The 57,671-nt window shown below is 71.6% G+C and carries 44 protein-coding genes (1 of these 44 cut by a window edge); 26 read left to right on the top strand and 18 right to left on the bottom strand.

All coding sequences use genetic code 11. The features are described 5' to 3' along the window. Positions 1-547, top strand: the 3' portion of a protein-coding gene (gene otnC, locus ABD652_RS11120) for a 3-oxo-tetronate 4-phosphate decarboxylase (RefSeq protein WP_344721310.1). It extends 83 nt beyond the left edge of the window; the window shows 547 of its 630 coding nt (coding positions 84-630); its start codon lies beyond the left edge, outside the window; the stop codon is at positions 545-547. A 130-nt stretch (positions 548-677) separates the two neighbouring features. After that, complete coding sequence (locus tag ABD652_RS11115) at positions 678-1,469, top strand: SGNH/GDSL hydrolase family protein (RefSeq protein WP_153144347.1); 792 nt, start codon at positions 678-680, stop codon at positions 1,467-1,469. A 133-nt stretch (positions 1,470-1,602) separates the two neighbouring features. Here ABD652_RS11115 and ABD652_RS11110 read toward each other — a convergent pair whose 3' ends face one another. Then, a complete protein-coding gene (locus tag ABD652_RS11110) occupies positions 1,603-3,078 on the bottom strand; it encodes a peptide MFS transporter (RefSeq protein WP_344721307.1) in 1,476 nt (491 codons plus the stop codon). Positions 3,079-3,265: 187 nt separating this feature from the next. Next, positions 3,266-4,519 carry an aspartate aminotransferase family protein gene (locus tag ABD652_RS11105; RefSeq protein WP_344721305.1) on the bottom strand — a complete coding sequence of 418 codons (1,254 nt, stop codon included), beginning with the start codon at positions 4,517-4,519 and terminating at the stop codon, positions 3,266-3,268. A 181-nt stretch (positions 4,520-4,700) separates the two neighbouring features. Between ABD652_RS11105 and ABD652_RS11100 the strand changes: the two genes are divergently transcribed. The 6 genes from ABD652_RS11100 to ABD652_RS11075 all read left to right on the top strand — a co-directional run bounded on the left by ABD652_RS11100 (position 4,701) and on the right by ABD652_RS11075 (position 11,718). Then, a complete protein-coding gene (locus ABD652_RS11100; protein WP_344721303.1) occupies positions 4,701-6,179 on the top strand; it encodes an NAD-dependent succinate-semialdehyde dehydrogenase in 1,479 nt (492 codons plus the stop codon). Between the two features lie 4 nt (positions 6,180-6,183). Beyond that, positions 6,184-7,005 (top strand): copper homeostasis protein CutC, encoded by an 822-nt coding sequence (locus ABD652_RS11095; protein ID WP_344721301.1) that lies wholly within the window; start codon positions 6,184-6,186, stop codon positions 7,003-7,005. 277 nt (positions 7,006-7,282) lie between these two features. Further along, positions 7,283-9,157: a molecular chaperone DnaK gene (gene dnaK / locus ABD652_RS11090; protein ID WP_344721299.1), complete on the top strand. Its 1,875-nt coding sequence runs from the start codon at positions 7,283-7,285 to the stop codon at positions 9,155-9,157. A 13-nt stretch (positions 9,158-9,170) separates the two neighbouring features. Continuing rightward, on the top strand, positions 9,171-9,959 hold the full coding sequence (locus ABD652_RS11085) for a nucleotide exchange factor GrpE (protein ID WP_344721297.1): 789 nt from the start codon (positions 9,171-9,173) through the stop codon (positions 9,957-9,959). Positions 9,960-10,180: 221 nt separating this feature from the next. Continuing rightward, positions 10,181-11,170, top strand: a complete 990-nt coding sequence (locus tag ABD652_RS11080) for a DnaJ C-terminal domain-containing protein (RefSeq protein ID WP_344721295.1) — start codon at positions 10,181-10,183, stop codon at positions 11,168-11,170. A 113-nt stretch (positions 11,171-11,283) separates the two neighbouring features. Beyond that, positions 11,284-11,718 (top strand): heat shock protein transcriptional repressor HspR, encoded by a 435-nt coding sequence (locus ABD652_RS11075; protein WP_344721293.1) that lies wholly within the window; start codon positions 11,284-11,286, stop codon positions 11,716-11,718. Positions 11,719-11,832: 114 nt separating this feature from the next. Here the strand turns inward: ABD652_RS11075 and ABD652_RS11070 are convergent, their stop codons facing one another. Both ABD652_RS11070 and trmB read right to left on the bottom strand, forming a co-directional pair. Further along, positions 11,833-13,977: a BCCT family transporter gene (locus ABD652_RS11070; protein WP_344721291.1), complete on the bottom strand. Its 2,145-nt coding sequence runs from the start codon at positions 13,975-13,977 to the stop codon at positions 11,833-11,835. 280 nt (positions 13,978-14,257) lie between these two features. Then, on the bottom strand, positions 14,258-15,106 hold the full coding sequence (gene trmB, locus ABD652_RS11065; RefSeq protein ID WP_344721289.1) for a tRNA (guanosine(46)-N7)-methyltransferase TrmB: 849 nt from the start codon (positions 15,104-15,106) through the stop codon (positions 14,258-14,260). Positions 15,107-15,427: 321 nt separating this feature from the next. On the opposite strand from trmB, the gene ABD652_RS11060 reads away from it, so the two are divergent. The 4 genes from ABD652_RS11060 (at position 15,428) to ABD652_RS11045 (ending at position 19,026) form a co-directional block, all read left to right on the top strand. Beyond that, entirely contained in the window at positions 15,428-16,357 is a 930-nt protein-coding gene (locus ABD652_RS11060) for a TetR family transcriptional regulator C-terminal domain-containing protein (RefSeq protein ID WP_344721287.1), read from the top strand. 229 nt (positions 16,358-16,586) lie between these two features. Continuing rightward, on the top strand, positions 16,587-17,495 hold the full coding sequence (locus ABD652_RS11055) for a beta-keto acid cleavage family enzyme (RefSeq protein ID WP_344721285.1): 909 nt from the start codon (positions 16,587-16,589) through the stop codon (positions 17,493-17,495). A 2-nt stretch (positions 17,496-17,497) separates the two neighbouring features. After that, a complete protein-coding gene (locus ABD652_RS11050; RefSeq protein WP_344721283.1) occupies positions 17,498-18,562 on the top strand; it encodes a 3-hydroxyacyl-CoA dehydrogenase NAD-binding domain-containing protein in 1,065 nt (354 codons plus the stop codon). Beyond that, on the top strand, positions 18,559-19,026 hold the full coding sequence (locus tag ABD652_RS11045; protein ID WP_344721281.1) for a thioesterase family protein: 468 nt from the start codon (positions 18,559-18,561) through the stop codon (positions 19,024-19,026). Before ABD652_RS11050 ends, ABD652_RS11045 begins: the two co-directional genes overlap by 4 nt. Before the next feature lie 132 nt (positions 19,027-19,158). Here ABD652_RS11045 and ABD652_RS11040 read toward each other — a convergent pair whose 3' ends face one another. The 4 genes from ABD652_RS11040 to nirB form a co-directional block, all read right to left on the bottom strand. After that, entirely contained in the window at positions 19,159-21,195 is a 2,037-nt protein-coding gene (locus tag ABD652_RS11040) for a penicillin-binding transpeptidase domain-containing protein (protein WP_344721279.1), read from the bottom strand. Between the two features lie 121 nt (positions 21,196-21,316). After that, entirely contained in the window at positions 21,317-22,507 is a 1,191-nt protein-coding gene (locus tag ABD652_RS11035; RefSeq protein WP_344721277.1) for a uroporphyrinogen-III synthase, read from the bottom strand. A gap of 8 nt (positions 22,508-22,515) precedes the next feature. Then, entirely contained in the window at positions 22,516-23,325 is an 810-nt protein-coding gene (gene cobA, locus ABD652_RS11030) for a uroporphyrinogen-III C-methyltransferase (protein WP_344721275.1), read from the bottom strand. Then, complete coding sequence (gene nirB / locus ABD652_RS11025) at positions 23,322-26,015, bottom strand: nitrite reductase large subunit NirB (RefSeq protein ID WP_344721273.1); 2,694 nt, start codon at positions 26,013-26,015, stop codon at positions 23,322-23,324. The genes cobA and nirB overlap by 4 nt, the downstream gene beginning before the upstream one ends. Positions 26,016-26,300: 285 nt before the next feature. Here nirB and nirD point away from each other — a divergent pair, with 285 nt between their 5' ends. The 3 genes from nirD to ABD652_RS11010 all read left to right on the top strand — a co-directional run bounded on the left by nirD (position 26,301) and on the right by ABD652_RS11010 (position 30,784). Continuing rightward, positions 26,301-26,696 (top strand): nitrite reductase small subunit NirD, encoded by a 396-nt coding sequence (gene nirD, locus ABD652_RS11020; RefSeq protein ID WP_344721271.1) that lies wholly within the window; start codon positions 26,301-26,303, stop codon positions 26,694-26,696. A 230-nt stretch (positions 26,697-26,926) separates the two neighbouring features. After that, a complete protein-coding gene (locus ABD652_RS11015) occupies positions 26,927-28,528 on the top strand; it encodes a molybdopterin-dependent oxidoreductase (protein WP_344721269.1) in 1,602 nt (533 codons plus the stop codon). 300 nt (positions 28,529-28,828) lie between these two features. Further along, positions 28,829-30,784, top strand: coding sequence for a restriction endonuclease (locus ABD652_RS11010; RefSeq protein ID WP_344721267.1), 1,956 nt, complete (start codon positions 28,829-28,831; stop codon positions 30,782-30,784). A 218-nt stretch (positions 30,785-31,002) separates the two neighbouring features. Here ABD652_RS11010 and ABD652_RS11005 read toward each other — a convergent pair whose 3' ends face one another. The 5 genes from ABD652_RS11005 to ABD652_RS10985 all read right to left on the bottom strand — a co-directional run bounded on the left by ABD652_RS11005 (position 31,003) and on the right by ABD652_RS10985 (position 38,661). Beyond that, positions 31,003-32,649 carry an FAD-dependent oxidoreductase gene (locus ABD652_RS11005; protein ID WP_344721265.1) on the bottom strand — a complete coding sequence of 549 codons (1,647 nt, stop codon included), beginning with the start codon at positions 32,647-32,649 and terminating at the stop codon, positions 31,003-31,005. After that, entirely contained in the window at positions 32,646-34,898 is a 2,253-nt protein-coding gene (locus tag ABD652_RS11000) for a molybdopterin oxidoreductase family protein (RefSeq protein ID WP_344721262.1), read from the bottom strand. Before ABD652_RS11000 ends, ABD652_RS11005 begins: the two co-directional genes overlap by 4 nt. 7 nt (positions 34,899-34,905) lie before the next feature. After that, complete coding sequence (locus ABD652_RS10995; RefSeq protein WP_344721260.1) at positions 34,906-36,342, bottom strand: MFS transporter; 1,437 nt, start codon at positions 36,340-36,342, stop codon at positions 34,906-34,908. A 297-nt stretch (positions 36,343-36,639) separates the two neighbouring features. Then, entirely contained in the window at positions 36,640-37,698 is a 1,059-nt protein-coding gene (locus tag ABD652_RS10990) for a CPBP family intramembrane glutamic endopeptidase (RefSeq protein WP_344721258.1), read from the bottom strand. Positions 37,699-37,875: 177 nt separating this feature from the next. Further along, positions 37,876-38,661, bottom strand: a complete 786-nt coding sequence (locus tag ABD652_RS10985; RefSeq protein ID WP_344721256.1) for a methyltransferase domain-containing protein — start codon at positions 38,659-38,661, stop codon at positions 37,876-37,878. Positions 38,662-38,798: 137 nt separating this feature from the next. Between ABD652_RS10985 and ABD652_RS10980 the strand changes: the two genes are divergently transcribed. Beyond that, entirely contained in the window at positions 38,799-40,211 is a 1,413-nt protein-coding gene (locus tag ABD652_RS10980; RefSeq protein ID WP_344721254.1) for a hypothetical protein, read from the top strand. A gap of 89 nt (positions 40,212-40,300) precedes the next feature. On the opposite strand, the gene ABD652_RS10975 is transcribed toward ABD652_RS10980, so the two are convergent. Both ABD652_RS10975 and ABD652_RS10970 read right to left on the bottom strand, forming a co-directional pair. Further along, on the bottom strand, positions 40,301-41,263 hold the full coding sequence (locus ABD652_RS10975) for a DMT family transporter (RefSeq protein ID WP_344721252.1): 963 nt from the start codon (positions 41,261-41,263) through the stop codon (positions 40,301-40,303). 122 nt (positions 41,264-41,385) lie between these two features. Continuing rightward, on the bottom strand, positions 41,386-41,772 hold the full coding sequence (locus ABD652_RS10970) for a metal-sensitive transcriptional regulator (protein ID WP_344721250.1): 387 nt from the start codon (positions 41,770-41,772) through the stop codon (positions 41,386-41,388). A 146-nt stretch (positions 41,773-41,918) separates the two neighbouring features. Between ABD652_RS10970 and ABD652_RS10965 the strand changes: the two genes are divergently transcribed. The 3 genes from ABD652_RS10965 (at position 41,919) to ABD652_RS10955 (ending at position 45,752) form a co-directional block, all read left to right on the top strand. Next, the gene (locus ABD652_RS10965) at positions 41,919-42,140 is read left to right on the top strand and encodes a heavy-metal-associated domain-containing protein (protein ID WP_344721248.1); all 222 of its coding nucleotides are present in this window, start codon (positions 41,919-41,921) and stop codon (positions 42,138-42,140) included. Positions 42,141-42,235: 95 nt separating this feature from the next. Continuing rightward, positions 42,236-44,467, top strand: a complete 2,232-nt coding sequence (locus ABD652_RS10960; RefSeq protein WP_344721357.1) for a heavy metal translocating P-type ATPase — start codon at positions 42,236-42,238, stop codon at positions 44,465-44,467. A 211-nt stretch (positions 44,468-44,678) separates the two neighbouring features. Then, positions 44,679-45,752, top strand: coding sequence for a siderophore-interacting protein (locus ABD652_RS10955; RefSeq protein WP_344721246.1), 1,074 nt, complete (start codon positions 44,679-44,681; stop codon positions 45,750-45,752). 117 nt (positions 45,753-45,869) lie between these two features. Here ABD652_RS10955 and ABD652_RS10950 read toward each other — a convergent pair whose 3' ends face one another. After that, positions 45,870-47,099, bottom strand: a complete 1,230-nt coding sequence (locus tag ABD652_RS10950) for a metal-dependent hydrolase family protein (protein WP_344721243.1) — start codon at positions 47,097-47,099, stop codon at positions 45,870-45,872. A gap of 84 nt (positions 47,100-47,183) precedes the next feature. Between ABD652_RS10950 and ABD652_RS10945 the strand changes: the two genes are divergently transcribed. From ABD652_RS10945 to ABD652_RS10925, 5 genes are all read left to right on the top strand, one after another. Continuing rightward, on the top strand, positions 47,184-48,035 hold the full coding sequence (locus ABD652_RS10945; RefSeq protein WP_344721240.1) for a MurR/RpiR family transcriptional regulator: 852 nt from the start codon (positions 47,184-47,186) through the stop codon (positions 48,033-48,035). 132 nt (positions 48,036-48,167) lie between these two features. Continuing rightward, positions 48,168-49,610, top strand: coding sequence for a sodium:solute symporter family protein (locus ABD652_RS10940; RefSeq protein ID WP_344721238.1), 1,443 nt, complete (start codon positions 48,168-48,170; stop codon positions 49,608-49,610). A gap of 58 nt (positions 49,611-49,668) precedes the next feature. Next, on the top strand, positions 49,669-51,039 hold the full coding sequence (gene rlmN, locus ABD652_RS10935; protein WP_344721236.1) for a 23S rRNA (adenine(2503)-C(2))-methyltransferase RlmN: 1,371 nt from the start codon (positions 49,669-49,671) through the stop codon (positions 51,037-51,039). A 51-nt stretch (positions 51,040-51,090) separates the two neighbouring features. Continuing rightward, on the top strand, positions 51,091-52,548 hold the full coding sequence (locus ABD652_RS10930; RefSeq protein WP_344721234.1) for an aldehyde dehydrogenase family protein: 1,458 nt from the start codon (positions 51,091-51,093) through the stop codon (positions 52,546-52,548). Positions 52,549-52,647: 99 nt separating this feature from the next. After that, complete coding sequence (locus tag ABD652_RS10925) at positions 52,648-53,817, top strand: pyridoxal phosphate-dependent aminotransferase (RefSeq protein WP_344721232.1); 1,170 nt, start codon at positions 52,648-52,650, stop codon at positions 53,815-53,817. A 126-nt stretch (positions 53,818-53,943) separates the two neighbouring features. Here the strand turns inward: ABD652_RS10925 and erm are convergent, their stop codons facing one another. Together erm and ABD652_RS10915 are read right to left on the bottom strand one after the other, a co-directional pair. Further along, positions 53,944-54,708, bottom strand: a complete 765-nt coding sequence (gene erm, locus ABD652_RS10920) for a 23S ribosomal RNA methyltransferase Erm (RefSeq protein ID WP_344721230.1) — start codon at positions 54,706-54,708, stop codon at positions 53,944-53,946. Positions 54,709-54,955: 247 nt separating this feature from the next. Further along, positions 54,956-55,756 (bottom strand): TetR/AcrR family transcriptional regulator, encoded by an 801-nt coding sequence (locus ABD652_RS10915; protein ID WP_344721228.1) that lies wholly within the window; start codon positions 55,754-55,756, stop codon positions 54,956-54,958. A 75-nt stretch (positions 55,757-55,831) separates the two neighbouring features. Here ABD652_RS10915 and ABD652_RS10910 point away from each other — a divergent pair, with 75 nt between their 5' ends. Together ABD652_RS10910 and ABD652_RS10905 are read left to right on the top strand one after the other, a co-directional pair. After that, on the top strand, positions 55,832-56,761 hold the full coding sequence (locus ABD652_RS10910) for an ABC transporter ATP-binding protein (RefSeq protein WP_344721226.1): 930 nt from the start codon (positions 55,832-55,834) through the stop codon (positions 56,759-56,761). After that, on the top strand, positions 56,758-57,654 hold the full coding sequence (locus ABD652_RS10905) for an ABC transporter permease (RefSeq protein ID WP_344721224.1): 897 nt from the start codon (positions 56,758-56,760) through the stop codon (positions 57,652-57,654). Before ABD652_RS10910 ends, ABD652_RS10905 begins: the two co-directional genes overlap by 4 nt. The last annotated feature ends 17 nt before the right edge of the window (positions 57,655-57,671 follow it).

Genomic DNA, 57,671 nt, shown 5'->3' with positions numbered 1-57,671 from the left:
CGGCAGCGCCGGGAACCTCAGCGTCCGCACGGACACGGGGTACCTGATGACGCCGACCAACGCCTCCCTGGGACGCCTGGAGGAGGACGAGCTGGCGGTGCTGGACCACGACTGGCAGCACGTCGACGGGCCCCGCCCCTCGAAGGAGGTGGTGATGCATCGGGCGATGTACCGGGCGCGGCCCGAGTCCGCCGCGATGGTGCATCTGCACTCGACCTACGTCACCGCGGTCAGCTGTCTGCCCGCCGGCGAGGACCCGGTCATCCCGCCGCTGACTCCGTACTTCGTGATGCGGCTGGGAGGCGAGGTCCCCGTGGTGCCCTATTTCCGCCCCGGCGCGGCGGAGATGCTCGACGACATCCGCACCGCCGGCGAGCGGTGTCGGGCCGTGATCCTGGCCAACCACGGATCCCTGGTGGCCGGCGCCTCGCTGGAGGACGCGGTGAACGCCGCCGAGGAGCTGGAGGCCTCCGCCCAGCTGGCCTTCCTGCTGCACGACCGGCCGGTCCGCGAGCTCACTGCGGAGGAGATCGCCGAGCTGCGCTGAGGAAGCCGGGCTCCCGTCCGCGCACCCGGGGGCGCCGACGGCGCGACGGCGCGGCCGGTCAGTGGTGGCCCGTCGCGGCCCCGCGATAGTGTGAAGAGGTACGAAGCAGTCGTCGTCTCCAGGAGCGCCCATGTCCGCAGCAGATGAACTCGACGGACCGTTCGAGAAGCGCTTCGTCGCGCTCGGCGACTCCTTCACCGAAGGGGTCGGGGACATCGACCCCTCGAGCCCGAACGCCGTGCGCGGCTGGGCCGACCGGGTCGCCGCCCAGCTCATCGCCGAGGACCCGCGCTGGGGCTATGCGAACCTCGCCATCCGCGGGAAGAAGCTGCCCCAGGCCCTGGACGAGCAGATCGACGCCGCCGTCGCCATGGAGCCGACGCTGGTCACCCTCTACGCCGGCGGCAACGACATCCTGCGGCCGGTGGTGAACGTCGACGGTCTGATGGCCCGCTACCGGCATGCCGTCCGGCAGCTGGTCGACACCGGCGCGCAGGTCGTGCTCTTCACCGGCTTCGACTCGGCCAAGGCCCCGGTGTTCAACCTGACCCGCGGGCGCACCGCCATCTACAACGAGCACGTCCGCAAGATCGCCGACGATCTGGGCTGCACGCTGGTGGACTTCTGGCACATGAAGAAGTTCCAGGACTGGCGCTACTGGGACGTGGACCGGATGCACCTGGGCATCTCGGGTCACACCGCCATGGCGAAGGAGGTCCTGGCGGTGCTCGGGGCGAAGGACGACATCCCCGCCCCGGAGATCGAGGACCTGCCGCCGCAGAACCTCGTCGAGCGCACCGCCGGCAACGTCACCTGGACCCGCGAGCACGTGCTGCCCTGGATGAAGCGGCGGCTGACCGGCACCTCCTCCGGCGACGACCTCAGTCCGAAGTACCCCAAGCTCACCTCGCGCATCTGGTGAACCGCACGGGCCGCGCCGCGGCCCGGCCGCCGCGGAGTTCACCTCCGCCCGCACGACGACGGCGCCGCCCCGATCCTCGGCAGATCGGGACGGCGCCGTCGTCGTGTGCAGGGTCGGGACCCGGCTCAGCGGGTCACTTCACACCGGCCATGAGCTTCTTCAGGCTAGGCGTCGCCGCGCCCAGGGCCAGGCCCAGGACCACGCAGGTGCCGCCGAGGGAGAGGAAGTAGGGGATCTCGTTGCCCTCGGTGTAGAAGGCCGCGAGGATGCCCGCCAGCGTGGTGCCCAGCGAGATGGACAGGTAGAACAGCGCCAGCATCTGGGTGGTGAAGGCCACCGGGGCCAGCTTCGTCGCCACGGACAGCCCGATCGGGCTGAGGAAGAGCTCCGCCCAGGTGACCAGCAGCAGGATGCCGACCAGCGCCAGCAGCGGGGTCTTCTCGAAGGACTCCAGCGGGATGAAGACCAGGTAGGCGATGCCGATGATGATCAGCGCGGTGCCGAACTTCAGCGGCGTCGAGGGCTGCCTCTCGCCCATCTTCGTCCAGATCGTGGCGAAGATCGCCGCGAAGATGATGATGAACAGCGGGTTGATCGACTGCACCCAGCTCGCCGGCATCTCCCAGCCGAGGATGTTCCGGTCCAGCCGCTCCTCGGAGTAGACGGCGATGAAGGTGAACTGCTGCTGGAAGAGCGCGAAGAACGCCGCGGAGGCCACGAACAGCGGAATGAAGGCCTTCACTCGGCTGCGCTCGACCGCGTCGACCTTCTTCGAGCGCAGCAGCACCACGAAGTAGCAGATCGAGGCGACGACCACGACGCCGACGATGACGTTGGCCAGGTTCGCCGGGGTGACGATCCCGGCGGCGAAGAGCGCGACGATCACGACCACGCCGGCCAGAGCGATCAGCCCGTAGCGCAGTCTGAGCTCCTTGGGCAGCGGGTTCACCACGTGGTGGGTCTCCTCCGGCAGGTCCTTGCGGCCCGCGGCGTAGATCGCCAGGCCCAGGACCATGCCGACGGCGGCGGCTCCGAAGCCGTAGTGGAAGCCGATGCGCTCGTGCAGGAAGCCGGTCAGCAGCGGGCCGACCAGCGCGCCGATGTTCACGCCCATGTAGAAGATGGAGAAGCCGGCGTCGCGGCGCGGGTCCTGGCGGGTGTAGAGCGAGCCCACCAGCGAGCCGGCGGCGGCCTTCACGCCGCCCGAGCCGACGGCGACGCAGATCAGCCCGACGGCCAGCCCGGCCGCGCCCGGCAGCACCGCCAGGGCGATATGGCCGATCATCACCAGCACGGCCGAGTAGAACAGCGTGCGCTCGGCGCCGATCAGCCGGTCGGCGATCCAGGCGGTGATGATGGCGGAGAGGTAGACGCCGCCGCCGTAGGCGCCGACGAGGGGCAGAGCGATGCTCTGGTCGATTCCCAGGCCGCCGTCGGCGACCGAGAAGTACATGTAGTACGCGAGGATGGCCTGCATCCCGTAGAAGGAGAAGCGTTCCCACAGTTCGACCGAGAATAGGTTGAACAGCATCCGGGGGTGGCCGAAGAACGTCTTCCCCTCATCTGTGGCCGCAGGGTGGTGCGGCTCCTGAGCATGAGTGGTGGTCATTCTCACCATGGAACCGCAGGATGTCCCTTCGGCGCGAATCGGCGTGTGGGGTATGCGGCCCCCGCGGCGTCATGGCAGGGCGCACAGCAGCGCCCCTCCGCCCGGCGGTGCCGGGCGGAGGGGCGGAGCAGGGCAGGTCGTGCAGACTGTGAGGTGTGATGCGGCGACCTGCGCGGGCTGTCCGGAATCAGCCGACGACGGCGTCCACCGCCTCGCGCCAGATGCCCAGCGCCTCGTCGACGGCGTCGTCGTCGACCACCAGCGCCGGGATGAAGCGCACCACCTGGCCCCACGGGCCGCAGGTGAGCAGCAGCAGTCCGCGCCGGGCGGCCTCCTGCTGGACGGCGGCGGCCGTGGCGCCGTCGGGCTCGCCGTCGGCGTCGCGGAACTGGTTGCCCTGCATCAGGCCCAGACCGCGCACGTCGGAGATGGCCGCGGTCTCCGCGGCGACGGCCTCCAGCCCCTCGCGCAGCCGCGCGCCGCGTCCGGCGGCGTTGGCCACCAGGCCCTCCTCCTCGATGACGTCGAGGGTGGCCAGCGCGGCCGCGCAGGCGACGGCGTTGGCCCCGTAGGTCCCGCCCTGCGAGCCGGGCCAGGCCCGGGCCATGATCTCCGAGGTCGCCGCGATCCCGGACAGCGGGAAGCCGGAGGCCAGGCCCTTGGCGGTCATCATGATGTCGGCCTCGACGCCGAAGTGGTCCTTGCCCCAGAACGCGCCGGTGCGGCCCCAGCCGGTCTGCACCTCGTCGAGGATCAGCAGCACGCCGTGCCGGTCGGCGCGCTCGCGCAGCCCTTGCAGGAAGCGGGTGTTCGCCGGCATGTAGCCGCCCTCGCCGAGCACCGGCTCGATGATCATCGCCGCCGTGTCGTCCGGGGAGGTGACCGTGGCGAAGAGCCGGTCGAGCTCCTTCAGCGCGAAGTCGGTCGTCGTCTCCTGGTCCCAGCCGTAGTGGTCGGCGTCGGGGAAGGGTGCGACGACGACCCCGCCCATCAGCGGGCTGAAGCCCGCGCGGATCTTGGTCCCGGAGGTGGTCAGCGAGGCCGCGCCCATCGTACGGCCGTGGAAGCCGCCGTGGAAGGCGATGATGTTCGGCTTCCCGGTGGCCTGCCGGGCCAGCCGGACGGCGGCCTCGGCGGCCTCCGAGCCGGAGTTGGAGAAGAACAGCGAGTCCAGGTGCTCCGGCAGCACCTCGCCGAGGCGCTCGGTGAGCTGCTGCAGCGGCCGGTGCATGATCGTGGTGTACTGGCCGTGGATGAGCCGACCGACCTGCTCCTGGGCGGCGGCGACGACCTTCGGGTGGCAGTGGCCGGTGCTGGTCACGCCGATGCCGGCGGTGAAGTCCAGCCAGCGGCCGCCGGCGTCGTCGAAGAGGTGCACGCCCTCGCCGCGCTCGGCCACGACGGGGGTCGCCTGCTTCAGGTGGGGGGAGAGGGTCGCCATCGGAACTCCTTCGCGGATCGGGTGGCGGCCGGTCGCACCGGCCGTCGGGCCCCAGGGTGCGGGCCCGCGGGGTTCGCCGCCCCGGCGGGGCGCGAGTCCATCGAGGATTGTTGACAATCTTCGCACTGGCTAGAGTACTCGCTGAGACCGTTGATGTCAGGATGCTCACAGGAGGCACTCGATGACCGAGACCATCACCCCCGCCCGCGAGGCCGACGTCGTCGCGCAGGCGCCGCAGCAGCTGTTCATCGGCGGCCGCTGGGTCGACGCGCGCGGCGGCCGCACGCTCGACGTCGTCGACCCCTCCACCGGCAGCACGCTCTGCGCCGTGGCCGACGCGAGCGTCGACGACGGCTGGGACGCGCTGCACGCCGCCGACGCCGCCCAGGCCGACTTCGCCGCGATGGCCCCGCGCGAGCGGGCCGACATCCTGCGGCGCGCCTTCGAGCTGATGCATGAGCGCGCCGACGACCTGGCGCTGCTGATGACGCTGGAGATGGGCAAGCCGCTGGCCGAATCCCGCGGCGAGGTCGCCTACGCCGCCGAGTTCTTCCGGCACTTCTCCGAGGAGGCGGTGCGCATCGACGGCGGCTACCAGGTCGCCCCCAAGGGCGGGACGCGCTTCCTGGTCACCAAGCAGCCCGTCGGCGTCTCGCTCTTCGTCACCCCGTGGAACTTCCCGCTGGCGATGGGCACCCGCAAGCTCGGGCCGGCGCTGGCCGCCGGCTGCGCCTCGGTGCTCAAGCCCGCCGGCCAGACGCCGCTGTCGATGCTGGCGCTGGCCGAGATCCTGCGCGAGGCCGGCGTGCCCGACGGCGTGGTCAACATCCTGGTCACCTCCGACTCCTCGGGAGTGATGGAGCCGCTGATCCGCTCCGGCATCGCCCGCAAGCTCTCCTTCACCGGCTCCACCGGCGTCGGGCGCAAGCTGCTGGAGCAGTGCGCCGAGCACGTCATGCGCACCTCCATGGAGCTCGGCGGCAACGCGGCCTTCGTGGTCTTCGACGACGCCGATCTGGACAAGGCCGTCGAGGGCGCGATGCTGGCCAAGATGCGCAACTCCGGCGAGGCCTGCACGGCGGCGAACCGGATCTTCGTCCACCGCGACGTGATCGAGGAGTTCGGCCGGCGGCTCACCGAGCGGATGGCGGCGCTGCGCGTCGGACGCGGCGTCGACGCCGGCGTCGACGTCGGTCCGATGATCGACGCCGGCCAGCGCGACAAGGTCGCCGAGCTGGTCTCCGACGCGGTGGACTCCGGCGCCCGCGTGCTCGCCGGCGGCGAGACCCCCGGCGGCGAGGGCTACTTCTACCTGCCCACAGTGCTCACCGACGTGCCCGGCTCGGCGCGGATGCGCGACGAGGAGATCTTCGGCCCCGTGGCGCCGCTGACCCCCTTCGACACGGAGGAGGAGGCCATCGCCGCGGTCAACTCCACCGAGTTCGGGCTGGTCAACTACGTCTACACCGAGGGGCTGACCCGCGGGCTGCGCGTCGGCGAGGCGCTGGAGTCCGGGATGGTCGGGCTCAACCAGGGCGTGGTCTCCAATCCGGCCGCGCCCTTCGGCGGCGTCAAGGAGTCCGGCCTGGGCCGCGAGGGCGGCTCCGAGGGGATCGACGAGTTCCTCGAGACCAAGTACCTCGGCATCGGGATGGCCTGAGCCGGTGGCGGCCACGCCCGGGGCGGTCGCGCCGCGAGGTCCGGTGCGGCTGGAGATCGCCGTCCAGGACGTCGACGGTGCGACGGCGGCGGTCGCCCACGGCGCCGAGCGGCTGGAGGTCTGCCAGGCGCTCGCCGTCGGCGGCCTGACGCCGTCGCTCGGGCTGGTGGAGCATGCGGCGGGGCTCGGCGTGCCGGTGCGCCCGCTCCTCCGCCCGCGCGCCGGCGGGTTCCGCGTCTCCTCGGGTGAGCGTCAGGTCATGCGCCGCGACGTCGAGCTGCTGGCCTCCGCCGGAGCTGAGGCGCTCGTCGTCGGGGCGCTGGCCGAGCGGTCCGACGGCGCGCCCGGCCTCGACGTGCCGGCGCTGACGACGCTGGCGGAGGCCGCCGCCGGCCGTCCGGTGATCGTCCACCGCTGCGTGGACGTGCTGCTGGGCGCCGGGGCCGCGCCCGAGGAGCTGGTCGAGCAGCTGATCGCCTGCGGTGCGGCCGGGGTGCTGACCTCGGGCGGTGCGGCCGACGCCCTCGCCGGCTCCGCGACGCTGACTCGGCTGGTGCGAGCCGCCGCGGGCCGGCTGGAGATCGTCGCCGGCGGGGGAGTGCGGCCCGAGGGCCTCGCGACGCTGGTCGCCGCCGGCGTCGACGCGGTCCATCTCTCGGCCTCCGGCCCGCAGTCGGCCGGCCCCGCGGGCCCCGGCGGCGGGGAGGAGGCCTTCGCCACCACGGATGCGCAGCAGGTGCGCGCCGCCCGCGCGGCGCTGGACGCCGCGCCGTCGGGCGCCGAGCCGGACGCCGACCCGGGCGCCGCGCCGTCGTCCGCTCGCTGAGTGGCCGTTCGTGACGACATCTGCTGGGCGTGCGGCCGGTCGTCACGCTCTGTCGTCGTCAGGAGCGGCCACTCGATGCCGCAGCGCCCGGTGAGACGCCTCGTCCCGGCGACTCGGCGAGTCCGGGAATGAATCGCGGGGCTGCTGAGTTGGACACCACGTGAGAAGTTGAGTCGAGTCGACTCAAGTCAGTTTGACGCCGGAGAGCGCTCCGTGGAGACTTGAGTCTGGTTCGCTCAATCAGAAGCACCAGCAGTCCATCGAAGGGAGACCCCTCATGTCCCGTGCAGTCGGCATCGACCTCGGAACCACGAACTCCGTCGTCACCGTCCTCGAAGGCGGCGAGCCCACCGTGATCGCCAACGCCGAGGGCGCCCGCACCACACCCTCCGTCGTCGCGTTCTCCAAGGACGACGACGTCCTGGTCGGCGAGATCGCTCGCCGCCAGGCCGTGAACAACCCGGACCGCACGATCTCCTCCGTCAAGCGCCACATGGGCACCGACTGGAAGAAGCAGGTCGGCGAGAAGGAGTACACCCCGCAGGAGATCAGCGCCCGGACGCTGATGAAGCTGAAGCACGACGCCGCGGCCTACCTGGGCGAGGACGTCGCCGAGGCCGTCATCACCGTGCCGGCCTACTTCAACGACGCCGAGCGCCAGGCCACCAAGGAGGCCGGCGAGATCGCCGGCCTGACGGTCTCGCGCATCGTCAACGAGCCCACCGCCGCGGCGCTGGCCTACGGCCTGGACAAGGGCAACGAAGACGAGCAGATCCTGGTCTTCGACCTGGGCGGCGGCACCTTCGACGTCTCGCTGCTCGAGGTCGGCAAGGACGAGGACGACTTCTCCACCATCCAGGTCCGCGCCACCGCCGGCGACAACCGCCTCGGCGGCGACGACTGGGACCAGCGGATCATCGACTGGCTGGTCGAGCAGGTCAAGAACAAGGAGGGCGTGGACCTCTCCAAGGACAAGATCGCGGTGCCGCGTCTGAAGGACGCCGCCGAGCAGGCCAAGAAGGAGCTGTCCTCGGCGACGTCGACCGACATCAACCTGCAGTACGCCGCGATGACCGAGAACGGCCCGGTGCACGTCAACGAGACGCTGTCCCGCGCGAAGTTCCAGGACATGACCTCCGACCTGCTGGAGCGGACCAAGAAGCCGTTCCAGGACGTCATCAAGGAGGCCGGCGCGAAGATCTCCGACATCGACCACGTCATCCTCGTCGGCGGCTCCACCCGCATGCCCGCCGTCGCCGACCTGGTGAAGGAGCTCTCCGGCAAGGACGCCAACAAGGGCGTGAACCCGGACGAGGTCGTCGCCGTCGGCGCCGCGCTGCAGGCCGGCGTGCTGGCCGGTGAGCGCAAGGACGTGCTGCTCATCGACGTCACCCCGCTGTCGCTCGGCATCGAGACCAAGGGCGGCGTGATGACCAAGCTCATCGAGCGCAACACCGCCATCCCGACCAAGCGGTCCGAGACCTTCTCCACCGCCGAGGACAACCAGCCCTCGGTGGCCGTGCAGGTCTTCCAGGGCGAGCGCGAGTTCACCCGCGACAACAAGCCGCTGGGCACCTTCGAGCTCACCGGCATCGCCCCGGCGCCGCGCGGCGTGCCGCAGATCGAGGTCACCTTCGACATCGACGCCAACGGCATCGTCCACGTCTCGGCCACCGACAAGGGCACCGGCACGGAGCAGTCGATGACCATCACCGGCGGCACCTCGCTGGCCCAGGAGGACATCGACCGGATGGTCTCCGACGCCGAGGCCCACGCCGAGGAGGACAAGAAGCGTCGCGAGGCCGCCGAGCAGCGCAATGCCGCCGAGTCCACCGCCTACTCGGTCGACAAGCTCATCAAGGACAACGACGAGAAGCTGCCGACCGAGGTCAAGGACGAGGTCCAGGCCGACGTCGACGCGCTGAAGAAGGTCCTCGACGAGAACGGCTCCGACGAGGACGTCCAGGCCGCCTACGAGAAGCTGCAGGCCTCCCAGACCAAGCTGGGCGAGGCGCTGTACTCCCAGGGCGGCGCCGAGGGCGCCGACGGTGCTCCGGCCTCCGAGGCCTCGAGCGAGGACGAGGACATCGTCGACGCCGAGGTCGTGGACGAGGAGGCCTCCGACGAGAACACGGCCGACGAGAAGAAGTGAGAGGTCGACGCTGATGGCAGATCAGAGCCAGAACCCCGACGGGATCGAGCCGGAAGGCGACGGTTCTGAGCAGCCGGAGCCGATCCGCTTCACCGATCGGCGGCGGGTCGACCCGGAGACGGGCGAGCTGCGCGACGGCGGCGAGACGTCCGACGCCGGCGCCGAGCCGGACGCCGAGTCCCCGGCGGAGGCCGCGGCCGAGCAGGACGCGGTGAAGGATCCGCTGAGCCAGGCCGAGGAGGTCCTCCGCGAGGCGCCGGCCGACTCGGCCGACTCAGCCGGTTCGGCCGGCACGTCCGAGGGCGAGGTCGCCGTCGACGGCGAGGTCGTCTCCGAGGACGAGGCGGCCGAGGCCTCCGAGGAGGTCCCGGCCTCGGCCTCGGAGCGCGAGGCCGAGCTGCAGGCCGACCTGCAGCGGGTCCAGGCCGAGTACGCCAATTACCGGCGTCGGATGGATCGGGACCGGGCGACGGACCGCGACCGCAGCGTCGGCGAGGTCATCGCCGCGCTGATGCCGGTGCTCGACGACATCGCCGCGGCCCGCCAGGCCGGCGACCTCGAGGACGGCCCCTTCGCGGCCATCGCCTCCAAGCTGGAGAGCACGCTGGCCCAGCAGGGGCTCGAGGTCATCGACGAGGTCGGCGTCCCGTTCGACCCGACCGTCCACGAGGCTCTCATGCAGCAGCCGCACGAGAGCATCGAGGCCGACCACGTGGCCGCCATGCTGCGGGCCGGCTACCGTCACGGCGATCGCGTGCTGCGCGCCGCCCAGGTGATGGTCTCCACCGGTCCGGCGGAATGACGCCGGTCTCGGCCGGTCGGGCCTGACCCGACTCGTCGCGGGGCGGCCCGGGCGAGCATCGCCCGGGTCTCCCCGCGGCCGGGGCCGGTCCGTCGGCGGCTCCCTCCCGAGGGAGCCGCCGACGGACCGGCCGCACACAGCACTGGACGGCCAGCACAGGCCGTCCAGCACAGACTTTTCAACGCATCGCAGGATTCCGCAGGAATGGGGAGGGAGGCGCCGTGGCCTCGCAGGACTGGGTCGACAAGGACTTCTACGCCATCCTCGGCGTCTCGAAGGACGCCTCGGACGAGGAGATCAAGAAGGCGTACCGCAAGCTCGCGCGCAAGCATCACCCGGACACCAACCCGGGGGACGAGGAGGCCGAGCGGAAGTTCAAGGACGTCGCCGAGGCCCACACCGTGCTCACCGACCCCGAGCAGCGTCAGCAGTACGACGCGATCCGGGCGATGGGATCCGGCGCCCGCTTCTCCGGCGCGCCGGGCGGCGGCTCCGGCGGCGCGGCCGGGGGCGCCGGCTTCGAGGACCTCTTCGGCGGGCTGTTCAACGAGGGCGGCTTCGGCGGGGGACAGCCCCGCGGCGGCCGCGGCGGCCCGGACTTCGCCGACCTCTTCGGCGGCATGGGCGGCTCGCCGTTCGGCGGCGGCTTCGGCGGCGGCGCGCCGGCCAAGGGGGCCGACCGCACGGCGAAGACGACCATCTCCTTCGGCGGCGCGGTGCGCGGGACCACCGTCGGGCTGCGCGAGCCCGACGGGAACGTCATCGACGTGCGCATCCCCGCCGGGGTGAAGGAGGGCCAGAAGGTCCGGGTCAAGGGCAAGGGCCAGCAGAGCCCGGCCGGCGACGGCGACCTGCTGGTCGAGGTCTCCATCAGCCAGCATCGGCTGTATGAGCGCGACGGCGACGCCATCCGCATGCACCTGCCGGTGTCCTTCGACGAGGCCGCCCTCGGGGCGACGGTCGAGGTGCCCACCGTGCACGGCGAGCGGGTCCGCATCAAGGTCCCGGCCGGCACCACAACCGGCAAGGTGCTGCGGCTGAAGGGCCACGGCATCCGCCGGAAGTCCGCCAGCGGCGACATGCTCGTCACCGTCGACGTCCAGGTGCCCGCCGAGCTGCCCGAGGAGGCGCTCGAAGCGGTCCGCCGCTATGCGGAGGCCACCGCCGACGTCGATCCGCGCGACGGGCTGGAGTCGAAGGCGGCGGTCTGATGGTCCAGCGCCCACGGGATCGGCGGACGTCCGCCGCGGCCGGCGCCGCGGCGGACCGCGCCGCTGCCGCCGCTCCGGGCGGCTCCTCTGGCGCCGGCGGCGAGGACCCGCGCATGCAGCGTGCCGAACACCGGCACGCGCCGCTCTTCGTGATCTCGGTGGCCGCCGAGCTCGCGGAGATGCATCCGCAGACGCTGCGCCAGTACGACCGCATCGGCCTGGTCATCCCGCGGCGGCAGGGCGGCCGGCACCGTCGCTACTCGCCCTACGACGTCGAGCAGCTCCGCCAGATCCAGCAGCTCTCGCAGGAGGGCGTCTCGCTGGAAGGCATCCGGCGGGTCATCGAGCTGCAGAATCGCGTCGAGGAGCTGGAGGCGACCGTCGACGAGCTCCGCTACGAGCTGCGCGAGTCCGAGCGGCACGCGAACCGCCCGCGGGTCTTCGCCGTCGGGCCGCACGGCGACGTCGTCACCGTCGCCCATGGCCGGCGGCCCCGGCCGCGGACCCAGGCCATGGTGCTCTGGGACCCGCCGCGCCGGCGTCGCTGACTCCGCGCGCGCCCTCTGTGCACGTCGAGCGGGGGATCCCTCGCGGTCCGCGCCCGATCCCGGGCGTCGGCACCACGAAGGATCCCCCGCTCGATGCGTCTCAGCCGACGCCGGTCAGCGCGGAGCGGACTCGGCCTCGGGCTCCTCCGGGGCGTCCACGTCCTGCGCGGGGTCCTGGACGGTGCCGTCCGCGGACACCACCGGCACCGGAGCGGTGGCCAGCGACGTCGCCGGGTTGTAGTTCTCGACGTCGCCGTGCCACTCGTCGTCCTCCTCCGGAGTCCAGCCGTCCTCCCACTCGCCGGTGGTGAAGTCGTAGCCGACCGGCACGTCGTTCTCGTCGGTGCGCTGGTACCACTCGGTGTACATCGGGTCCTCCGAGTCGACGCCCGCGCCGGCGCCGAAGCCCGGAGCGGTGGGCACGACCTGCAGCGTGAAGTCGTCGCCGTAGCGGTCCACGCCGTCGATCACCGCGTCGCGCAGCGCCTTCTCGCCGTACTTGGTGCGCAGCGCCCGCGGATCGGTGCCGAGCTCGCGGAACCAGGCGACCATGATGAGCAGCATGATGATCGCGAAGGGCACTGCGGTGATGATCACCAGCGACTGCAGCCCCTGCAGGGCGGTGGCGTCGCCGAGCAGCAGCATGACCACGGCGATGCCGGTCATCACCAGGCCCCAGAAGACCACGACCCAGCTGCGCGGCTTCTGGTCGCCGCGGGTGGTGAGCATGCCCATGACCACCGAGGCGGAGTCGGTGGAGGTGATGAAGAAGATCGCCAGCACCACGATGATCAGCAGCGGCAGCCAGTCCAGCGCCGGCAGGTTCTCCACGATGGTGAAGAACACCGTCGGGGCGGCCATGTCGTCGCTGAAGCCCTCCATGCCCTCGCGGTACATCCAGATCGAGGTGCCGCCCATGATCCCGTAGGCGATGAAGATCAGCGTCGAGGGGATCAGGATGGTGCCGAGGATGAATTGGCGGATGCTGCGGCCGCGGGAGATGCGGGCGATGAAGATGCCCACGAACGGCGACCAGGAGATCCACCAGGCCCAGTAGTAGACCGTCTGCGCCGACTGGTAGTCCAGCGTCTCCTGGCCCCAGGAGGCCGAGCGGCCCATCATCTCGAACATCGAGTTGAAGTACTCCATGATCGACGCCGGCAGCAGGTTCAGCAGGAACAGCGTCGGGCCCAGGATGAAGACCAGGCCGACCAGGGCGACGGTCAGCACGATGTTGATGCTGGAGAGGTAGCGGATGCCGCGCGAGACGCCGGAGACCGCCGAGAGCACGAAGCCGATGGTCAGCACGCAGATGACGACCACCAGGGCGGTGTTGGTCAGTTCGTCGACACCTGTGATGATCGTGACGCCCTGGCCGATCTGCATCGCGGCGATGCCCAGGGCGGCCGCAGTGCCGAAGAGCGTGGCGATGATCGCGAAGATGTCGACCAGCTGGCCGGCGAAGCCCTCGGACTGCCGCCGGCCGAAGAGGTTGCGGAAGATCGAGGACATCAGCAGCACTCGGCCGCGGCGGTAGGCCGCATAGGCGACGGCGCCGCCGACGAGGGCGTACATCGCCCAGGCGTGGAAGCCCCAGTGATAGAAGACCTGCGCCATCCCGCGGTGCAGCGCCTCGGGCGTCTCCGGCGCCGCAGTGAGCGGAGCCGGGTTCTGGTAGTGGTCCATCGGCTCGAAGGGTCCGAAGAACAGCACGGCGATGCCGAGGCCGGCGGCGAAGAGCATCGCGACCCAGGCGAAGGTCGAGTATTCGGCCTCCTCGCCGTCCTTGCCCAGCGGGATCCGCCCGTACCGGCTGAAGGCGACGATGAGCAGGAAGACCAGCACGGCGATCGCGACGACGTTGAACAGCCAGCCCAGGTTCTCCATGGTCCAGGTGAAGGCCGCGCCGGAGACGGTGGAGACGCTCGCGGGGTTCACGATGCCCCAGATGACGAAGGCCACGGTGAGCGCGCCGGCGATGAGGAACACCACTTTGTCCACCCGGTAGCGGCGGCGCTGCTCGTCGATGGCGAGTCCCGGCACCAGGGCCGGGTGGATGTCGTGCGGGTAGTCGCGCCGGGAGTAGAGGCTGATGCGGCCCAGGGCCTGTCCGGCGCGACGCGTGGCGTCGGTGGCGCGGCGGGAGCGGGAGCGCTCCTCCGCGGTCCGGCCCGGACTCTGTGCGGCATCCTGCGTGGGATCCTGCGCGGGATCGTCTCCGCCCTCGGGGCGGGTGTTCGGCGGCTGATCATCAGCCATGGGTTCTCACACCTCGTTCGTCTCGTCGTCGAACATGTCGACCTCGTCGATCATGCCTGCGGCCATGCGGTCCGCGCCGACGGTGCGCGTCCCGGGCGGGGACGCGGGCACGGCGGCGCGCGGTGCATCTGCGGCGCGGGGCGCCGTGCATGCACGCTGGACTGCCGGGCGGCGTCGACGGCGACGCCGAGCCTCCGTCACCGCGTCCGGCGGGCCGGAGGCGGGGGAGTGCGGCGTCGCGACGGCGCGCGGCCTGCAGTCGCGCGGCGGGAGGTGGACGTCAGGAGATGTGACGGACTGCGGTGAGGTCGAAGATGCGTCGGCCGGCCTCGAGCGCCTTGGACTCGAAGTCGGTCTGCACCCGTCCGGAGAAGCGCGGAGCCCAGCCGCCGACGGGGTCGATCGCCTCGTCGTCGTCCAGCGGCTCCTCCTTCTCCAGGCCCAGGCGCCGCACCTGCGTCAGCGGCGACTCCTCGCCGGCCAGTCGGCCCTCGTGCGGGTTGACGAAGGCCGGCGAACCGGCGACGACCTCGCGCATCTGCGCCGCGTAGCCGGACCAGTCCGTGGCCAGCCGCCAGACGCCGCCGTCGGGCAGGACCCGGGCGACGGCCTCGGCGAAGGCCGGCTGCACCAGACGCCGCTTGGTGTGCTTCTTCTTGTGCCAGGGGTCCGGGAAGAAGATCCACACTTCGGAGGCCGATCCGGCCGTCAGCAGCTTGTCCAGCACCTCGGTCGCGTCCAGGCAGGCCACCCGCACGTTCGTCAGCCCTTCGCGTCGCAGCCGGCTGACCAGCTGGGCGACGCCGGGCCGATAGACCTCCACGGCCAGGAAGTTCGTCTCCGGCTGCGCGGCGGCCGCGTGGGCCACCGCCTCGCCGGAGCCCGAGCCGATCTCGACGATCAGCGGCGCCGACCGGCCGAACTCGCGGTCCCAGTCGACGGTGATCCCCTCGGCGACGGTGGTGTCCCGCTCGCCGTGGGGCAGGTCCAGCAGCTCGTGGCCCAGTGCGGCGTCCCAGGCGCGCTGGCGCCGCGGAGAGAGCCGGTTGCTCCGCCGCACGAAGGACAGCGGGCGACGACGGTGCGTCGCCGCGGTCTGCGGTGCGGAGGGCTGCGACTGCTCGGGCACGGGCCGGATTCTCCTCTGGCGCGGCGCCGCGGGGTGCGCGGGCCGCAGGTCGGTGCGGTGTCGGTGCATCAACGGGGCATCGTCGGTGCGGCGATGCGCAGTGATCGAGTCGGCGGGTCGCCGTCGATCGGTGACGACGTCCCATCCTATCGGACGCGCTCCGTGCCTCGGGTTCCTCCTCTGACTCGTATGCCGCAGGGGCGCGTCCTCCACGTCCACGGAACCCGGTGGCCGGGCCCCGCCGTCGCCGATCGTATCGCAAGTTCTGATCAAAAGTCAGGTTCTTGCGATCTGCTGTCGATCATCAGTAGGCTGACGGCCATGTCCAGCATGACGAGCAGCCTCGCCGTGGCCCGCCGGGTCCGCGAGGCCATCCGGGCCGCCGGGCGCTCCCAGCGCCGCGTCGCGGAGGAGACCGGGATCGACGAGACCAAGCTGTCGAAGTCGCTCTCCGGCCAGCGCCGGTTCACCCGGCAGGAGCTCGTGGACCTCGCGCGCTGCACCGGCGTCACCGTCGGGCGGCTGCTCGGTGAGGAGGGTGACGACACCTCGGTGTCGGTCACCCCGCCGCAGCTGGAGACCGCCGGCGCCACGCCCGCGTCCCCGGACCAGGCGCGCCGACATCGGGAGATCGTCGAGGCCGCCTGGCGGCTCTTCGCCGGAAAGGGCTTCGACGCGGTGCGGGTCAGCGACGTCGCCGCGGCGGCCGGCGTCTCCAGCGCGACCGTGCACTACTACTTCCCCGGCAAGCCGAACCTCTTCGCCGCGACGCTGATGTATTCGGTGAAGCTCGCCCATAGTCGGCAGATCGCCCGGCTGACCGCCGTCGACGACCCGGTGGCACGGCTCTGGCAGCTGCTCGACATGCAGTCCCCGCACGGCGAGATCGGTCGCCTGGAATGGTCGATCTGGCTGCAGTCCTGGAACCGCGTGGCCCTGGCGCAGGGCATCGACGAGGAGTACCTGGAGATCTACCGCCGCTGGTCGGAGACCGTCCGTGCGGCCATCGCCGACGGTCAGGAGCTCGGGGCGATCCATCCCGGCTCCAGCGAGGCCATGGCCCAGGAGCTCACCGCCCTGGTCGACGGCCTCGGCACGCAGGTGCTCACCGGCGTGCTGGACGACGAGACCATGGCCCGACGGATCGGCGAGTACGTCCAGCGACGGCTGCTGGTCCCCGGCGCCGAGCTGACGATCGAGCGGCCCGTCCCGTCCTCGGAGGGCTCGCCGCCCGACCGAGCCACCGCCTGACGCCGGGCGCCCTCCGCCGCCCTCCGCCGCCCTCTGCGCCCCGACGCGACGCGCGTCGGATCCTCCCGCCGCCTCAGCAGCCGGACCCTCGACGGTCCGGCGAGGCGTCCTGCTCGCGGGGCGCCGCCTCGACGGCACCGGGCGCGGCAGCACTGGGCGCGGCGGCAGCCCGCACCGGACCCACTGACAGCACCATCGACTGCACCACCGACTGCACAGGAGCACACCCATGCCGAGGAACGTCATCCTCACCTGCGCCCTGACCGGCGCTGGAGACACCGCCGGCCGGAACGAGCACGTCCCGGTCACCCCCGAGGAGATCGCCGCCGACGCGATCGCGGCCGCCCGCGCCGGCGCCTCGATCGTCCACATCCACGTCCGCGACCCGCAGACCACGCTCGGCTCGCGCGAGGTCGCCCATTACCGCGAGGCGGTGCGGCTGATCCGCGAGTCCGACGTCGACCCGGTGATCAACCTGACCGCCGGGATGGGCGGGGACCTCGTCGTCGACCCGCAGCAGCCGACTCGCCAGCTGCCCGGCACCGACCTGGTGTCCGGCCTCGACCGGCTGCCCCACGTGGAGGAGCTGCGCCCGGAGATCTGCACGATCGACTGCGGCACGCTGAACTTCGGCGAGGGCAGCGACGTCTACGTCTCCACCCCGGACATGCTCCGCGAGGGTGCGGCGGCCATCCAGCGGATGGGCGTGACGCCGGAGATGGAGATCTTCGACACCGGCCACCTGTGGTTCGCGAACGTGCTGGTGTCCGAGGGACTGATCGACCCGCCGCCGCTCTACCAGCTGTGCATGGGCATCCCCTACGGCGCCCCGGCCGATCCGCGGCTGCTGCAGACCATGGTGGACATGCTCCCGGAGGGGGCTGAGTTCACCTCGTTCTCGCTGGGGCGGAACCAGCTGCCGTGGGTGGCCCGCTCGGTGCTCGCCGGCGGCCACGCCCGCGTGGGGCTGGAGGACAACCTCTACCTCTCCAAGGGGGTGAAGGCGACCAACGCCGCACTCACCGAGCGGGCCGTGTCGATCATCGAGGACCTGGGCCACCAGGTCGCCACGCCCGATGAGGCGCGCGAGATCCTCGACCTGACCGTCCAGACGTCGACCGCCGCGACGGGAGCCTGATGATGACCGAGAGCACCGAGAGCACCGAGAGCACCGAGAGCACCGAGAGCACCGAGAGCACCGAGAGCACGCCCGCGCTCGCCCTGCCGGCCCTGGAGGAGGTCAGCACTGTCGCCTGCGTCGGCGCCGGCACGATCGGCGGCGGCTGGGCGGCCTACTTCCTGGCCCGCGGCTTCACCGTGCGGGTCTGGGACCCCGCGCCCGACGCCGCCGAGCGGCTCGGCCGGCTCATCGACGCCGCCTGGCCGGCGCTGCGCCAGCTGGACATGGTCGCCGGCGCGTCCCGGGACGCCTGGAGCGTGCACGCCGACCTCGCCGAGGCCGTCGACGGGGCAGGCTTCGTCCAGGAGTCCGCCCCGGAGGATCTGGCCATGAAGCGCCGGCTGCTGGCCGACGTCGACGCCGTCACCGCGCCCGACGTCGTCGTCGGATCGTCGACCTCCGGCTACGGGATGACCGAGATGGCCGCCGAGGTCTCCCGCCCCGAGCGGTTCGTGGTCGGGCATCCGTTCAATCCGCCGTACCTGATCCCGCTGGTCGAGGTCGTCGGCGGCGAGTCCACCGCCGCCGAGGCGGTCGACTGGGCCGCGGCCTTCTACACGCGGCTGGGCAAGTCGGTGATCCGGATGGATCAGGAGGTCCCCGGATTCATCGCCAACCGGCTGCAGGAGGCGCTCTGGCGGGAGGCGCTGCACATGGTCGACAACGGTGAGGCCACTGTCGAGCAGATCGACCGCTCGATCACCGAGGGGCCGGGGCTGCGCTGGCCGATGCAGGGGCCGATGCTCACCTTCCACCTGGCCGGCGGCGAAGGCGGCATGGCGCATATGCTCGACCACTTCGGACCCTCGCTGCAGTCGCCGTGGACGCGGCTGGACGCCCCGGAGCTCACGCCCCGGCTGCGCGACGCCGTGGTGGCCGGCAGCGACCGGGCCGCCGACGGCCGCGGGGTGGCGGAGCTGATCGCCGAGCGCGACGCCGGCATCATCGCCATCCGGCGGCTCTCGGAGTCCGGGCGCGCCGGTGCGGGCTCCGGTGCGGATTCCGGCGCGGAGGCCGCGCAGTGAGCGCGGCGGAGCCGACGGCGGCCGGGGCCGGGCCGCCGTCGCACCGGACGACGGTCGCCGCGGAGTGGGTCGACTACAACGGCCATATGTCCGAGGCGTTCTACGTGCTGGTCTTCGGCCACGCCACCGACGGGGTGCTCGAGCACATCGGACTGGGCCCCGAGGGGCGGGAGCACAGCGGCTGCTCGGTCTACACCGTCGAGGCCCATGTCCGGTACCTGCAGGAGGTGGGCCTCGGCGCGCCGCTGACAGTGCGCACCCGGGTCGTCGGCGTCGGGGCGAAGACGCTGCACCTGGCCCACGAGATGGTCTCCGGCGAGGAGCTGGTCGCGACCGAGGAGGTCCTCGGGCTGCATGTCGACCAGCAGGCCGGGGCGACGACGCCGTTCGACGCCGCCGTCGCCGAGCGCGCCGCGGCGCTGGTCGAGGCCCCGCCGTCCTGGTGCGGCCGACGCCTCGGCTGACCGCCCCGCCCCGCCACACCCCTCTCCACCCCGGGGATGACTCCGTGGAACGTGTGGGAATGTCGATGCTTTCCCACGCTTTCCACGGAGTCATCCCCGGAGGGGAGGGGCTGTCCCCGGGGGTGGGGCTGATCACTCGAGGATGTCGGGCGCTCCGGTGAGGAAGTCGTGGAGCAGCGGACCGTTGGTCGAGGAGCCGTACTCGCCCTCCTCGACGAAGATCGCCACCGCCAGATCGTCCTGGACGGCCACCACCCAGGTGTGGGCGTACATGTCCTCGTCCGACCCGGCCTGCGCAGTGCCCGTCTTGGCAAGCACCGGCGCGCCCGGGATCTCCTCCATCGTCTCCAGCGTGCCGTAGTCGACGGTGTCGGAGAGCAGCGTGCGCAGGTCCTCGGCCTCCTGGGAGGTCAGCCCGGACTCCTCGGAGTTCTCCGAGCTCTCGTCCGAGTCACCTTCCGAACCTTCCTCCGAGTCCTCGTCCGAGCCCTCCTCGGCGTCCTGCTGGTCCTCCGGGTCCACCAGCCACGGGTGGACGGTCTCGCCGGCGGCCACGGAGGAGACCACAGTGGCCATCCCCAGCGCCGAGGTCTCGACCACGCCCTGGCCGAAGAGGTTCGCCCCGAGCTCGTTGCGCTCGGAGTCCTCGGGCACCGAGCCGAAGTCCGCCGGCATCCCGATGTCCTGGAGCTCGTTGCTCAGCCCCAGGTCGGCGGCGGCCTGCTGCAGCTCGGGGGAGGTGGTGTCGTCCCAGCGGTCCACGAAGACGGTGTTGCAGGAGGTCGCCACCGCCTCCTGGAAGGTCACGTCGCCCAGATACTCCGGAGAGAAGCCCTCATGGTTGTTGAAGGCCTGGCCGTGCACTGTGGTGCTCATCGGGCACTGCACCGTCGAGTCGGGCTCGATCCCGTCGCGCAGCATCGTCAGCGAGGAGACGATCTTGAAGCTGGAGCCGGGCGCATAGGTCGCCTGCGTCGCCGTCGGCACCCAGCTGCTCTCCGGCGTGTGGCTGGCCGCGGCGAGGACCTCGCCCGAGGACGGCTTGATCGCCACCAGCGCCGCGGCCGAGTCCTGCTCGGCGATGGTGTCCTGGGCGAGCTGCTGCAGCCGCGGCTCCAGGGACGTGTCGACGTCGTCGCCGGCGCTGGCTTCGACCGTGTGCTGGGTCTGGCCTCCCACGTGGATGCGCAGCCCGCCCTCGCCGCGCAGCACGTCGTCGTAGGTCCCCTGCATGCCGGACTGGCCGATGGTGTCGCCGGTCTGCAGCGTCTCGTCCTCCTCGAGGTCCTCGGCGGTCACGTCGCCGACGCGGCCCAGCAGCAGCGGGGCGAAGTCCGACGACTCGGCCAGCGGCATGGTGTCCTCGCGTCCGACCGCGCCGGGGATCGACTCCAGCTCCTCGGCGGTGACCCGGTCCGAGTCCGCGCGCAGCGGGACCGCCTCGACGAAGGCCTCGTCGCCGTAGCCCACCACCTTGTCGGCGTAGCTCTCGGCGTCGATGTCGACCAGCTCGGCCAGCTGACGCGCCGCCTGACGCTGGCGCTTCTCCGAGGCGGGGGAGTCGTCGTCGGTCAGCCGCGTCTTGTCGAGGCCGACGCGGATGATCTCCCGGTCGCGCACGATCGCCTTGCCGTGCCGGTCCATGATGCGACCCCGGTCGCCGGAGACGGTGGAGATGCCCACCGCCTCGGCGCCGTCGTAGTCGGCGAGGACGTCCTCGACGTCGGCCTCCAGCCGCCATTCCTCGGCCTCGCGGGAGTAGGTGAACTCGGCCTCGGTGTCGTACTCCCAGGTCTCGTCCGGCGCGCCCAGCTCGGAGAGGTCCCAGGCGTGGTGCAGCGGGACCGTCGCCGTCGGCGCCTGCGGAGAGTCCTCCTCCGGCACGTCCAGGGCGATCTCGCCGACGGTGATCTCCGGGTCGATCTCGCCGAAGGGCTCGTGGAGGTTCGCCACGGCGGCTTCGAGATCGCCGGCGGCCGCTCCGTCGACGGGGACCTCGGAGAAGTCGCCGGTGGTCAGCGCCTCGGCCAGCGTCTCGGCCGGTGCCTGGGGCGCGTCGGGGGAGTCGTCGCAGCCGGTGAGCAGCGCGAGCGTGCCGACGGTCAGCACGGCGACGCCGAGCCGGGCTGGCCGCCGGGCGCGAGAGGCGGGGGAGGTGACGGTGATCATGGCTCCAGTATGCCGTCCGGCCCCCGACGCGTGCCGACGACGACGAGCGCCCGCGGCCCGACGCCCCTGACGTCGCGCCGCTCGGCTCGGCCCGCCGCGCCGCCGTCGTCGTGCGCTCAGGTCATGTTGTCAGGCGATAGCCGCGCTTGACCACTGTGGAGATGACGTCGGAGACCGGCAGCGCCTTGCGCAGCCGCGAGACCCACATCTCCAGGGCATGCTCGGAGTCGCACTGGTTCAGCACGGTCAGCAGATGCGCGCGCGAGAGCACTGCGCCCTCGGCCTTGACCAGGGCGCGCATCAGCGCCAGCGGCCCCGGGGCCAGACGCACCGGCTCGGCGCTGACCTCGGGGAAGCGCACCTCCGCGCCGCGCAGCTCCACCGGACCGTGCCGGGTGGTCGCCCGCAGCGTCTGGTGCTGCTCCAGGTGGTCGCCGACCAGTCGGATCAGCGCCCCCTGCCGCCAGCGCGACGGGATGATCGGCCGGACGCCGGAGTCCAGCAGCGGGGCGGCGGTCACGTCGCCGACGGCCGCGCAGGTGACGTCGGAGCGGAAGGCCTCCAGCATCGCTTCGGCCTGACCGTACTGGTGGGCCACTTCGAGGAAGGCGTCCACCGCCGGGGCCGCGGTGAAGGTGACGATGTCCAGCTGTCGGTCGATCACCGCCTCGATCATCCGCAGCAGCTCGGAGTCCTCGGCCGGCTTCATCCAGGCGTAGGGCATCACGGTGATCGCCCGGGCGCCGGCGGCCTCGATCCGCGCGATCTGCTCGTGGTCGGTGCGGCCGTGCAGCTGGAAGGCCACCGTCCTGCCGGCCAGGTCGTGCTCGAGGAGCATGTCGATGACGGTGGCGGTGCGCTCGTCCTCGGCGGCGCCGTCGTCGTCGAGCCCGGCGGCCCGCACCGCGCCGCGGGCCTTGGGGCCGCGGACCAGGATGGAGGAGCCGTCCAGCGCCACGTGCAGCGCCGTGCCCGTTCCCTGGGCGTCGGCGGCCTCGGTCCAGCGGCGCATGCCGTAGGCGGTGGTGATGATCGTGAAGTCCGGGGCGGCGTCGATCACCGCCTGCGTGTCGTGCTGCAGCGTCGCGGACTCGGTCATCGGGGCCAGGCGCAGCGCCGGGGCGTGCATGACCTCGGCGCCGCGGCGCTCGAACGCCGAGATCAGATCCTCGCTGCGCCGGTCGGAGGTCACGCCGATGCGGAAGCCGGTCAGCGACTGCGGCAGCCCGCCGCCGGGCGGGGCGGGGGAGGACGCGCTCGTGTCGGCCGACGGCGGGTCGGCGGGGGCGGCGGTCGAGGGATGCTGCTCCATGGGGACCATCATCCCACCGCCGTCGTCGCCAGTGCGCGGACGCGTCGCATGCCGGGCCCTTCGGCCGTCGCCTCGCCGGTGCCGGGCTCGTCGGCGGCCAGGGCGACGACGTCGCCGACCACCAGCACCGCCGGGGCCCGCACGCCGCGCCGGGCGGCAGCGGCCAGCACCTCGGAGAGCGGGGCGATCGAGGTGCGCTGGGCGGCGCCGAAGCCCTGTTCGATGATCGCCGTCGGCGTCGTCGGCGCCATCCCGCGGCGCTGCAGCCCGGAGACGGTGTGGCCCAGCGTGCCCACCCCCATCAGCACCACCACAGTCCCGCCCAGGCCGACCAGCCCGGCCAGCTCCTCCTCGGAGAGCGGATCGTGGCCGGAGATGATGGTGACGGCCTTCGAGACCTCGCGAGCGGTGACGGGGATGCCGGCCGCGGCCGGCACCGCGATCGCCGAGGAGATCCCCGGGACCACGGTGACCGGCACGCCGGCCGTGCGGCAGGCGGCGACCTCCTCGCCGCCGCGGGCGAAGACGTAGGGGTCGCCGCCCTTGAGTCGGACCACCACGCGTCCGGCGCGGGCTGCGGAGACCAGCATCCGGCCGATCTCCTCCTGCGGCACGCGGTGGTGGCCGGGGCGCTTGCCGACGTCGACCAGTTCAGCGCGCGGCGCCCAGGCCGGCAGGTCGTCGGTGGGGGCCAGCCGGTCGTGGTAGACGACGTCGGCGGCGGCCAGCGCGTCCCGGGCGCGCACGGTCATCAGGTCGCCGGCGCCCGGCCCGCCGCCCACCAGGGTCACGGCGCCCCGCGGAGTCCCGCCGCTCATGAGCTCACCCCAACTCCCGCCGGCTGCGGCGCGTCGGCCCCGCGCACCGGGATCCGCGGGCCGGAGAGCAGCACCGGGCCCTCGCCGGTCTCGGCGGCGGCGAGCTCCTCCTCGGTGGCCGGGCGGCGCTGGTCGCGGTCGACGACGTAGGACAGCCCGGTGTCCGGAGCCTCCGGGGCGTTGACGAAGCTGCGGAAGCGGCGGAGCTTCTCCGGGTCGCGCAGCGTGGCCGCCCACTCGTCCTCATAGGTGTCGACGTGGCGGGCCATGGCCTCCTCGAGATCGGCGGCGATGCCCAGCGAGTCCTGCACCACGACGTCGTGGACGTGGTCGACGCCGCCGTCGAGCTCGGCCATCCAGTGCGCGGTGCGCTGCAGCCGGTCGGCGGTGCGCACGTAGTAGATGATGCAGCGGTCGATGTAGCGCAGCAGCGTCTCGTCGTCGAGGTCCTTGGCCAGCAGCTCGGCGTGGGCCGGGGTGGCGCCGCCGTTGCCGCCGACGTAGAGGTTCCAGCCCTCAGCGGTGGCGATGACGCCGACGTCCTTGCCGCGGGCCTCGGCGCACTCGCGGGCGCAGCCGGAGACGCCGAACTTCAGCTTATGCGGCGACCGCAGCCCGCGGTAGCGCATCTCCAGCTCGACGGCCATCGCCACCGAGTCCTGCACGCCGTAGCGGCACCAGGTCGAGCCCACGCAGGACTTCACGTTGCGCAGCGCCTTGCCGTAGGCCTGGCCGGACTCGAAGCCGGCGTCGACCAGCCGCTTCCAGATCGACGGCAGCTGCTCCAGCCGGGCGCCGAACAGGTCGATGCGCTGGGCGCCGGTGATCTTGGTGTAGAGGTCGAACTCCCGGGCGACCTCGGCGATGACCGCCAGCTTCTCCGGAGTGATCTCGCCGGCCGGCACGCGCGGGACCACCGAGTAGGTGCCGTCCTTCTGCATATTGGCCAGTGCGCGGTCGTTGGTGTCCTGCAGCGCGCCGCGGCCGTCGTCGAGGATGTGCTCGTCGTACTCGGCGGCGAGGATGGAAGCCACCGCCGGCTTGCAGATGTCGCAGCCGAAGTTGGTCGCGGCGTCGGCCGGGGTGCCGAAGCGGTCGACGATCGCGGTGAAGGACGTCAGCCCGGTGGCACGGACGGCCTCGAAGAGCTCGCTGCGCGAGTGGGCGAAGTGCTCGCAGAGGGCGGTGGAGACTTCCAGACCCTGGCTGCGCATCTCCTTCTCCATGATCTTCTTGGTCAGCGGCAGGCAGGAGCCGCACTGCGTGCCCGCCCCGGTGCAGGCCTTGATCGCGCCGATGTCGCCGCAGGGCGGATTCTCGCCGTCGCCGGCGACGGCGGAGCGTATGCTGCCGGCGCAGACGTCCTGGCAGGAGCAGATCTGCGCGTCGTCGGGCAGCTCGACCTCGGCGGGCTCGCCGCCGGCGGCCGAGAGGAAGCTGCCCGGCTCGGAGGGCAGCTCGCGGCCGAGCAGCGGCCGCAGCGAGGAGTAGGGGCTGGCGTCGCCGACGAAGATGCCGCCCAGCAGGGTCTTCGCGTCGTCGGAGACGACCAGCTTCTGGTACACGCCCTCGGCCGGGTCGGCGAAGACGACCTCCAGGGCGTCGTCGGCCTCGGCGAATCCGTCGCCGAAGGAGGCGACGTCCACGCCGGCGAGCTTGAGCTTCGCCGCGGTGTCGAAGCCGTCGAAGGTCGCGTCCCCGCCGGCCAGCCGGTCGGCGACGACTTCGGCCATCGCGTTGGCCGGGGCGACCAGGCCCATCGTGGTGTCCTCGAAGCAGGCGACCTCGCCGATGGCCCAGACGCCGTCCGCCGACGTCGCGCAGGTGTCGTCGATGACCGCCCCGCCGCGCGGGCCGAGCTCCAGGCCGGCCGCGCGGGCCAGCTCGTCGCGGGCGGTGATGCCGATGGCGGCGACGACCAGGTCGGCGGCGACGTCGTCGGCGGTGGGGAAGTGCAGCGTATAGGGATGCGTCCGCTCGGCGCGCTCGAGGTCCACCGTCAGCGCGGCCGGGCGCTCGCCCAGCTGCAGCGTGCAGCCCTCCTGCTCGAGCAGCCGGTTCAGCGTGCGGCCGCCGAACTCGTCGAGCTGGGCGTTCATCAGCCACGGGCGGGAATGGACCACGGTGACCTCGGCGCCGCGGCCCTGCAGTCCGCCGGCGGCCTCCAGACCGAGCAGCCCGCCACCGATGACCGCGCAGCGCGGAGCGCGGCCGAGACCCTCGGCCAGCTCGGCGGCCTTCGCCCGCAGCCAGTCGACGTCGTCGAGGGTGCGGTAGACCGCGATGTGCTCGCTGTTCTCGATCGGCGGGCGCGGGGCCGAGGAGCCGGTGGCCAGCACCAGCTCGTCGTAGTCGACGGTCTCGCCGGCGGCGGTGGTGGCGGTGCGCGCGTCCGGGTCGATCCCGGTGACGGCGACGCCGGTGCGCAGGGTCACCGCCGGATGCTCCCAGAGGCTCGGCTCGCCGAGCAGCAGGTCGTCGTCAGTCTCGAATCGCCTGGACAGCGCGACCCGGTCGTAGGGGGCGACGGGCTCCTCGGCGAAGACGGTGATGGTCGTCCCAGGCAGCCGGCGGGCGAGCAGCGCCTCGGTCAGCCGGTGGGCGGCCGGGCCGCCGCCGACGACGACGATGCGGCGGGCCTCGCCGGTCGGCGCGCCGTCGGTGGTGGTCGCTGTGCTGGGTGCAGACATCGGAACTCCCCTTCGCGATCGGTCGGTGCCGGGCGCCCCGGAGGGCGCGGCGGTCGATCGGCGCCGTACGGCCGCGCTCTGCGGCCGTCGCAGATCTGCGGCGACGCCGTCCCCGACTTCGGGTGCGTTCCACGCTAGGCGGGGGCGATTTCCCGGCCGTATCCCCTCTGTAAAGCCAGGATGACGAGGTCCTCTGGTGAGGAGTCAGGCGGGATGAAGGGCGTTTCACCGGCGGGAAACACCGCGGCACGACGGCTGAAACGCCGCAGGCCTAGCCTGGTCGGCATGACAGCTGCACTGGATGCCCGCACCGCGCACGAGACCGCCGACGAGCCGTCGGGAGGGGCGTCGCCGGCCGGCACCGAGCATGTGGTGTGCCGGCTGGAGGACCTCGAGCCCTTCTTCGGCGAGGCCGCCCTGGTCGACGGGGTGCAGATCGCGCTGATCCGCGTGCCCGGCGACCGGATCTTCGCCGTCTCGCAGAGGGACGACGTCGCGAAGGCGCATGTGATGGCCCGCGGCATCGTCGGCACCAAGCAGGGGCGGCCCACGCTCGCCTCGCCGATCCATAAGCAGGTCTATTGCCTGGAGACCGGCGAGTGCCTGAGCCAGGAGGGCCCGCGGCTTCAGGTCTTCGCCGTGCGCGTCGACGACGCCGGCCGCGTCGCCGTCGTGGTCTGATCCGGCGCGATTCTGCCGTGGAGCCCCGGAGATCACCGAGTCTTCGCAGGATCACCGTGCTGCACCACGGGAATCCTGCGACAACTCGGTGATCTCGGCTTCTCAGGAGCGGGCGGGATGAGGGCGTCGTCGCCCAGGGCGGGGCCCAGGACGCGCCGCATTGACCGGTCGAGCCTCCCGCGCGCACGATCAAGCATGAGCTGTGCCGCCGGATCGAGGAGGACGACGCCGTGGCGGAGCCCGGCCTGACCCGTCCTGCGGCCGCGCTGATCGGCTGTGCCGCCGCGCTGGCCGCCCTCGGCACGGCCGAGCTCCTGGCCGGCCTGCTGATCCCGGACGGATCGCCGCTGCTGGCGCTGGGAGCCGTGGTCATCGACGCCAGCCCCGCCTGGTTGAAGGACGCGGCGATCACCCTCTTCGGCACCGCCGACAAGATCGCGCTCTTCGTGGTCATGGGCGTCGTCGCCACGGCGCTCGCCGCCGCGCTCGGGCTGCTCGCCCGCACGCGTCGCGTGATCGCCCGGCTCCTCGTGCTCGGCGTCGGCCTCGGGCTCGCCGCCGCCGTCGTCTCCCGGCCGGAGGTCGGACTCGTCGGGATCGCCTGGCTGCCGGCCGTGCTGCCGACCGTCGGCGGGATCGTCCTCGGGCTGCTCGTGCTCGAGGGCCTGGTGCGCCGCGGAGCCCGCGCGGCGGAGAGGCAGCCGGGCTCGCAGCCGTCGTCGCCGTCGTCGTCCTCCTCGGCCGGGTCCTCGGCGTCGGCTCCGCGCCGCCGCAGCGTGATCGGGCTGGCCGCGACCGTCGGAGTGCTCGGCGCGGCCGGTCTCGTCGCCGGGCGCCTCGGCGCCTCGGTCCTGCATGCCGGCCGGCGACTGCGCGAGACGATCACGCTGCCGCGGCCGGCGCGCCGCGCCCCGCGCCCGTCCGCAGTGTCCGCCGACGTCGCGGGCATGCCGCGCTGGACCACGCCGAATGACACCTTCTACCGCATCGACACCGCCCTGGTCCCGCCGGACGTCGACCCGCGGAGCTGGCGGCTGCGCATCCACGGACTCGTCGAGCGCGAGGTCACCCTCGACTTCGACGAGCTGCTCGAGCGCGACCTGGTCGAGGCCTGGGTGACGCTGGCCTGCGTCTCCAACGAGGTCGGCGGCGACCTGGTGGGCAATGCGAAGTGGCTGGGGCTGCCGGTGCGGACGCTGCTGGCCGAGGCGGGCCCGCTGCCCGAGGCCGACATGGTGCTCTCCCGCTCGACGGACGGCTTCTCCGCCTCCACGCCGCTGGCCGCGCTGAGCGATGAGCGCGACGCGCTGCTGGCGGTCGGGATGAACGACGAGCCGCTGCCGACGGAGCACGGCTTCCCGGCCCGGCTGGTGGTGCCGGGGCTCTACGGCTACGTCTCGGCGACCAAATGGGTCGTCGAGCTGGAGGTCACCCGATTCGCCGACGCCACGGCCTACTGGACCGACCGCGGCTGGTCGGCGCGCGGGCCGATCAAGACCGCCTCACGGATCGACGTCCCGCGCGAGGGCGCCCGGGTCTCGACCGGACAGGTCGCCGTCGGCGGCACCGCCTGGGCCCAGCATCGCGGCATCGCCGCGGTGGAGATCCAGCTCGACGACGGCGCGTGGCAGTCGGCCGAGCTCGCCGCCGCCGGCGGGATCGACACCTGGCGGCAGTTCTCCCTGCGGCTCGACGACGTCGGCCCCGGCGAGCACCGGCTGCGGGTCCGGGCCACCGACGGCGACGGCGCCACCCAGACCGAGGAGGTCAGGGCGACGGTCCCGGACGGCGCCACCGGGTGGCACGAGGTGGGTTTCACTGTGAAGGACTAAGCGTAGGACCGGCGCACGGGCAGAAGGTGCCAGTGCTGGCCGAACTGCATGTGTTGCGGTAACTGTATCGGGGAGGTCGGTAGCAACGTGCAGCCTACCGGAGCGGCGCCAGGGTCGCGCGCGTCTCAGCACATGATATGAAGAACGAATCGTGTACGGACGGAGTGCCGAGGGGAACGTATGAACGAGTCGGGTCCAGAAGTAGTTGAACAGGGTGCAGTGGTTCCACTCCCGTGGGCTTCAAGAATATCGAGTATGCCTTCACTTCCGGGAGGTGGGCGGAACCAGGTTCACACATTGATGCGGATCTTGAACGCCGTCGACGCTGAAGATGGACTGGCGACCGCGACGGTGGAGATCGCAGACGGTACCGTCAGAAAGCTGCGGGATGCCGTGAAGCAAATTAGCCCTGCAGGTTTGGTGTCGACGGTGGACCGACAGCACTTTGCAGTACCGCAAGAAGCCCGTCGGTGGATGGAGTCCCAGGATCCACTGGCTCTATTGTCTCTTTTTCACCGTCACGTGCGGTATGTAGGCGAGATGCTGGACGCGATCAGTGTCGAACCCACGAGTGTGCGGATGCTGAAGGAGACAGCCGCGACTGAGTATCAACTTGAATGGTCGACAGCAGACCAAGTCAGACGCAGAATGGCTTGGATGTTGGTACTTGGGCTGGTCGAGTATCGGACTAACGATCTCATTCAGCTCACGGATCTTGGACATGAAGCTCTCGGGCGACTTCAACTAGGCGGCCCCGAACGGATGCCACAGCCCTCGGCTGTAGTCGTAGAGGTGCCTGCTTCCCCGGCGGCGATCAAGGCGCTGGTCGAGCAGTTGGATCAGAACACTTTGGGAAGACGGTCGTCGCCGTTTGGTTACATCCCACGGGGGAACGGTGAAACAAGCATTGTCGATTCTCTATACCTGTTGGTCAATGCTGCTTCACCACATATCACGCGGGCGGACTTGCTGACTTTCTCAAAGGAAACATTCCGGATGTCAGAGAGTTCTTTTGGTGCCGCCCTGACGACTCTCACGAAATCTGGACTTTTGGAGCAGACGGGTTTCAACGTATATTCGCCGACCAGCCCGGCGACGGCCTGGCTGGAGTCGCAGGAACCTTTGGACCTGGTGTTAATCTTGCACGCCAAGTTCTTGGCCATGCTGGAGCTTATCCCGTTGCTATACGAGAGTGACAAGGCGCCCGATTTGGCCCGTGCTGCGCATTCCTATTTCGGCCTGACTCGCGTCGATGTCGGTGGTATCCGTACTCGGCTCCAGCTGCTCAAGGCGGCGGGTCTAATTAGCGAGCTGGCCAATTGGCGGTTCCATCCCACGCCCCTTGGCGAGCGGCTCGTTCAGGAGGTTCCCCTTCAGGATTCTATGAGCGAGAACGTCGCCGAAATCTCTGTCAGCGATGAGTCTCGTCATGATGGTTCGCAGTCATCGGCCGAGTTGTTGGCGAAGGAGCTGGAATGGGCTTCTGTCGATGGGGAGTCGCCCGTTCGTCTGGAGAAGGCCGCAGCTGAGGCGCTTTCCTTCCTGGGGTTTGAAGCGCGACATGTTGGCGGTGGCGGAAACACGGACGTCCTCGCGACGGTTGAGAGTGCTGACGGTACCCCGGTGCGAGTTATCGTCGACGCTAAATCAGCTCGCAGTGGATCTGTGAATGAAGGGGCGGTCTCGTTCGACACCTTGGCAGAGCACAAGGATAAGCACGAAGCCGACTACGTAGTTCTTGTGGGGCCAGGCTTCGACAGTGGGCGCGTTCGTCCACGCGCCGAGCAACACGGGGTACGTCTTCTCTCTGCCAGCGACTTGGGGCAACTTATTCGTCGCCATGAACGTAGTCCCTTGTCTGCTTCAGAATTCATTTCCTTGGTTGACCCTGACTCTAACGCTGGAAAGAGTCTGGAAGCTGTGTGGGTCCAAGCGGAGCGTCGACGAGAATTGTTTGCCCAAATCGTTGCTGTTCTCGCTCAGGAAGCGCGAGAAGCCGATGAAGTGACTAAGGGGGCGCTTTCGCCGGAACAGCTCTACCTTATCGTCCGGGATGAGTTGGATCCTCGGCCTACGACTGATGATATCGGCGACGTTCTCAAGCTTCTGGAACATCCGCTAATTGGATCGGTTCGTCGATCGACGGAAGGGGGGAGCCGAGTGAGTTCCTACCGGCTCGTCGACTCTCCGCAACTTGTCAGGGAGAAGGTCTCAAGCATTTCTGCAAGCCTGGCCGGCATCGATGACGATAACTGATTTCGTCCCTTGTAAAGATCAAGCGCAGGTCCTGTGGACCTGGGCGAAATCTCGATCCCCAGTCCTCAAGTGAGGTATTATGGAACAATGATTAATTTGAGTTCAGCATGGGGTGTATAGCTCGATAGGAACTAGGATCGAGTTTCGAAGGTTCATGCTGTTCCCCGGGGCCAGTCGAATGCACTGAGTATTGGGCAATGCACGACGGACGGATACTCTCAGACCGACGCTGGCGCGGCGGCCAGAACCTTCTCGATCGACGAACGGCAGGTCCCGCAGCCGGTGCCCGCCCGGCAGGCCGCGCCGACCTCGTCCACTGTCGAGCAGGTCTCGGCGGCCTCGGAGACCATGCCCGCCGTCGCCCCGGAGCAGCGGCAGAGGACATCGTCGTCGCCCAGCTCCTGCTCGGCGGTGGCGTGCTGGGCGGCGACCAGTGCGGTGCGGTCGGCCACCGGCAGAGTGCCGCGGCTCGCGTGCACCGCCAGCTCGGCGGCGGTGCGTGCCATGCCCACTGAGACGAAGCCCAGCAGCCGCTCGCCCTCGGTGACGATGCGCAGGTACTGCCCGGCCTGCGGATCCGACCAGGTCGAGACCGTCGGCGCATCCGGCGCCCAGGGGTCCACCTGGGTGGTGCCGGCGCAGGCGACCGACAGCGTCTTCGACTTCATCAGAATGACCTCCAGACGCGGGTCCTCGACCGCCTCGGCGGCCTCCCCGGCGTCGTCCGGGCGGGCAAGGTCCACCGGGTGCCCGGCGGCATCGCGCTCGACGGCGGCGGCCAGCCCCAGGTCGCGGCGCAGCGCCGCGGCGGCGAGCTCGGCCTGCTCCCAGCCCGGGCCGATGAGCCCGGACGGGTCACGACCCTCGTGGGCCGCGCAGTCGCCGATCGCGAAGACGTGCTCGTCGCCGAGGCTGCGGCAGTCGCGATCGACGTGCACGCCCCATCGGGTGGGCAGCCCGGCGTCGGAGGCCAGCTCATGTCGCGGGCGCACGCCGCAGCAGGCGACCAGCAGCCGGGCAGGCAGCTTCTCGTCGCGCGAGGTGCGCACTGCAGTCAGTCTCCCGTCGTCGGAGACGACGGTGTGGATGTCGGCAGCGGAGCGGACGTCGACGCCGGCGGCGACCAGCTCGCGACGCAGCAGCTGGCCGGAGTCGGCGTCGACCTGCCGGCCCATCGGTGCGGTGCCGCGGTGGACCAGCGTCACCGGCGCCCCCGCTTCGGCGACGGCCAGGGCGGCCTCGACGCCGAGCACGCCGCCGCCGAGCACCACCACCGGCTCGCCGGCGGCGACGGCGGCGCGGAGAGTGGTCGCATCCTCCATCGTGCGCAGCGCCATGACGCCGTCGGGGAAGCGCTCGCCCGCCTCGCCGCCGGCCTCGGCCGTGCGGCGGGCGCGCATGCTCAGTTCGGCGTCGACCGCGCCGTCGCGGCGCCTCTCCACCTGCATCTGCGGCATGATCGCCTCCGCGCCGGTGGCCAGCACCAGCCGGTCGTAGTGCAGCGCCGAGCCGTCGCTGAGCGTGAGCACCCGGGTCGCGGCATGCAGCGCCGTCGCGGTGACCCCGCAGCGGACGTCGACGCCGAGGCCGACCAGCTCGGCGTCGTCGGCCAGCGCGAGGTCCTCCGGCGCCGTCCGACCGACGGAGACGTCGCCGAGGCGGATGCGCTGGTAGGCCGGTCGGGGCTCGGCGCCGAGGATGGTCAGCCGCACAGCACCGTCGGCGATCGCGTCGTGCAGCTCGTCGACCAGGCGGGCGGCCACCGGGCCGAAGCCGACGACGACCACATGCGGGACGGCCGCGCCGCCGGCGCCGCCGGCGGGCACCGGGCACTGCGGAGCGGGGGAGGAGGACGGAACGGTCATCGGGGCAGCTCCTCGGTCGTCTCGGCTGCAGGGGTCTCGAGCGTCTCCGCGGGCCGGATGCTCACCGGGGTGTTCTTGAACTCCGGCATCTTCGACTGCGGATCGGTCAGTCCGCGGGTGATGCGATTGGCGGTGCCCGCGCCGGGGAAGTGGAAGGGGGCGAAGACGGTGTCAGTGCGCAGCCCGTCGTCGAGGACCACGAGCCCGGTCATCTCGCCCTGGTCACTGGTGACGGTCGCCGGTTCACCCTCGGCCAGCCCGAACTGCGCGGCGACGGCCGGGTGCAGCTGGAGCGTGGGCTCGGGATGCGCGGCGTGCAGCTCCTGGACCCGGCGGGTCTGCGCGCCGGACTGGTAGTGCTCCATCAGCCGGCCGGTGGTGAAGACCAGCTGCCGGCCGGCCGGTGCGATGCCGCGGCCGGCGCGGATGTCGGTCAGCCTCGCCCGGCCGTCGGGATGGGCGAAGCGCTCGCGGAACATCCGCGCCGTTCCGGCGATCGGCTCGTCGGTGGTGGTGTGCTCCTCGTCAGCCTCCTCCGCACCGGCCGGCAGCGGCCAGTAGGCGGCCTGGCCGTCGTCGAGGGCGGCGTAGTCCAGGCCCGAGTAGTCGGCGGTCGCCCCGCGCGTGGCCCGTCCGATCTCGGCGAAGACGGCGGCCGGCTCGATGGGGAAGTCCAGCACGGAGGCCAGACGGCGAGCCAGGTCGGCCCAGATCTCCAGCTCCGAGCGTGGGCCGGCCGGCGGGTCGACGGCGCGCCGGCGGCGCAGCACCCGGCCCTCGAGGCTGGTCATGGTGCCCTCCTCCTCGGCCCACTGCAGCACCGGCAGCACGACGTCGGCCTCCGCGGCGGTCTCGGAGAGGAAGAAGTCGGCGACCACCAGCAGATCCAGCGCGCGCAGGTTCTCCACCACCCGGTCGGCGTCCGGCGCGGAGAGCGCGACGTTGGAGCCGTGGACCAGCAGGCCGCGGACCCCGTCGCCGGTGTCCATCGTGTGCAGCAGCTGGGCGGCGGGCCGGCCGACGCCGGGGATCGCGGCCTCGTCGACGCCCCAGATCTCGGCCATATGGGCGCGGTCGGCCGGGTCGAGGATCGAGCGCGCCCCGGGCAGCTGGTCGTTCTTCTGGCCCATCTCGCGGCCGCCCTGGCCGTTGCCCTGCCCGGTCAGCGTCCCGTAGCCGCCGGCGGCGGTGCCCGGCAGCCCCAGCAGCAGCGCCAGGCTGATCGCCGCCCGCGCGGTGTCGGTGCCGTCGCGGTGCTGCTCGACGCCGCGGCCGGTGAGGATGAACACCGGATCCCCGCCGGCCCGCGCCCGGGCGGCGGCGTGGCCCAGCCGACGGGCCAGCTGGCGGATCAGGTCCGCGCCGACGCCGGTGGCCGTCTGGGCCTGTTCGGGCCACCAGCGCATCGCCGACCGCCGGAAGGCGGCCAGCCCGTCGACGCGCTCGGCCAGATAGTCCTCGGCGGCGAAGCCCTCCTCGAGGATCACCTGGGCGACGGCGAGCAGCAGCACCAGATCGCCGCCCGGGGAGGGGGCGACGTGGAAGCCGGCCTCGCCCTCGGTCAGCGCGGCAGTGGTCGAGCGCCGCGGGTCGACGACGATCAGCCCGCCCTTCTCCCGCGCGCCCTGAAGGTGCTGGACGAAAGGCGGCATGGTGTCGGCGACGTTCGAGCCCAGCAGCAGGATGGTCGCCGCGTCGTCCAGATCGGTCAGCGGGAAGGGCATCCCGCGGTCCAGGCCGAAGGCCAGCGTGGAGGCCTTCGACGCCGAGGACATGCAGAACCGGCCGTTGTAGTCGATCTGCGCGGTGCCCACCACCGTGCGGGCGAACTTTCCCAGCGCGTAGGCCTTCTCATTGGTCAGCCCGCCGGATCCGAAGACGCCGACGGCGTCGCGGCCGTGCTCGGCCTGCAGCGCCGCGATCCGCGCGGCGACGTGGTCCAGGGCGGCGTCCCAGTCGGTCTCGCGGAGCTCGCCGTCGGCGCCGCGGAGCAGCGGGGCGGTCAGCCGGTCGTCGCGGGTGAGCAGCTCCGCCGCCGTCGCCCCCTTGCGGCAGAGCCTCCCGCGGTTGGTGGGGAACTCCGCGCCGGCGACGGCGTAGTCGTCGGCGGCGTCGGGCCAGGAGGTGACCGTCAGGGTCATCGCGCACTGCAGCGCGCAGTACGGGCAGTGGGTCTGCACGCTGCGCGTCTGCGGCGCCTCGGAGCCGGAGCCCGGACCGGCCGGCGTCGTCGGAGCAGTCTCGGTCATCGCGGCCTCAGACGTTCGCCCGGGAGAAGACGGTGCCCGGCCGCAGGTAGACCGCCCAGGTCAGCGCGGCGAAGCCGACGTAGGCGGCGGCGAAGCACCAGAAAGCGACGTCGAAGGCGCCGGTGGAGCCGTGCGAGGCGTTGAGGATCTGCGGGATCGCGAAGCCGCCGCAGCCGCCCATCGCCCCGATGAGCCCCAGCGCGGCCGAGGCCTTGCGCTCATGGCCGACGCGGTCGTCGGCGCGGACCGAGATCCGGAAGACGACCGGGATCATCCGGTAGCTGGAGCCGTTGGCGATGCCGGTCAGGGTGAACAGCACCATGAAAAGCGTCAGGTAGAGCCAGAAGTTCTCCAGCGGCAGGGTCAGCACCACCAGCGCGGTGACTGCGGCCATGATCAGGAAGGTCGCCGCAGTGATCCGGGCGCCGCCGGAGCGATCGGCCAGCCGGCCGCCCCAGGGGCGGGAGAGCGAGCCGACCAGCGGGCCCAGGAAGGCCAGCGAGAGCGCGGCGCCGAGCACCTGGAAGGAGGAGAACTCCGGGAAGGTCATGGTGATCAGCGTCGGGAAGACCGAGCCGAAGCCCATGAAGGAGCCGAAGGTGCCGATGTAGATCAGCCCGATCACCCAGAGGTGCTTCTCCCGCAGCGTCGAGAGCGAACCGGCGATGTCGTTCCTCGCGTGCGAGAGGTTGTGCATGTACCGCCTCGCGCCCCAGATCGCGACCAGGATGAACGGGATCCAGAACAGCCCGGCCATCGGCAGGTTCGGCTGCAGGGCGCCGAAGGCGGCGGCGCTGACGACGATCGGCACCAGCAGCTGCGAGACCGCGACGCCGAGGTTGCCGCCGGCGGCGTTGATCCCCAGCGCCGCGCCCTTCTCGCGGGCGGGGTAGAAGAAGGTGATGTGGGACATCGAGGAGGCGAAGTTGCCGCCGCCGAAGCCCGCCGCCGCGGCGATGAGGAAGAGCACCCAGATCGGGGTCTCCGGGTTGCCCAGGGTCAGCGTGATCGCCAGCGTCGGGATCAGCAGCAGCGCCGCGGAGACGATCGTCCAGTTCCGCCCGCCGAAGAGGGCGACGGTGAAGCTGTAGGGGATGCGCAGCGTCGCGCCGACCAGCGGCGGCAGCGAGACCAGCCAGAACTGCTGGCCGGTGGTCAGCGAGAAGCCCACCTCGGGCAGGAAGATGACCGTCACCGACCAGAGCTGCCAGACCGCGAAGCCGAGGAACTCGCAGAAGACTGACCAGATCAGGTTCTGCCGCGCCGTCGGGCGGCCCGGCCCCTCCCAGAAGTCCCGGTCCTCGGCCTGCCAGTTGGTGATCCAGCGGCCGCGCTCGACGACGAGCCGGTCGGTCGGGCCCGTCGCGCCGGCGTCGTCAGTCGTCGTCGCAGAACGTGGCTGCTCCTCGGTCAGCTGCCCGGAGGGGTGGGGAGTGGGGCTCATCGTGCAGTCCTGCCTTCCGCCGTCGGGTGTCGTCCTCCCCGGAGCCGGACGGGCCGGTCCCGGGGGAGGTGATGACGATGGCGCCCACCCTTCCAAGAGGGTGTTTCACCCGTGGCATCGGGCTGTTTCCGGCAGGAAAAACGAGACTCATCAGGGACGCGGGGGCGGGTGAGTCCCGACGTGCGGGCATGCGGAGACGGGTGCGGCGGGTACACGCATCGAGAGGGCGATCTGTGCAGGTTTCGGCGCGCGCAGACGGCCGAAACCTGCACAGATCGCCCACTCGACGGGGCCGGCTCAGCCGGTCGGGGCGAAGGCCCGACGTCGGGCCAGCAGCAGGGCGCCCAGCAGCACCCCGGGGATGATCCAGCCGGACCAGCCCTGCAGCGTCGCCGCCCGGTAGTCGAACTGCGGGTCGGCGCCGGCGAACCAGAAGTGCAGGATCGTCGCGGCGGTGATCATCGACTGGGCGAAGGCCGCCGGCCAGATCGAGCCCGAGCGCATCCGCATCCAGGCCAGCAGGCCGCCGATCACCACGCAGTAGCCGCACATCAGCAGCACCGCCAGCGGCAGCGGGGTGTCCGTGTAGTGGAAGCCGACGGCGAGCAGCGGCGTGTGCCAGGCCCCGGTGAGCACGCCGGTGGCCAGCACCGCCGCCGTCGGGCCCAGGCGGCGCTGCAGCCGGGGGAAGAACCAGCCGCGCCAGCCCATCTCGGCCGTGGCATGCAGCGGCATCGTCGCGATCGCCGAGACGACGATGACGCCGACTTCGACCAGCAGGCCGCTGACCAGGAACTGGCCGCCGTCCTGCTCGCCCAGCCGGCGGGCCAGATCCTGGGTGAACAGCGGCATCGAGAGGTCCAGCGGGTAGACCCCGAGCAGCGCGCCGACGCCGAGCGCGGCCAGCGTCAGGGCGAGGAAGAGCAGCAGCGCCAGCACGCACCAGCTGATCAGCCGTGAGACCGGACGCAGCGGAGTCAGGCCCAGCGCATCGGCCAGGTGCTGGCGGCGCAGCGGGGAGGTGACGCCGTTCTGCGAGATCTCCTCGCCGGCGTCGTCGGCGGCATCAGCGGCATTCGCATCGCCCGCCGTGCTCGCGCCGCGGGAACCCGCCGTCACGCCGTGGAGTACGGCCAGGGGCTGACGGCGCTCGACGAACCAGGCGACGATCGCGCCGACCAGCGGGCTCAGCAGGAAGAGGTTCTGGTGCAGCTCCAGCGGAGCATCGGTGCGCTCGGCCGGGGACTGCACCACCAGCGGCAGGGTGACCGCCCAGGCCAGGGCCAGCGTCACCAGCACGTAGGTGCTCATCACGATCCACGGAGTGCGCGGCGTCGGGGCGGGGTGGAGCGGCATGGGACCTCGCTGATCGGGACGTGCGGGGCGTGCCGGGCCGTGCGGGCCGGCCCGGAGGGGGTCGGCCCGGCGCAGGCGTCCGGGCGCCGTCGATCATACGCGTCCGACCTCGACGCCGCCGTCGGCCGCGTCGGACCCGCTGCGTGCCGGGTCAGCTGGGCGCCGGGCCCGCCCGGGTCACTCCTGCGGGCGGCGGGCGATGAGGAACAGTCGGCGGAACGGCAGGATCGTGCCCAGCGCCGTCTTCGGGTAGGCCTCGCGCAGCGCGGCCTTGTACTCGGCGACGAACGCGGAGAGCTCCGGCTCCGGCAGCGCCTGCAGCACCGGCCGCGCCGCGGCCGAGGAGATCCACTCGAAGACCGGGTCCTCGCCGGTCAGCACGTGGTGGTACCGGGTCTCCCAGCCCTCGATCTGCCAGCCGGGCCGGGCGACGTCGAGCATGTAGTCGGCCACCTCTGCCGTCGGCTGCAGCAGCGATCCGGCGTCGACGTGGGCCGCGTAGGGCTCACGCCCGGCGAGCTCGGCGAGCAGCCGGTGGCTGGGGGCTCCGAAGTTGCCCGGCACCTGCACGGCGAGCGTGCCGCCGGGGGCGACGAGGTCCATCAGGCGCGGCAGCAGGGCGCGATGGTCGGGCAGCCACTGCAGGGCGGCGTTGGAGACCACGAGGTCGGCCGGCTCGTCGAGGGTGATCTCGCGGATGTCGGAGCGCCGGTAGCTGATCCGGTCGTCGTCGGTGGCCTCGCGGGCGCGGTCGAGCATCTCGGCGCTGGAGTCGACGCCGGTGATCCGCGCATGCGGCCACATGCCGCGCAGCACCGGCATCCCGTTGCCGGGGCCGCATCCGAGGTCGAGGATCGAGGTCGCCTGCGGCGCGCGCACGCGCTGCAGCAGATCGATGAACGGCTGGGTCCGCTCCGAGGCGTAGGTCAGATAGGCCCCGGGGTTCCACTGGGTGCTGGGCATGTCCGCCAGTCTATGGAGCCGCCGGGGTCCAGCGGCGGCCCGCGGACACAAAGCGACACCTGGGCGGCTCGGCTCTTCGTCGACGGGTGATTGAGAATGATTTGCAACACGCCTCGGGATTGGTGAGAATGGTTCGCATGAAACGACATCACTCCGCCTCCCTGTCCCTGCTGCTCGTCTCCGCCGTCGCCCTCGCCGGGTGTGCCGACGGGTCCGCCGGTGCGTCCGACGACGAGCCGGAGGGTTCGTCCTCCGCCTCCGAGGCCGTCGACCCTGCCGAGCGCGAGGCGCAGGAGGCCGCCGGCCCGACGACGCGCCTGGCGGTGACCCACGACGGCGGCGTCGCCGTGCTCGACGGCGCCACGCTGGAGACGCTCGGCGACTTCGACGCCGAGGGATTCCTGCGGGTGAACCCGGCCGGCGACGGACGTCATGTCTTCCTCACCGAGGGCGGCGGCTTCCGCCTGTTGGACGCCGGCACCTGGGGCGAGCCGCACGGTTCGCACAATCACTACTACACGACCGACCCGGTGCTCACCGATGTCACCGTCGACGGCGACCACCCCGGGCACGCGGTGCCCCACCACGGCACCGGCGCGCTCTTCTTCGACGGCACCGGGGACATCCGCACCTACGACCTCGCCGACCTGTCGACGCTGGCAGAGGAGGGCTACGCCGAGGAGCTGCCCACTGAGGCCGCCGAGACCGCCGAGGCCCACCACGGCGTCGCCGTCGTGCTCGAGGACGGCTCGCGGCTGGAGACCCTCGGCGACGAGGAGCAGCGCAGCGGCGCCCACGTGGTCGACGCCGACGGCGAGGAGATCGCCCGCAGCGAGGACTGCCCGGGGGTGCACGGCGAGGCCGCGCTCTCCGACGGCACCATCGCAGTGGGCTGCGAGGACGGCGTCCTGCTCTACGACGGCGAGAGCTTCACCAAGATCGACGCCGAGCCGGACTACGCGCGCAGCGGCAACCTCTTCCCGGCCGAGGACTCGCCGGTGCTGCTGGGCGACTACAACACCGACGAGGACGCCGAGGAGCCGATGACCGAGATCGCGCTGATCGACTCCGAGTCCGAGGAGATCACCCGTGCCGACGTCGGGGCCGCCTACAACTTCCGCTCGCTGGCGCGGGGCCCCGAGGGGGAGGCGCTGGTGCTCGCCGAGGACGGGGTGCTGCACACCTTCGACGAGGAGACCGGCGAGGAGCTCGAGACGCTGGAGATCATGGACTCCTGGACCGAGCCGGACGAGTGGCAGGAGCCGCGGCCGGCGATCCGCGTCGTCGACGACATCGCCTACATCACCGAGCCCGACGCCGAGCAGATCCACATGGTCGACCTGGCCGCCGGCGAGGTCCTCAACACTGTCGACGTCGGCTTCACCCCGAACGAGATCACCGCCGCCGACGGCGAGGTGGTCGAGGGCGTCTCTGCGGAGAGCGACGCCGAGCACGGCGAGGCTAGAGACGAGGGTGGCGACGAGAAAGGTGCCGAGGAGGACGGCGACTCGCACGAGCATGAGGAGGGCGGCGACTCCCACGATCACTGAGCCGACGGCTCAGCACTGACCCGGGCGGTCCGGCTCCGGGGCGAGACCTCGGGGCCGGGCCGTCGTCGTGTCACGTCCTCACCGGGATGTCACGTCTCGGTCCGGGCGTGACGACCGGGTCCGGACGTGACATCCGGATCGGCGCCGGCCGCCCGGCGTCGGGCGTGCCGGTGCGAGGCCTGCGCGGCCCACCAGGCCCCGCCGATGATCGCCGCGCAGCCGAGCAGCTGGGCCGGCGTCGGCGTCTCGCGCAGCAGCACGGCGCTGAGCGCCAGCGCGAAGACGCCGGGCAGGAGCAGCAGCGTGCTCGTCGTCGTCTCCGAGACCCCGGTCATGCCGACGTTGAGGCACCAGAAGACCACCACCTGGCCGAGCAGCGCGAGGGCGAGCAGCTGCCCCCAGGCCAGCGGCTCGGCGGGGATCTCGAAGCCGCCGGTGACCAGGCTCGCCGTCGCCGCCGCCAGCCCGGCGGCCAGGCAGACCAGCCCCAGCACGGTGAACGAGGCCGGCCGCGTCGTCGCCGGGGCGGTGCGGCGGATCACGGCCAGATAGACCGCATAGGCGGTGCCGGCCGCCAGCCCGGCGAACACCCCGCCGAGGCGCAGCTGCGCGAGGTCGACGTCGAGCACGCCGGCGGTCAGTGCGACGCCGGCCAGCATCAGCGGGATGATCAGCGCCAGCTGGCGCATCGGCCGGGTGCCCTCAGAGAGCCAGGCGATCAGCGGCAGCATCACCAGCTGGATGTTCAGCAGCACAGTGGCGATGCCCGGGCCGACGGCGCCGATCGAGGTGTTCCAGAAGCTGTAGTCGACCCCCAGCGCCAGCCCGGCCAGCAGCGCGCCGACGACGGTCCGGCGGGGCAGCGAGGCGCGTCGGTCGACGCGGCGCAGCTCCCAGAGGATCATCGGCAGCAGCATCGGCACCGCCAGCAGGCATCGCAGGGCGGCGATCACGATCGGGTCGGCGGCGATCGAGGAGATCAGCAGCGAGGTGCCGCCGAGGGCGGCGGTGCCACCGACGAGCAGCAGCGTGCCGCGCAGGGGTGTGACCATGGCGCCAGTCTAGGAGCTGCCAGACCCGTCGCGGGGGCGGGAAGGTGTCGACGTCGGCCGCGCGCCTGGCAGGTCGGATTCCGCGGCCCGTCTCGGAACTTCACGGGGCGGGGCTGCGTGCGTCAGGACTTCACGAGCCGGCGGATCGCGGCCTGGGCCTCCTGCAGCTTCTCCTCGGCCTCGTCGCCGCCGTTCTGCACGGCATGGGCCACGCAGTGCTTCAGGTGGTCGTCCAGCAGGGCGAGCCCCACGTTCTCCAGCGCGGAGGTCATCGCGCTGATCTGGGTGAGGATGTCGATGCAGTAGGTGTCGTCCTCGATCATCCGGTGGATGCCGCGCGCCTGCCCCTCGATGCGGCGCACGCGCGAGAGGTACTTCTCCTTCTCGGACATGTATCCGTGCCCGGCGGGCTCCTCGGGGGAGTGCTCGTCGTGCGGGCGGTCAGGGTGCTCGGCCTGGGCGATGACCTGGTCTGCAGGGTGCACCAGGTCGGTCTCCGGGGTCGTCATGGGATCTCCTCGTCTCGGCTCGACTGTGCTCCACGATACCCGACAGGGGTATACATGTGTACCCCTCAGGGGTATATTGGCGATGAGACGAGACGGCGGTCCGGTGATCCCGGCCGCCGCCGACGCCCCGAATCCAGGAGGTTCCCATGTCCGCCGTCCAGAGCTACACCGTCGCCGGCATGTCCTGCGGCCACTGCGAGTCCGCCGTCCGCGAGGAGGTCGAAGCGCTCGAGGGCGTGACCGTCGAGTCGGTCAGCGCCTCCGAAGGCGTGCTGCGGATCAGCATCGACGACGCCGCCGCAGTCTCCGACGAGGCCGTCGTCGCCGCCGTGGACGAGGCCGGCTACCAGGCGGCCCGCGCGGCATGACGACGCATCCGGAGCAGACCCGGTCCGCGGAGCGCGACCCCGCCGATCCCGCCGATCTCGAGCCCGTCGAGTCCGTCGAGCTCGAGATCGGCGGGATGACCTGCGCCTCCTGCGCGAGCCGCATCGAGAAGAAGCTCAACCGCCTCGAGGGCGTCACCGCCTCGGTCAACTACGCCACCGAGAAGGCCCGCGTCGAGGCGGCGTCCCCCGACGGCCGGGAGACGCTCGTCGAACGTCTCGTCGCCACGGTGGAGAAGACCGGGTATCAGGCCGAGCCGTCGGCCCCGCCGGCGCAGGATGAGACCGGCGACGGCGCCGAGGCCCGCACCGACCGCGAGCTGCGCGGACTGCGTCGCCGGCTCGTCGTCGCCGCGGCGCTCACCGTGCCGATCGTCGCCTGGGCGATGGTGCCGGCGCTGCAGTACGACTACTGGGGCTGGGCCTCGCTGGTCCTCAGCCTGCCCGTGGTCGGCTGGGCCGGCTGGCCGTTCCACCGCGCCGCGGCGGTCAACGCCCGGCACGGCGCGGCCACGATGGACACGCTCATCTCGCTGGGCACGCTGGCGGCCTTCGGCTGGTCGCTCTACGCGCTGGTCCTCGGCTCCGCCGGCGAGGCCTCGATGCGCCACGCCTTCACCTTCTTCCCCGCCGAGTCGGAGGCGACCTCGGCGGTCTACTTCGAGGTCGCCTCCGCCGTGACCACCTTCCTGCTGCTCGGCCGCTGGTTCGAGAAGCGCTCCAAGCGCCGCGCGGGCTCGGCGCTGCGCGACCTGCTGCAGATGGGGGCGAAGGAGGTCGCCGTGCTGCGCGGCGACGAGGAGGTCCGTCTCCCCGTCGAGCAGCTGGCCGTCGGCGACCGCTTCGTGGTCCGCCCGGGGGAGAAGGTCGCCGTCGACGGCGTCGTCGTCGCCGGGGTCTCCGGAGTGGACATGTCCATGCTCACCGGCGAATCGCTGCCGGTGGACGTCTCGCCCGGCAGTCTGGTCTCCGGAGCGACGGTCAACACCTCCGGGCGGCTGGTCGTCCGAGCCACGCGCGTCGGCGCCGACACGCAGCTGGCGCAGATGGCCCGTCTCGTCGAGCAGGCCCAGTCCGGCAAGGCCGAGGTGCAGCGGCTCGCCGACCGCATCGCCGGGGTCTTCGTGCCGGTGGTGCTCGCCGTCGCCGTGCTGACCCTGGGCGCCTGGCTGCTCATCGGCGCGTCGCCGGAGGAGGCCTTCACCGCCGCAGTGGCGGTGCTGATCATCGCCTGCCCCTGCGCGCTGGGTCTGGCCACCCCCACTGCCCTGCTGGTGGGCACCGGCCGCGGCGCCCAGCTGGGCATCCTCATCCGCGGGCCCGAGGTGCTCGAGGCCTCGCGCGGCATCGACGCCGTCGTGCTGGACAAGACCGGCACCGTCACCGCCGGCACGATGGGCCTGACCGCGGTCCACTCCGCCCATGACGAGCTCGGCGAGCGGGAGCTGCTCCGGCTGGCCGGCGCCTTGGAATCCGGCTCCGAGCACCCCATCGCCCGGGCGGTGACGGCGGCCGCCGCCGATGCGCTCGGCACCCGGATCGGCGCGCTGCCGGCGGTGGAGGACTTCGCCAACCACGAGGGGCGCGGGGTGACCGGCCTCGTGGAGTCCCGGGCGGTCGCCGTCGGCCGCCGGGCCTTCCTGGCCGAGCGGCAGGTCGGCGTCCCGGAGGACGTCGAGGCGATGCTGGCCGACGTCGAGTCCCGCGGTCGCACGGCGGTGCTGGTCGCCGTCGACGGCGCCTTCGCCGGCGTGCTGATCCTCGCCGACGCGGTGAAGGACCACTCGGCGGCCGCCGTCGCCGAGCTGCGCGCGCTCGGACTTGCCCCGACGCTGCTCACCGGCGACAACGCCGGCACCGCCCGGCGGGTCGCAGAGGAGGTCGGCGTCGACGACGTCGTCGCCGAGGCGCTGCCCGAGGACAAGGTCTCCGCCGTCGCCGCGCTGCAGCGGCAGGGCCGGACGGTGGCGATGGTCGGCGACGGGGTCAACGACGCCGCCGCCCTGGCCCAGGCGGATCTGGGGATGGCGATGGGCACCGGCACCGACGTCGCCATCGACGCCGCCGACATCACCCTGATGCGCGGGGATCTGCGCAGCGTCGCCGACGCGGTGCGGCTGTCGCGGCGGACGCTGAGCACCATCCGGTCCAACCTCTTCTGGGCCTTCCTCTACAACACGGTGGCGATCCCGCTGGCCGCCCTCGGGCTGCTCAATCCGATGCTCGCCGGAGCGGCGATGGTGCTCTCCTCGCTGTCCGTGGTGGCCAACAGCCTGCGGCTGCGCCGGTTCCGGGCCCATTCGGACTGAGCCGCCCCGGGCGGCGGCGAGGCCATCGCCCGGATTTAGATGATTGCGCCATGTCCTAAATGGAGCTAGTTTGGTGAGGCGTCCCTGACCCGGCCGGGTGAGACCGGTGTTGCGGTTCGGGGCGCCTCGCCGCGGCGGATCCGCCGTCGCGGCCTCCGGCGAGCACGCCGCACAGGTCGGACCGGCCGCACTGTGCGGGGGAAAGGGCCCGATGAGCGCACAGCCTGTCGAGGAGACGACCCGCGAGGAGTCCGCACGGCCCGACGCCGAGCGGCGGTTGCAGGCGGTGCCCGAGGCCCGCACCGGCCGTCGCACCCGGGCCGACGCCGCCCGCCCCGCCGCGCGTCCGGCCTACACCGCCTTCGACACCACCGTCTCGGCCGTGCAGGTGCTCAGCCCGCACTTCGTGCGCGTCACGCTGGCCGACGAGTCGCTGGTGCACTTCGGCACCGGCGGGCTCGACCAGCGCATCAAGCTCTTCCTGCCGCGCGCCGACGGCAGCTTCCCCGACGTCGGGCTCTTCGCCGAGCCGGCGCCGTCGATGATGGAGTGGTACACCCGCTGGCGCGAGCTCGACGAGGGCGAGCGCAACCCCATCCGCACCTACACCGTCCGCGCGATCCGTCCCGAGGCGCGTGAGATCGACGTCGACTTCGTCTGCCACGGCACCGAGGGGCCGGCCTCGGCCTGGGCGAGCGAGGTCGCCGTCGGCGACCCGCTGATCGTCATCGGCCCCGACGGCCGCTCCGAGGAGCCCGGCGGCGGCATCGAGTGGAACCCCGGCACGGCGCAGGACGTGCTGCTGGCCGGCGACGAGACGGCCGTCCCGGCGATCTGCGCGATCCTCGAGCAGCTGCCCGCCGGCATCCACGGCGAGGCCCACCTGGAGGTGCCCAGCAGCGACGACGCGCTGGAGGTGGCCGCCCGCTGCGGCGTGCAGGTGCACTGGCACGGCCGCGACGGCGCCGAGCCCGGCGAGCTGCTCGCCGCCGCCGTGCAGGACTGGGGCCGTCGCCGGACCGAGATCTTCGCCGAGCGCGCCGCGGCGTGCCGCCCGGCCCGCGACGCCGTCGGCGCGCCGGAGACCGGCGAGCTGCCGACCGTCGACGACGACGCGGTGCTCTGGGAGGTCGCCGAGCCCGAGGGCTTCCGCGAGTACGCCTGGCTGGCCGGCGAAGCCGGAGTCATCACCGCGATGCGGCGGCACCTGGTCAAGGACGTCGGGATGAGCCGCAAGCAGGTCTCCTTCATGGGCTACTGGAAGCGCGGCCGCGCCAGCGCCTGAGCCGCTGAGGTTCGTCCGCGCGACGCGCCCGGTCCAGCGCGCTTCGACAGCGGCAGGCTCGTCGACGCGGCGTGCCCGGGCCGCGTCGCTCCATGCGCGCCGTTCCGCACGCAGTGGTCACACGGCCAGCAGGCCTCCCCGGCTGATGATGTGCCGGATCGAGGAATCCGGTTCGCTGAGTGTGGAGACGTCTTCGAGCGGATTCGAGTCGAGGAGCAGCAAGTCGGCGTGTGCGCCCTCGGAAATCGTGCCCAGCTCTCCTTCAGCTTGGAGCAGGCGCGCAGCAGTCGTCGTCGCGGAGCGCAGGACGGCGCCCGGGGACTGGACCCGTGCACGGATGGCGAATTCATGACTCTGCCAGCTGCGCATGTCCCCCAGCAGGTCCGAGCCGTAGACGATGTTGACTCCGCCCTCGTCGGCCAGTCTCAATGCTTCCAGGCCGGCGTGCAGCACGTCTTCGACCTTCTTCTGGCTCTCGGCCTGGAGCCCGTTGGCGGCGCCGTCGACATGGAGCCTCTCGTAGGTCACCAGCGTCGGAACGAGGAATGCATCGTGCTCGCGCAGCAGGCGGACGCTCTCCTGGTCGAGGAGGTTGCCGTGCTCGATGGATCGCACGCCCAGACGGAGTCCGCGATTGATCGCGCGGGCAGTGTATGCGTGACCGAGTGCGTAACGGTTGGCGGCTTCAGCTTCTTCGACGGCAGCTAGGATCTCGTCGTCGGAGAACTGTGTCGAGTCGACGCGGTCGGTCGGGGACGCGACGCCGCCGGAGAGCATCAGCTTGATGTGATGCGCCCCGGTGCGCAGCTGATTGCGGGCGGCTCTGCGCACCTCGGAGGCCCCGTCGCATACGACGCCCAGATGAGGGCAGCATTGATGATGATCCATCACAGCCGTGCCCGGCGCGCGCATATCGGCGTGGCCGCCCGTCTGGGAGAGTGCTTTTCCTCCGTAGAACAGGCGCGGAGTCGTGATGAGGCCCTCCTCGGAGGCCCTGGCGAGCCCGAAGTCAGCACCTCCGGCGTCGCGCATCGACGTGAACCCACGTCGGAGAGCATCCTGCATGGAGTTGATGGCGGTGGCTGTGATGTACGAAGGAGGCGTCTCGCCGAGCCGTCCGAGATCGGCGGTGTCTGCCAGGACATGGACATGTCCGTCTATGAGGCCTGGGCATGCGATGCCTCCCTCGGCGTCGAGCACCGCGTCGCGGTCCGCGGGGGCTTCTCCGCCGATGCCGACGATGCGATCGTGGGAGATCCGGATGGTGGTGGGCTCCGAGAGGGTCTCGGTTTCAGGGTCCAGGATGCGAGTATTCGTGATGGTGCGGATTGAGCGGTCGAGTCGCATGGAAGAGCCTTTCGATCGTCCGGGACGGATCGCCCCGCATGGCCTGTCCGATCAACGTAGCCGCATGCAAAGGGACTTGCAAGAATGGGTGAGACTGTCATCTCCTGGATCGACCGGCTGGTCACCGGTCGTAGCCCGTCGCCGGCGACGGAGCGCGTCGTCGCGGAGCTCCGAGCGGCCCCTGATCAGTGCGCTTTTCGGACGGCACAGCAGGTTGCCGACGTCGTGGGCGTCAATGTCGCCACTGTCACGCGCACTGCGCAGTTCCTCGGCTTCTCGGGATGGCCGGCCTTCGTCCTGGACTATCGGGGGCAGTACCTGGCGACGTTGACTGCTGACCGGATGCTCAGCAGCTCCGGGAGGCAGGACGACGCGGTGCGAGGTGCCGGGTCCGTGCTGAGAGATATGCGCGCCCTGGGTGCGCTGGCCGAGGTGTTGGATGAGCGGAGCATCGATCGGGGGGCCGAGCTGATCCGGACGGCCAGACGCGGCGTCGTGCTCGCGACGGGCAGCTTCGCCGGCCCCGCTACCCAGCTGTCCCATGGAGCTCAGCTGCTCGGCTGCGATCTCATGCTGCACGTCGGGGCGGCGTCCTCCCAGATGACCGCCGTCCGATCGCTCGGGCCGGGCGACGTCGTCGTGTCGTTCAACATTTGGAAGACGGCCGAGGTCGTAAATCAGCTTGCCCTGCTCGCCGCCGACCGCGGTGCGGCTCTGATCGTCGTCGGTGACCGTACGACGCCGGTGACGCAGCGAGCCGATGTGTCGATCACCGTCCCCAGCGAGTCGGCTGGTTCACTCCCGTCGACGGTGCCGGCGGTCTCGGTGGTGCAGGCGCTGCTGGCGGGGGTGGCCGACAGCGATCGAGCGACCGCCGAAGCGTCGTTGCGAGAGGTGGAAGCGTTGTGGCGGAGCATGGGAATCGTCGCCGACTGACCGGATCATCGATCTCCGTGCCATGCTCACCGCTCCGAGCGCAGGGCATGCAAGGTAATTTGCATGCAAGCGTGATGGCGACCACTATTGATGTGTCGCGCATCACCGTTCTGCCCGAGGAGTGTCCGGATCGTGGTCAACATCGCTGTGCTCATCGCTTACCTGATCATGATGATCGCCATCGCTGGATGGCTCGGCAGACGCTCTCGGATGAAGAGCGGCACAGATTTCGTGCTGGCCGGGCAGTCGTTGCCAGCGTGGGTGCTCGCCGGCACGATGCTCACCACTTTCGTGGGATCGGGGTCGATCATCGGGGGAGCGAGCTTCGTATTTCAGAACGGGCCGCTGCCAGGAGTGTTCTTCTTCCTGGGGTCGTTGGTCGGCGCTCTGGTCTTGGGGAGCCTCGCGGCGAAAGTACGCCGAAAGTCCTTCCACACCGTGCCACAGCTGCTGCGCACGCGATTCGGCCCGGCAACTGGTGTGATCGGCACGGTGATCGTGATCGTCGCCTTCATGGGGATCGCCGCGACCCAGTTCACGGGAGCCGGCTACATCTTCAGTCTCATCACGCCGTTGAGTGAGGCCCAGGGGGCCGTCGTCGCCGTCCTGCTGATCACCTTTCTCGCTCTGGCCGGCGGACTCAAGTCTGTGGCCTGGACCGATTTCCTCTCTGCAATCACCATCGTCATCGGGCTCGGTCTCGCCCTGGGGTGGGTCTTCGTGGAGGACGTCGGAGGCGTCGGCGGGTATGTGGACCAGCTCGACCCGGCCCTCAGCACGATGACAGGCCCTCTGGGACCCGTACAGATCCTTGGATACTTCCTCCCGCTGTTCCTGCTGTGTCTGGGCGACCAGAACATGCACCAGAGGCTCTCGGCGGCGAAGACCCCTGCGACGGCGCGGCGTGCGTGCTACCTGTTCTTCCTCGGCGGGCTGCTGATGATCGTGCCCATCATTCTTCTCGCGTCGTCGGCCACCATCGTGAATCCGGGGTCTGCCCCGGATATGGCCGTGCTCGGGCTGGCGGCCGGTGACTTCACCCCGGGCATCGTCGGGGCAGTGATTCTGGTGGCGGCGCTCGCGCTCATCATCACCACTGGCTCGTCCTACCTGCTGACCTGCTCCGGCAACATTGTCTATGACTTGGTCCAGCGGGCGCGGCGGGGTCGGCCCGACGACGGGCCGCGACAGCAGATCGTCACCGCTCGCGTGTCGGTCGTGGCCATTGCGATCTGCGCTTACATCCTGGTGCAGTTCTTCCCCACGCTGTTGGATCTCCAGCTGTATGCCTACACCATGTACGGAGCGGCGGTGACGCCGGTGGTGCTGGCGGCGCTGTTCTGGAAGAGAGTGAGCGCGGCCGGTGCCGTCGCGTCCATGGTGACCGGCGGCGTGGCGACTGTGTCTTGGGAGATCTTCGGCGGGGGAGTGAATTCCGCGCTCGTCGCATTCCCGCTCGCGCTGCTCGCTCTCGTCATCGGCTCGCTGTGCACAGTGCCCGCTCGACCTGTCGAGGATGCCTCAGCGGCCGAGCGTGACGAGCCCTCGGAGGTGCCCGTCGGGGAAAGAGCCTGACCTGCCCTCGGTCGGTGAGCTTGTCGGGCCGTTCCGATGGCATGGGAGACTAGCCTGGATGGCTACGTCAAAGAACTCCTCCACCCGTGACGGCGACGCGTCGCGTCCCCAGGTCCGCCCGAAGGCGGAGGGCTGGGAGCAGCCCGTCGACGCCGAGGGGCGGCCGAAGCTGCAGTTCGCCCAGTCCAAGAAGGCCAAGCAGCCGCCGCAGCACCTGGCCGACCTCACCATGGAGGAGCGGGTGGCCAAGGCCCAGGAGATGGGCCTGCCCGGCTTCCGCGCCAAGCAGCTCTCGGTGCACTACTTCCGGCACTACACCGCCGACCCGGAGCAGATGACCGATCTGCCCGCCGAGACCCGCGAGCAGCTGGTGAGCGAGTTCCTGCCGCCGCTGCTCACCGAGGTCCGCCGGCTGACCACCGACGACGGCGCCACGATCAAGTTCCTCTGGCGGCTCTTCGACGGCGCGATGGTCGAGTCGGTGCTGATGCGCTATAAGAACCGCATCACGCTGTGCGTCTCCTCGCAGTGCGGCTGCGGGATGAACTGCCCCTTCTGCGCCACCGGGCAGAACGGGCTGACGCGCAACATGTCCGCCGCCGAGATCGTCGACCAGATCGTGCAGGCGAACCGGGCGATCGCCGCCGGCGAGCTGGACGCGCCGACGGCGGCCGAGGTCGCCGAGGAGGCCGACCACGCCGGACTCGGCGAGGAGACCGCCTTCGCCGACGAGACGGCGTCCGAGGCCGACGGCGACTCCGAGATCAGCGCCGTCAAACAGGGCCAGGCGGGCGCATCCTCCGACGGGTCGACGTCGGCGACCGGCCCGCAGCGGGTCTCGAACATCGTCTTCATGGGCATGGGCGAGCCGCTGGCCAACTACAAGCGCGTGATGAACGCCGTGCGCCGCATGGTCGGCCCGGCGCCCGAGGGGCTGGGGATGAGCGCCCGCGGTATCACGATCTCCACCGTCGGGCTGGTCCCGGCGATCCGCAAGCTCGCCGACGAGAACCTGCCGATCACCTTCGCGCTGAGCCTGCACGCCCCCGACGACGAGCTGCGCGACGACATGATCCCGGTGAACTCGCGGTGGAAGGCCGACGAGGCCATCGACGCCGCCCGCTACTACTACGAGACCACCGGTCGCCGGGTGTCCATCGAGTACGCGCTCATCAAGGATATGAACGACCATCCCTGGCGCGCCGAGCTGCTGGCCGAGAAGCTCAACGCCCGCGGCCGCGGCTGGGTCCACGTGAACCCGATCCCGCTGAACCCCACTCCGGGATCCATCTGGACGTCGTCGGAGCCGGAGGTCATGCGGGCGTTCGTGAACCGGCTCGAGGAGCTGGGCGTGCCCACCACGCTGCGCGACACCCGCGGCAAGGAGATCGACGGCGCCTGCGGTCAGCTGGCCGCCGCCGAGGACTGAGAGCCGGGCTCCCCGCGGCGCCTGCGGTCGAGCTCGACGGAGGAGGAGACTATGGGACTGTTGGACGCCGCCGTCTGGTCATCGTCGATCCACCGTGGGAGCTGGACGCCCGGCGGCGGAGGCACGCATGACGTCGTCGCCCCCGCCAGCGGCGAGCAGCTGGGCACTGTGGGGATGGCCTCCGCCGAGGATGCGACCGCCGCAGCCGCTGACGCTCGCGCCGCACAGGGCGAGTGGGCCGCTCGGACCCCGGGGGAGTGGGCCGCCGTGCTGCGCACCGCCGGGCTGCTCCTCGAGGAGCACGCCGCCGAGATCCAGGACTGGATCATCCGGGAGAGCGGTGCGATCCGTCCGAAGGCCGAGCTGGAGACCCGGGTGGGCGCCGACGAATGCTTCGACGCCGCGGCCCTGCCGCATCTGCCGCAGGGCGAGGTGCTGGCCACCGAGGACCAGCGCTGGTCCTTCGCCCGGCGCCGCCCCGCCGGCGTGGTCTCCGTGATCGCCCCGTTCAACTTCCCGCTGATCCTCTCGATCCGTGCGGTCGCCCCCGCGCTGGCCCTGGGCAACACAGTGCTGCTCAAGCCGGATCCGCGGACTGCGGTCAGCGGCGGCGTGGTGCTCATGCGGCTCTTCGAGAAGGCCGGGGTCCCGCCGGGCGTGCTGCAGCTGCTGCCCGGCGGTGCCGACGTCGGAGCCGCCGTCGTCGAGGCCCCGGAGGTCGACGTCGTCGCCTTCACCGGCTCCACCGCCGCCGGCCGTCGCATCGGCGAGACGTGCGGACGGCTGCTCAAGCGCGCCCACCTGGAGCTCGGCGGCAACAACGCGATGATCGTGCTCCCCGGCGCCGACGTGCAGGCGGCGGCCTCCGCCGCGGCCTTCGGCTCCTACCTGCATCAGGGGCAGATCTGCATGACCACCGGCCGGCACCTGGTCCATGAGTCGCTGCACGACGAGTACGTCGCCGCGCTGGCCGAGCGCGCGCGGAATCTGCCGGTGGGGGACCCGGCCAGCCAGGACGTCGCGCTCGGGCCGATCATCGACGCCGGCCAGCGCGAGCACGTCGTCTCCGTGATCGACGACGCCGTGGCCGGCGGCGCCGAGCTGGTGGCCGGCGGCGACGTCGAGGGCCCCTGCATCCGACCGGCCGTGCTCACCGGGGTCGGCCGAGAGAACCGCGCCTGGCGCGAGGAGATCTTCGGACCGGTCGCTCCGGTGGCGAGCTTCTCCACGATCGACGAGGCCGTCGAGCTCGCCGCCGACACCGAGTACGGGCTCTCGCTGAGCGTGCTCGGCGACGTCGGCGCCGCGATGCAGGTCGCCGACCGCGTGCCCTCGGGGAAGGTCCACATCAACGAGCAGACCGTCGTCGACGAGTCCAACGCGCCTTTCGGCGGCGTGGGAGACTCCGGCAACGGCTCGCGGATCGGCGGAGCCACGGCGAACCTCGAGGCCTTCACCGAGGTGCAGTGGCTGACGATGCGCTCGGAGATCGCGTCCTACCCGTTCTGAGGGCTGCTCTGAGGGGAGTGCTCTGAGGGCTGCTCTGAATGCGGTTCCGGGGGCGCTCTCCCGAGGCGGCGCGACCGGGCGGCCGATAGGCTGGCGGGCATGGAACCCTCCCAGCGTTCGCAGGTGCCCGGCTTCGAGGTGATGTCCGTGCTGGCGCGCATCGACGCGATGCGCGCCGCCGGCCGCGACGTCGTCTCGCTGACCGCCGGCGAGCCCGGCTCCGGCGCCCCGCCGGCCGTCCACCGCGCCGCCGAGGCCGTCCACGCCGAGCAGACGGTGCTGAACTACTCCGCCGCGCTGGGCGTGCGGCCGCTGCGCGAGGCGATCGCCGCCCACTGCGCCGCCTGGTACGGCGCCGCCGTCGATCCCGGACGCGTCGCGGTGACCACCGGCTCCTCGGGCGCCTTCCTGCTGAGCTTCCTGGCCGCCTTCGACGTCGGCGACCGCGTCGCGCTGGCCCGTCCGGGCTATCCGGCCTACCGCAACATCCTCACCAGCCTCGGCGTCGAGGTCGTGGACCTGGACTGCGGGCCGGCGGAGCGCTTCCAGCCGACCGTCGCCCAGCTCGAGGCCGCCCATGCCGAGGCGCCGCTGGCCGGACTGATCCTGGCCTCGCCGGCGAACCCCACCGGCACGATGATCCCGCGCGAGGAGCTCCTTGCTCTTGCAGGATGGTGCCGGGAGCATGCAGTGCAGCTGGTCAGCGACGAGATCTACCACGGCATCAGCTTCGGCGAGCAGGCGGTCAGCGCGCTGGAGGTCACCGACGAGGCCGTCGTGGTCTCCTCGTTCTCCAAGTACTGGGGCATGCCCGGCTGGCGGCTGGGCTGGGCGGTGCTGCCCGAGCATCTGATCGATCCCGTCTCGCGGCTGGCCGGCAATGTCACGCTGTGCCCGCCGCACGGCTCGCAGCTGGCCGCCGTCGAAGCCTTCGGCGCGGAATCGATGGCCTTCGCCGCCGCGCAGGTCGACCACTACGCCGCCGCGCGGCAGCAGGTGCTGGACCGGCTGGACGAGCTGGGCTGGGGCGAGGTCGCCCCGGCCGACGGCGCCTTCTACGTCTACGCGCATCTCGGCGAGCAGCTCGAGGTCTTCGGCGACTCGCCCACGTACTGCCGGGAGCTGCTGGAGCAGGCCGGCGTCGCCGTCGTGCCCGGCACCGACTTCGACCCGGTCGGCGGCCACGAATGGGTGCGGCTCTCGCTGGCGCCGGGCCCGCAGACGGTGGCGCAGGGTCTGGACCGCATCGCGGCTTTCCGGCAGGGCTGAGCCGCCGGCGAGAGCCCCGACCAGCGCACCGATCGGGGGATCTCTCGGGGTGTGCGGCGCGATGTCGGCGCAGCACCCCGAGGAATCCCCCGTTCGACGGGTGATGGGACGTTCGGCGCGCGATCCTCAGCGCATCGCGCGCCACAGCCCGGCCCACTGCTGCGGCGTCAGGCGCGTCGGCAGCGCGTCCCGCCGCACGCCGACTGCTCCCAGCAGCGGGCCGACGGCATGCCGTGACTGCCCCAGCCGACGCTGCAGGATCTGGCCGAGGCCGCGGCCGGACCCGGTGAACACCGCATGTGCGAAGGACTGGTAGGGCTTCCGCTCATGCCAGTCCACCAGCGGCGTGCCGCGCCGCCGGACGGTGAGGATCCCGCCGTCGACGCTCGGCCGGGGACGATACGCCGCGGCGGGGACGCGTCCGGCGAGGTCGAAGGCGTAGAACGGGGCCCACTGGGCGGTCATCAGCGAGGACCCGCCGACGCCGGCGCGACGGCGCGCGACCTCCCACTGGGTGATCAGCACCGCCTCGCTCCAGACGGCGTCGTGGAGCAGACGGCGCAGGATCGCCGTGGTCAGGTGGAAGGGGAGATTGCCGACGACGACGTGCGGGTCGGCCGGCAGGGGCCGGCGCAGCGCGTCGTCCTCGACCACCCGGGTCCCGCGCCCCGCCCGGGCGCGGAGTCTGCGGGCGGTCGGTGCGTGGATCTCGACGGCGGTCAGCGGGCGGCCGAGTCGCTGCATCGGCAGAGTCAGCGCGCCGTCGCCGGCGCCGATCTCCAGGATCGGACCCTGAGTGCGGGCGACCAGGTCGACCACTGAACGGATCGTCCGCGGGTCGGTGAGGAAGTTCTGGCCGTGCTCATGCCGGCCATGGGCATAGGTGTGCAAGGGAAGACCTCCGGGAGGATGGAACCACCCGGGCAGCACGAGGTGCCGCCCAGCTCGACAGTCAGCTGGATGCGGCGGGGGCAGCAGGCGCGACGCGACGCAGAGCGGTCACGTCGGCAGACCGGAGGCGGTCAGCTGCGCATCGCCGCGCGGCCCGTGCGGGGACGGGCCGCGGCGATGGTCTGGATGGCGTGCTGGATACCCATGGAGCTGAGTGTATCGCGGTCGGGGCCGGAGGGTCTCGTCGTCAGCGGTCCTCGGCGCGGGCCGCGAGCCCGTCGAGCAGCAGATCCAGTCCGAAGGTGTACTCCTCGTCGACGTCTTCGGCCGGCGGGGGGACAGCGCCGTCCGCGCCGGCGTCGTCGGCTCCTCCGTCGGCATCGCGGGAGGGACCCCCGAGCGGGACGTAGTGACCGCGGGCCATCAGAGCCCGCAGGTGGGGGTGCCGTTCGGCGGTGACGACCTCGCCCAGCATCTCCGCTCCCTCGGCGGTGATCGCCAGGGTGCCGGCGTCGTTCAGCGACAGCTCCAGCTCCACCATGCCGGCTGCGTGCTGAGAGATGACCATGATGGTCCCCAGCTTCTCCGCGTCGTCGAGCGCCAGGTCGCGCATCGCCGCCAGCGCGACGTCGACGGTGCGCATCGTGTTCGGCATCAGCACCGACGTCTGGTCGCGGGGGATCGACAGGGCCCAGGGGTGGGCCCGGTAAGCGTCGCGGATCAGTCCGGCCCACTGGTGCAGGGCGGTCCGCCAGTCCTCGTCCAGGCGGACCGTCTCCGGCACGGTGAGCGCGGCGTCCTGCATGAGCCGCAGAAGCTCATCCTTGGACGAGACGTAGCGGTAGAGGGACATGGTCGTGAAGCCCAGAGACTTCGCCACCGCCTGCATGGTGACCGCCGGCAGGCCGTCGGCGTCGGCGATCTCGACGGCGGCGGCGACGATGCGCTCGTGGCTCAGCCCGCGGCTCGGTCCGCGCTGCGGCACCTCCTGCATGCCCCAGGCGATGGCGACGGCGCGCGGCAGTCCGGTCTCTGTGCTCTCTGCCATGCTTCCATCCTCCCACTGTCGACATCTCCTCGATGGATTGTGTACTAGATAAACAGTGTGTGTCATACTCTGTGTATGTCTTACGCAGATGAGCGGCTCGTCGAGATCTCAGGCCTCTCGAAGAGCTTCGCCTCGCAGCCGGTCCTGCGGGACCTGGACCTGAGCCTGCCGCCCGGGGTGCATGCGCTCCTCGGGCCGAACGGAACCGGCAAGACCACGCTGGTGAGCATCCTGTCCACGCTCCTCCGACCCGACGCCGGCCGCGTCCGGGTGCTCGGCCTCGACCCCGTGCGGGACCGCCGGAGACTGCAGTCGATGATCACGCTGACCGGACAGCACGCCGCGCTCGACGGCCAGCTCACCGGCATCGAGAATCTGGAGATGCTCGGAGGGCTCTTCGGGCTCGAGCGCGCGACCACGCGACGTCGGGCCGCGGAGCTGATCGAGCGCTTCGACCTCGGCTCGGCGGCCCGCCGACGCGCGGCGACCTATTCCGGCGGGATGCGGCGCAAGCTCGATCTCGCCGCCAGTCTGATCGCCGATCCGCGGCTGATCCTCCTCGACGAGCCGACGACGGGTCTGGACACGCGCAGTCGCCAGGCGCTCTGGGAGGAGATCAGAGCGCTGGCCGCGGCCGGAACCTCGGTCCTGCTGACCACGCAGTACCTGGACGAGGCGGACGTGCTCGCCGACAGGATCGTGGTGCTGCACGGCGGCAGGATCGTCGCCGGCGGCACCGCCGCCGAGCTCAAGGAGCGTGTCGGCGGCTCGACGATCGAGCTGCATGACGCGGCCGGCCGGCTCGTCGAAGAGATCCCCACCCGCGGCGACGCCGCCGACGTAGCCCGTCAGCTCGCCGACGTCGCCGAGGTCTCCCCGCAGGCATCGGTGCTCGTCCGGCGCCCGAGCCTCGACGAGGTGTTCCTGACGCTCACCGGAGGGCCCGCCCGCGACGACCGGCACCAGGACCCGAATCAGGATCGGAATCAGGAGGTGCTGGCATGACCCGCACGGAGCCCGCCGCGGCATCCGCCGACGCACCCGACGGCGCTGGGCCGCGTCCGCCGCAGAACACCGCACCGACCTCCACCGCCGTCCGCCCGGACCCCGGCCGTCCCGGAGGAGCAGGGCTGATCTCCGCGCTGGGCATCGTCAGCCGACGGAGCCTGCGACACGCCTCGCGCGACGTCGAGTCGATGCTCATGGCCGTGCTGCTCCCCGTGATGCTGATGCTGATCTTCGTCTTCGTCATGGGAGAGGCGATGGCCGTCGGCGAGTCCGCCGGGCGCGAGGAGTATCTGGCCTATGTGCTGCCGGCCATCGCCCTGACCACGGCGGGGTTCGGGGCCTCCCACACTGCCGTCGTCGTCAGCAATGATCTGACCACTGGGCTCATGGACCGGCTGCGCACCATGCCCTTCCCAGCGGTGACCGTGCTGCTGGGACACGTCGTCTCCTCGATGGCGCGGAATCTGACGGCCACCGCCGTGGTCCTCGGCCTCGCGGCGCTCCTGGGCTTCCGCCCCGCGGCCGACCTGCCGCAGCTGGCGGCCGCCCTGGGGCTCATCGCGCTGTGGATCCTCGCGGTCACCTGCGTGTTCACCCTCATCGGGCTGCTGGCCGGATCGGCCGAGGCCGCCGGCGGCTACGGCTTCATCCTGCTCTTCCTGCCCTACATCTCCTCGGGCTTCGCGCCGGTGGAGACGATGCCGGACTGGTTGCAGGGATTCGCCGCCCATCAGCCGATGACGCCGATCATCGATGCCGCCCGGGCGCTGCTCGCCGGCGACGCGGCCGGATCCGCCGGCTGGATCGGCGGGCTGTGGTGCGTGGGCATCATCGTGGCGGCCGTCGGGCTGACCACGGTGGTCTTCCCGCGCCGGGCCGGTCGCGGCTGAGCCGAGTCCGGGACGCG

The sequence above is a fragment of the Nesterenkonia halobia genome (assembly GCF_039536005.1).
In the GTDB taxonomy this organism is placed as follows: domain Bacteria; phylum Actinomycetota; class Actinomycetes; order Actinomycetales; family Micrococcaceae; genus Nesterenkonia; species Nesterenkonia halobia.
The sequence above is the reverse complement of the archived record's forward strand: the minus strand, read 5'-3'. Positions and strand labels throughout refer to the sequence as shown.

Coding starts and splice junctions, on each gene's coding strand:
- ABD652_RS11060 (WP_344721287.1), top strand. CDS start 15,428: ATGTCCAGCATGACGAGCAGCCTCGCCGTGGCCCGCCGGGTCCGCGAG.
- nirD (WP_344721271.1), top strand. CDS start 26,301: ATGACAGCTGCACTGGATGCCCGCACCGCGCACGAGACCGCCGACGAG.
- ABD652_RS10985 (WP_344721256.1), bottom strand. CDS start 38,661: ATGCCCAGCACCCAGTGGAACCCCGGGGCCTATCTGACCTACGCCTCG.
- ABD652_RS10975 (WP_344721252.1), bottom strand. CDS start 41,263: ATGGTCACACCCCTGCGCGGCACGCTGCTGCTCGTCGGTGGCACCGCC.
- ABD652_RS11010 (WP_344721267.1), top strand. CDS start 28,829: ATGCGGATCTTGAACGCCGTCGACGCTGAAGATGGACTGGCGACCGCG.
- ABD652_RS11055 (WP_344721285.1), top strand. CDS start 16,587: ATGCCGAGGAACGTCATCCTCACCTGCGCCCTGACCGGCGCTGGAGAC.
- ABD652_RS10995 (WP_344721260.1), bottom strand. CDS start 36,342: ATGAGCCCCACTCCCCACCCCTCCGGGCAGCTGACCGAGGAGCAGCCA.
- ABD652_RS10925 (WP_344721232.1), top strand. CDS start 52,648: ATGGAACCCTCCCAGCGTTCGCAGGTGCCCGGCTTCGAGGTGATGTCC.
- ABD652_RS10950 (WP_344721243.1), bottom strand. CDS start 47,099: ATGCGACTCGACCGCTCAATCCGCACCATCACGAATACTCGCATCCTG.
- nirB (WP_344721273.1), bottom strand. CDS start 26,015: ATGTCTGCACCCAGCACAGCGACCACCACCGACGGCGCGCCGACCGGC.
- ABD652_RS10945 (WP_344721240.1), top strand. CDS start 47,184: ATGGGTGAGACTGTCATCTCCTGGATCGACCGGCTGGTCACCGGTCGT.
- ABD652_RS11085 (WP_344721297.1), top strand. CDS start 9,171: ATGGCAGATCAGAGCCAGAACCCCGACGGGATCGAGCCGGAAGGCGAC.
- ABD652_RS11115 (WP_153144347.1), top strand. CDS start 678: ATGTCCGCAGCAGATGAACTCGACGGACCGTTCGAGAAGCGCTTCGTC.
- ABD652_RS10970 (WP_344721250.1), bottom strand. CDS start 41,772: ATGACGACCCCGGAGACCGACCTGGTGCACCCTGCAGACCAGGTCATC.
- ABD652_RS11110 (WP_344721307.1), bottom strand. CDS start 3,078: ATGACCACCACTCATGCTCAGGAGCCGCACCACCCTGCGGCCACAGAT.
- ABD652_RS11100 (WP_344721303.1), top strand. CDS start 4,701: ATGACCGAGACCATCACCCCCGCCCGCGAGGCCGACGTCGTCGCGCAG.
- ABD652_RS10910 (WP_344721226.1), top strand. CDS start 55,832: ATGTCTTACGCAGATGAGCGGCTCGTCGAGATCTCAGGCCTCTCGAAG.
- ABD652_RS11000 (WP_344721262.1), bottom strand. CDS start 34,898: ATGACCGAGACTGCTCCGACGACGCCGGCCGGTCCGGGCTCCGGCTCC.
- ABD652_RS10965 (WP_344721248.1), top strand. CDS start 41,919: ATGTCCGCCGTCCAGAGCTACACCGTCGCCGGCATGTCCTGCGGCCAC.
- ABD652_RS10905 (WP_344721224.1), top strand. CDS start 56,758: ATGACCCGCACGGAGCCCGCCGCGGCATCCGCCGACGCACCCGACGGC.
- dnaK (WP_344721299.1), top strand. CDS start 7,283: ATGTCCCGTGCAGTCGGCATCGACCTCGGAACCACGAACTCCGTCGTC.
- ABD652_RS10955 (WP_344721246.1), top strand. CDS start 44,679: ATGAGCGCACAGCCTGTCGAGGAGACGACCCGCGAGGAGTCCGCACGG.
- ABD652_RS11050 (WP_344721283.1), top strand. CDS start 17,498: ATGACCGAGAGCACCGAGAGCACCGAGAGCACCGAGAGCACCGAGAGC.
- ABD652_RS10980 (WP_344721254.1), top strand. CDS start 38,799: ATGAAACGACATCACTCCGCCTCCCTGTCCCTGCTGCTCGTCTCCGCC.
- ABD652_RS10990 (WP_344721258.1), bottom strand. CDS start 37,698: ATGCCGCTCCACCCCGCCCCGACGCCGCGCACTCCGTGGATCGTGATG.
- cobA (WP_344721275.1), bottom strand. CDS start 23,325: ATGAGCGGCGGGACTCCGCGGGGCGCCGTGACCCTGGTGGGCGGCGGG.
- ABD652_RS11005 (WP_344721265.1), bottom strand. CDS start 32,649: ATGACCGTTCCGTCCTCCTCCCCCGCTCCGCAGTGCCCGGTGCCCGCC.
- ABD652_RS10915 (WP_344721228.1), bottom strand. CDS start 55,756: ATGGCAGAGAGCACAGAGACCGGACTGCCGCGCGCCGTCGCCATCGCC.
- ABD652_RS11070 (WP_344721291.1), bottom strand. CDS start 13,977: ATGGCTGATGATCAGCCGCCGAACACCCGCCCCGAGGGCGGAGACGAT.
- ABD652_RS11075 (WP_344721293.1), top strand. CDS start 11,284: ATGCAGCGTGCCGAACACCGGCACGCGCCGCTCTTCGTGATCTCGGTG.
- ABD652_RS11040 (WP_344721279.1), bottom strand. CDS start 21,195: ATGATCACCGTCACCTCCCCCGCCTCTCGCGCCCGGCGGCCAGCCCGG.
- ABD652_RS11105 (WP_344721305.1), bottom strand. CDS start 4,519: ATGGCGACCCTCTCCCCCCACCTGAAGCAGGCGACCCCCGTCGTGGCC.
- rlmN (WP_344721236.1), top strand. CDS start 49,669: ATGGCTACGTCAAAGAACTCCTCCACCCGTGACGGCGACGCGTCGCGT.
- ABD652_RS11035 (WP_344721277.1), bottom strand. CDS start 22,507: ATGGAGCAGCATCCCTCGACCGCCGCCCCCGCCGACCCGCCGTCGGCC.
- ABD652_RS10930 (WP_344721234.1), top strand. CDS start 51,091: ATGGGACTGTTGGACGCCGCCGTCTGGTCATCGTCGATCCACCGTGGG.
- ABD652_RS10960 (WP_344721357.1), top strand. CDS start 42,236: ATGACCTGCGCCTCCTGCGCGAGCCGCATCGAGAAGAAGCTCAACCGC.